At 75.4% G+C, this 57,671-nt stretch carries 48 protein-coding genes (2 of these 48 cut by a window edge); 24 read left to right on the forward strand and 24 right to left on the reverse strand.

Features of this window, described 5'->3' with window-relative positions; all coding sequences use genetic code 11:
• The 4 genes in view from INN71_RS13740 to INN71_RS13755 are tightly spaced (at most 25 nt apart) and all read left to right on the forward strand, a layout consistent with a single transcriptional unit that may run on beyond the window.
• Positions 1-558, forward strand: the 3' portion of a protein-coding gene (locus tag INN71_RS13740) for an ABC transporter ATP-binding protein (protein WP_277497786.1). 1,221 nt of this gene lie to the left of the window's left edge; only the last 558 of its 1,779 coding nucleotides appear in the window; its start codon lies beyond the left edge, outside the window; it ends in the stop codon at positions 556-558.
• Entirely contained in the window at positions 555-2,465 is a 1,911-nt protein-coding gene (locus INN71_RS13745; protein ID WP_277497785.1) for an ABC transporter ATP-binding protein, read from the forward strand. Before INN71_RS13740 ends, INN71_RS13745 begins: the two co-directional genes overlap by 4 nt.
• Before the next feature lie 25 nt (positions 2,466-2,490).
• A complete protein-coding gene (locus tag INN71_RS13750) occupies positions 2,491-3,438 on the forward strand; it encodes an NAD(P)H-binding protein (RefSeq protein ID WP_277497784.1) in 948 nt (315 codons plus the stop codon).
• 10 nt (positions 3,439-3,448) lie between these two features.
• Positions 3,449-4,075 carry a CPBP family glutamic-type intramembrane protease gene (locus INN71_RS13755; protein WP_277497783.1) on the forward strand — a complete coding sequence of 209 codons (627 nt, stop codon included), beginning with the start codon at positions 3,449-3,451 and terminating at the stop codon, positions 4,073-4,075.
• Between the two features lie 62 nt (positions 4,076-4,137).
• Here the strand turns inward: INN71_RS13755 and INN71_RS13760 are convergent, their stop codons facing one another.
• From INN71_RS13760 to INN71_RS13775, 4 genes are all read right to left on the reverse strand, one after another.
• Positions 4,138-5,076: a hypothetical protein gene (locus INN71_RS13760; protein WP_277497782.1), complete on the reverse strand. Its 939-nt coding sequence runs from the start codon at positions 5,074-5,076 to the stop codon at positions 4,138-4,140.
• A gap of 102 nt (positions 5,077-5,178) precedes the next feature.
• Entirely contained in the window at positions 5,179-6,015 is an 837-nt protein-coding gene (locus tag INN71_RS13765; protein WP_277497781.1) for a hypothetical protein, read from the reverse strand.
• Positions 6,012-6,701: an NAD-dependent deacylase gene (locus INN71_RS13770; protein WP_277497779.1), complete on the reverse strand. Its 690-nt coding sequence runs from the start codon at positions 6,699-6,701 to the stop codon at positions 6,012-6,014. Before INN71_RS13770 ends, INN71_RS13765 begins: the two co-directional genes overlap by 4 nt.
• Before the next feature lie 53 nt (positions 6,702-6,754).
• Complete coding sequence (locus INN71_RS13775) at positions 6,755-7,381, reverse strand: ACT domain-containing protein (protein WP_277497778.1); 627 nt, start codon at positions 7,379-7,381, stop codon at positions 6,755-6,757.
• Between the two features lie 160 nt (positions 7,382-7,541).
• On the opposite strand from INN71_RS13775, the gene INN71_RS13780 reads away from it, so the two are divergent.
• Positions 7,542-9,089: a polysaccharide deacetylase family protein gene (locus tag INN71_RS13780; protein WP_277497777.1), complete on the forward strand. Its 1,548-nt coding sequence runs from the start codon at positions 7,542-7,544 to the stop codon at positions 9,087-9,089.
• A 27-nt stretch (positions 9,090-9,116) separates the two neighbouring features.
• Here the strand turns inward: INN71_RS13780 and recD are convergent, their stop codons facing one another.
• The 4 genes from recD to INN71_RS13800 form a co-directional block, all read right to left on the reverse strand.
• Positions 9,117-11,099: an exodeoxyribonuclease V subunit alpha gene (recD, locus tag INN71_RS13785; protein WP_301800840.1), complete on the reverse strand. Its 1,983-nt coding sequence runs from the start codon at positions 11,097-11,099 to the stop codon at positions 9,117-9,119.
• A complete protein-coding gene (locus INN71_RS13790; protein WP_301800842.1) occupies positions 11,096-14,683 on the reverse strand; it encodes a UvrD-helicase domain-containing protein in 3,588 nt (1,195 codons plus the stop codon). The genes recD and INN71_RS13790 overlap by 4 nt, the downstream gene beginning before the upstream one ends.
• Positions 14,680-18,129, reverse strand: a complete 3,450-nt coding sequence (gene recC / locus INN71_RS13795) for an exodeoxyribonuclease V subunit gamma (RefSeq protein ID WP_301800843.1) — start codon at positions 18,127-18,129, stop codon at positions 14,680-14,682. The genes INN71_RS13790 and recC overlap by 4 nt, the downstream gene beginning before the upstream one ends.
• 100 nt (positions 18,130-18,229) lie before the next feature.
• Positions 18,230-18,949 carry an SDR family oxidoreductase gene (locus tag INN71_RS13800; protein ID WP_277497773.1) on the reverse strand — a complete coding sequence of 240 codons (720 nt, stop codon included), beginning with the start codon at positions 18,947-18,949 and terminating at the stop codon, positions 18,230-18,232.
• 85 nt (positions 18,950-19,034) lie between these two features.
• Between INN71_RS13800 and INN71_RS13805 the strand changes: the two genes are divergently transcribed.
• A complete protein-coding gene (locus INN71_RS13805) occupies positions 19,035-19,595 on the forward strand; it encodes a TetR/AcrR family transcriptional regulator (RefSeq protein ID WP_277497772.1) in 561 nt (186 codons plus the stop codon).
• A gap of 182 nt (positions 19,596-19,777) precedes the next feature.
• Here INN71_RS13805 and INN71_RS13810 read toward each other — a convergent pair whose 3' ends face one another.
• Together INN71_RS13810 and INN71_RS13815 are read right to left on the reverse strand one after the other, a co-directional pair.
• Positions 19,778-20,215, reverse strand: coding sequence for a hypothetical protein (locus INN71_RS13810; protein ID WP_277497771.1), 438 nt, complete (start codon positions 20,213-20,215; stop codon positions 19,778-19,780).
• 93 nt (positions 20,216-20,308) lie between these two features.
• Positions 20,309-21,790 (reverse strand): MDR family MFS transporter, encoded by a 1,482-nt coding sequence (locus INN71_RS13815; RefSeq protein ID WP_277497770.1) that lies wholly within the window; start codon positions 21,788-21,790, stop codon positions 20,309-20,311.
• 306 nt (positions 21,791-22,096) lie between these two features.
• On the opposite strand from INN71_RS13815, the gene INN71_RS13820 reads away from it, so the two are divergent.
• On the forward strand, positions 22,097-23,791 hold the full coding sequence (locus INN71_RS13820; protein ID WP_277497769.1) for a glycoside hydrolase family 30 beta sandwich domain-containing protein: 1,695 nt from the start codon (positions 22,097-22,099) through the stop codon (positions 23,789-23,791).
• Positions 23,792-23,835: 44 nt separating this feature from the next.
• A complete protein-coding gene (locus INN71_RS13825; protein WP_301800871.1) occupies positions 23,836-24,126 on the forward strand; it encodes a chorismate mutase in 291 nt (96 codons plus the stop codon).
• Positions 24,127-24,172: 46 nt separating this feature from the next.
• On the opposite strand, the gene INN71_RS13830 is transcribed toward INN71_RS13825, so the two are convergent.
• A complete protein-coding gene (locus INN71_RS13830) occupies positions 24,173-24,754 on the reverse strand; it encodes a TetR/AcrR family transcriptional regulator (protein ID WP_277497767.1) in 582 nt (193 codons plus the stop codon).
• Positions 24,755-24,875: 121 nt separating this feature from the next.
• Between INN71_RS13830 and INN71_RS13835 the strand changes: the two genes are divergently transcribed.
• Together INN71_RS13835 and INN71_RS13840 are read left to right on the forward strand one after the other, a co-directional pair.
• On the forward strand, positions 24,876-26,045 hold the full coding sequence (locus INN71_RS13835; RefSeq protein WP_277497766.1) for an acyl-CoA dehydrogenase family protein: 1,170 nt from the start codon (positions 24,876-24,878) through the stop codon (positions 26,043-26,045).
• A 71-nt stretch (positions 26,046-26,116) separates the two neighbouring features.
• The gene (locus INN71_RS13840; protein WP_277497765.1) at positions 26,117-26,872 is read left to right on the forward strand and encodes an SDR family NAD(P)-dependent oxidoreductase; all 756 of its coding nucleotides are present in this window, start codon (positions 26,117-26,119) and stop codon (positions 26,870-26,872) included.
• A 6-nt stretch (positions 26,873-26,878) separates the two neighbouring features.
• Here INN71_RS13840 and INN71_RS13845 read toward each other — a convergent pair whose 3' ends face one another.
• Complete coding sequence (locus tag INN71_RS13845; protein ID WP_277497764.1) at positions 26,879-27,487, reverse strand: TetR/AcrR family transcriptional regulator; 609 nt, start codon at positions 27,485-27,487, stop codon at positions 26,879-26,881.
• A gap of 396 nt (positions 27,488-27,883) precedes the next feature.
• Here INN71_RS13845 and INN71_RS13850 point away from each other — a divergent pair, with 396 nt between their 5' ends.
• Positions 27,884-28,528, forward strand: a complete 645-nt coding sequence (locus INN71_RS13850; protein WP_277497763.1) for a C40 family peptidase — start codon at positions 27,884-27,886, stop codon at positions 28,526-28,528.
• Between the two features lie 105 nt (positions 28,529-28,633).
• The gene (locus INN71_RS13855; protein WP_277497762.1) at positions 28,634-29,176 is read left to right on the forward strand and encodes a thermonuclease family protein; all 543 of its coding nucleotides are present in this window, start codon (positions 28,634-28,636) and stop codon (positions 29,174-29,176) included.
• Between the two features lie 27 nt (positions 29,177-29,203).
• Here INN71_RS13855 and INN71_RS13860 read toward each other — a convergent pair whose 3' ends face one another.
• Entirely contained in the window at positions 29,204-29,812 is a 609-nt protein-coding gene (locus INN71_RS13860; RefSeq protein WP_277497761.1) for a YitT family protein, read from the reverse strand.
• A 157-nt stretch (positions 29,813-29,969) separates the two neighbouring features.
• Here INN71_RS13860 and INN71_RS13865 point away from each other — a divergent pair, with 157 nt between their 5' ends.
• Positions 29,970-31,805, forward strand: coding sequence for a phosphoenolpyruvate carboxykinase (GTP) (locus INN71_RS13865; protein WP_277497760.1), 1,836 nt, complete (start codon positions 29,970-29,972; stop codon positions 31,803-31,805).
• Positions 31,806-31,885: 80 nt separating this feature from the next.
• Here the strand turns inward: INN71_RS13865 and INN71_RS13870 are convergent, their stop codons facing one another.
• Positions 31,886-33,628: a pilus assembly protein TadG-related protein gene (locus INN71_RS13870; RefSeq protein ID WP_277497759.1), complete on the reverse strand. Its 1,743-nt coding sequence runs from the start codon at positions 33,626-33,628 to the stop codon at positions 31,886-31,888.
• A 147-nt stretch (positions 33,629-33,775) separates the two neighbouring features.
• Between INN71_RS13870 and ppc the strand changes: the two genes are divergently transcribed.
• The 4 genes from ppc (at position 33,776) to INN71_RS13890 (ending at position 39,778) form a co-directional block, all read left to right on the forward strand.
• On the forward strand, positions 33,776-36,571 hold the full coding sequence (ppc, locus tag INN71_RS13875) for a phosphoenolpyruvate carboxylase (protein WP_277497758.1): 2,796 nt from the start codon (positions 33,776-33,778) through the stop codon (positions 36,569-36,571).
• A gap of 102 nt (positions 36,572-36,673) precedes the next feature.
• On the forward strand, positions 36,674-38,038 hold the full coding sequence (egtB, locus tag INN71_RS13880) for an ergothioneine biosynthesis protein EgtB (protein ID WP_277497757.1): 1,365 nt from the start codon (positions 36,674-36,676) through the stop codon (positions 38,036-38,038).
• Entirely contained in the window at positions 38,035-38,994 is a 960-nt protein-coding gene (egtD, locus tag INN71_RS13885) for an L-histidine N(alpha)-methyltransferase (protein ID WP_277497756.1), read from the forward strand. The genes egtB and egtD overlap by 4 nt, the downstream gene beginning before the upstream one ends.
• 70 nt (positions 38,995-39,064) lie before the next feature.
• Positions 39,065-39,778, forward strand: a complete 714-nt coding sequence (locus tag INN71_RS13890) for an enoyl-CoA hydratase (RefSeq protein WP_277497755.1) — start codon at positions 39,065-39,067, stop codon at positions 39,776-39,778.
• Between the two features lie 69 nt (positions 39,779-39,847).
• Here INN71_RS13890 and INN71_RS13895 read toward each other — a convergent pair whose 3' ends face one another.
• The 5 genes from INN71_RS13895 to INN71_RS13915 all read right to left on the reverse strand — a co-directional run bounded on the left by INN71_RS13895 (position 39,848) and on the right by INN71_RS13915 (position 43,947).
• Positions 39,848-40,045: a hypothetical protein gene (locus INN71_RS13895; RefSeq protein WP_301800857.1), complete on the reverse strand. Its 198-nt coding sequence runs from the start codon at positions 40,043-40,045 to the stop codon at positions 39,848-39,850.
• 158 nt (positions 40,046-40,203) lie between these two features.
• Positions 40,204-41,031: a 1,4-dihydroxy-2-naphthoyl-CoA synthase gene (gene menB / locus INN71_RS13900; protein ID WP_277497753.1), complete on the reverse strand. Its 828-nt coding sequence runs from the start codon at positions 41,029-41,031 to the stop codon at positions 40,204-40,206.
• Positions 41,032-41,152: 121 nt separating this feature from the next.
• Positions 41,153-42,712 (reverse strand): malate:quinone oxidoreductase, encoded by a 1,560-nt coding sequence (locus tag INN71_RS13905; RefSeq protein WP_277497805.1) that lies wholly within the window; start codon positions 42,710-42,712, stop codon positions 41,153-41,155.
• A 102-nt stretch (positions 42,713-42,814) separates the two neighbouring features.
• Positions 42,815-43,171, reverse strand: coding sequence for a hypothetical protein (locus INN71_RS13910; RefSeq protein ID WP_301800860.1), 357 nt, complete (start codon positions 43,169-43,171; stop codon positions 42,815-42,817).
• A gap of 134 nt (positions 43,172-43,305) precedes the next feature.
• A complete protein-coding gene (locus INN71_RS13915) occupies positions 43,306-43,947 on the reverse strand; it encodes a response regulator transcription factor (RefSeq protein WP_277497751.1) in 642 nt (213 codons plus the stop codon).
• 196 nt (positions 43,948-44,143) lie between these two features.
• Here INN71_RS13915 and mgrA point away from each other — a divergent pair, with 196 nt between their 5' ends.
• The 4 genes from mgrA to INN71_RS13935 all read left to right on the forward strand — a co-directional run bounded on the left by mgrA (position 44,144) and on the right by INN71_RS13935 (position 49,702).
• Positions 44,144-45,196: an L-glyceraldehyde 3-phosphate reductase gene (mgrA, locus tag INN71_RS13920; protein WP_277497750.1), complete on the forward strand. Its 1,053-nt coding sequence runs from the start codon at positions 44,144-44,146 to the stop codon at positions 45,194-45,196.
• Between the two features lie 90 nt (positions 45,197-45,286).
• Positions 45,287-45,976 (forward strand): response regulator transcription factor, encoded by a 690-nt coding sequence (locus INN71_RS13925; RefSeq protein WP_277497749.1) that lies wholly within the window; start codon positions 45,287-45,289, stop codon positions 45,974-45,976.
• Positions 45,973-48,633: a DUF4153 domain-containing protein gene (locus INN71_RS13930; protein ID WP_277497748.1), complete on the forward strand. Its 2,661-nt coding sequence runs from the start codon at positions 45,973-45,975 to the stop codon at positions 48,631-48,633. The genes INN71_RS13925 and INN71_RS13930 overlap by 4 nt, the downstream gene beginning before the upstream one ends.
• 274 nt (positions 48,634-48,907) lie before the next feature.
• A complete protein-coding gene (locus INN71_RS13935) occupies positions 48,908-49,702 on the forward strand; it encodes an SDR family NAD(P)-dependent oxidoreductase (protein ID WP_277497746.1) in 795 nt (264 codons plus the stop codon).
• Between the two features lie 87 nt (positions 49,703-49,789).
• Here INN71_RS13935 and INN71_RS13940 read toward each other — a convergent pair whose 3' ends face one another.
• A complete protein-coding gene (locus tag INN71_RS13940; RefSeq protein ID WP_277497745.1) occupies positions 49,790-51,283 on the reverse strand; it encodes a DHA2 family efflux MFS transporter permease subunit in 1,494 nt (497 codons plus the stop codon).
• Between the two features lie 90 nt (positions 51,284-51,373).
• On the opposite strand from INN71_RS13940, the gene INN71_RS13945 reads away from it, so the two are divergent.
• Positions 51,374-52,030 (forward strand): TetR/AcrR family transcriptional regulator, encoded by a 657-nt coding sequence (locus INN71_RS13945; RefSeq protein ID WP_301800865.1) that lies wholly within the window; start codon positions 51,374-51,376, stop codon positions 52,028-52,030.
• On the opposite strand, the gene INN71_RS13950 is transcribed toward INN71_RS13945, so the two are convergent.
• A complete protein-coding gene (locus INN71_RS13950) occupies positions 52,011-52,601 on the reverse strand; it encodes a molybdenum cofactor guanylyltransferase (RefSeq protein ID WP_277497743.1) in 591 nt (196 codons plus the stop codon). The genes INN71_RS13945 and INN71_RS13950 overlap by 20 nt on opposite strands.
• 189 nt (positions 52,602-52,790) lie before the next feature.
• Between INN71_RS13950 and INN71_RS13955 the strand changes: the two genes are divergently transcribed.
• On the forward strand, positions 52,791-53,438 hold the full coding sequence (locus INN71_RS13955) for a hypothetical protein (protein ID WP_277497742.1): 648 nt from the start codon (positions 52,791-52,793) through the stop codon (positions 53,436-53,438).
• A 215-nt stretch (positions 53,439-53,653) separates the two neighbouring features.
• On the forward strand, positions 53,654-54,916 hold the full coding sequence (locus INN71_RS13960) for an HNH endonuclease signature motif containing protein (RefSeq protein WP_277497741.1): 1,263 nt from the start codon (positions 53,654-53,656) through the stop codon (positions 54,914-54,916).
• A gap of 237 nt (positions 54,917-55,153) precedes the next feature.
• Here INN71_RS13960 and INN71_RS13965 read toward each other — a convergent pair whose 3' ends face one another.
• The 3 genes in view from INN71_RS13965 to INN71_RS13975 are tightly spaced (at most 39 nt apart) and all read right to left on the reverse strand, a layout consistent with a single transcriptional unit that may run on beyond the window.
• Positions 55,154-56,485 (reverse strand): serpin family protein, encoded by a 1,332-nt coding sequence (locus INN71_RS13965; protein WP_277497740.1) that lies wholly within the window; start codon positions 56,483-56,485, stop codon positions 55,154-55,156.
• Positions 56,486-56,524: 39 nt separating this feature from the next.
• Positions 56,525-57,562 (reverse strand): NAD(P)-dependent alcohol dehydrogenase, encoded by a 1,038-nt coding sequence (locus INN71_RS13970; RefSeq protein ID WP_277497738.1) that lies wholly within the window; start codon positions 57,560-57,562, stop codon positions 56,525-56,527.
• A gap of 1 nt (position 57,563) precedes the next feature.
• Positions 57,564-57,671, reverse strand: partial view of an iron-sulfur cluster assembly protein gene (locus INN71_RS13975; protein WP_277497737.1) — the end only. The gene runs 720 nt beyond the window's last position; only the last 108 of its 828 coding nucleotides appear in the window; the start codon falls outside the window, past its right edge — the gene reads right to left on this strand; the stop codon is at positions 57,564-57,566.

Here is a 57,671-nt window from a genome sequence, read left to right on the forward strand (position 1 = left end):
GTACCGCTCCACGCCCTCGACCTCGCCGAGCGCCACCGCCACCTGCTCGTCGCGGGCCACCGCGTCGACCTCTTCGAGGGCACGCTGGCCGACAACGTCGACCCGGCCGGCGCACTCGACGGCGCGCGCCGCGACGCCGTGCTCGCCGCCTCCGCGGCCGACGAGGTCGCGGCGCTCGGCCCCGACGGCCTCGCGACCCCCGTCGCCGCCCACGGCTCGAGCCTCTCGGGCGGGCAGCAGCAGCGCGTCGCGCTCGCCCGCGCGCTGGCCGCGGACCCCCCGGTGCTCGTGCTCGACGAGCCGACCACCGCGGTCGACGCCGTCACCGAGCAGCGGGTCGCCGCGGGCCTCGCGGGCCTGCGCCACCCCCGCTCCCGCAGCGGTACGGCGCACCCCGCCGACCCCGCCCGCTCGACGCTCGTCGTCACCTCGAGCCCGGCGCTGCTCGACCTCGCCGACCGCGTGCTCCACCTGCGCGAGGGCCGGGTCGCCGCCGCCGGCACCCACGCCGACCTGCTCGCCACCGACGCCACCTACCGCGACGCGGTGCTGCGATGACCGCTCCTTCTCCTACCCCGGCCCCGGCTCCGATCTCGGACCGCGCGCTGCTGCCCGTCGCTGCGCCGCGCGAGGCGGCGGCGCTGGCGTGGCGGGCGCTGGACGGGCACCGCCGCCCCCTCGTGGTCGCCGCCGTGATGTTCGCGCTCTCGGGTCTCGCGGGCCTCGTCGCGCCGGTGGTGTTCGGCCAGGTCGTCGACGCCGTCGCCGACCCCGGGGACGGCGCACGGGCCGTCGTCGGGTGGGGCGCGGCGGCGATCGCGGTAGCGGCCCTCGTCGAGCTGGTCGCCACGACCGCGTCGGTGACCTTCCTCGCCCGCGCCGGCGAGCCGGCCCTGGCGTCGCTGCGCGAGGACGTTCTCGACCGGGCCCTCGCGCTCGACCACGCGGTCGTCGAGGGCGCCGGCGAGGGCGACCTGCTCTCCCGCGTCGGCGACGACGTGCGCGTGCTGGCCGAGGCGGTGACGACGATCCTGCCGATGCTCGTGCGCTCGGTCGTGGCGATCGCGTTCACGGCCGTCGGGTTCTTCGCGCTCGACTGGCGCCTCGGCCTCGCCGGGCTGGCCGCCCTGCCGTTCTACGCGCTCGGCCTGCGCTGGTACCTCCCCCGCTCCGGCCCCTTCTACCGCGCCGAGCGCCTCGCGAACGGCGAGCGGGCCCAGGCGCTCGTCACCGCCGTGCACGGCAGCGCGACGCTGCGCGCCCACGGCCTCGGCGAGGCCCACCGTCGCCGCGTCGAGGACGCGTCGTGGCGCTCCGCGAGCCTCACCCTGCGCGTGTGGGAGCTGCTCACCCGCTTCGGCCAGCGCACCAACCGCTCGGAGCTCATCGGGCTCCTCATCGTGCTCGGCACCGGCTTCTTCCTCGTGCGCGGCGACCTCGGCGCCCCCGTGAGCATCGGCGCCGTCACCACGGCCGCCCTGTTCTTCCACCGCCTCTTCAACCCGATCGGCGTCATCCTCTTCGTCTTCGGCGAGGTGCAGTCCGCCGGCGCCTCGCTGACCCGCGTGGCGGGCGTCGCCGGCCTGCCCGCGGCCCCCACGCCTCCCGCCGTACCCGCGCCCGGCCCCTCGGTCGGCACGCCGTCCGGCACCCCGTCCGGCACCCCGTCCGGCACCCCCGGTACGGCGACGCTCGAGCTCCGCGGCGTCGGCCACGCCTACGTGCCCGGCCGCCCGGTGCTCGCCGACGTCGACCTGGTGCTCGCGCCCGGCGAGCGGGTCGCCGTCGTCGGCACCAGCGGGGCCGGGAAGTCCACGCTGGGCCAGGTCGCCGCCGGCCGCATCGCCCCGACCCGGGGGTCCGTGCTCGTGGGCGGCACCCCCCTCGCCGACCTGCTCGCGGCCCGCGGTGGCGGCCGCCTGCCGGTCGCGCTCGTCACCCAGGAGGTGCACGTCTTCGCCGGCACGCTGCGCGACAACCTCACGCTCGCCGCCCCCGACGCCGACGACGCCCGGCTGTGGGCCGTGCTCGAGCGGCTCGGCGCCGCCGGGTGGGTGCGCGCACTGGCGGGCGGCGACGCGGGCGGCGGAAGCACGGCCGACGGGACCGCTGCGCTCGACGTCGTGGTCGGCGCCGGCGGCACGCCGCTGACACCGGCCCAGGCCCAGCTGCTCGCGCTGGCCCGCGTCGAGCTCGCCGACCCGCTCGTCGTCGTGCTCGACGAGGCCACCGCCGACGCCGGCTCGACCGGTGTGCGCGAGCTGGAGCGGGCCGCGACGACGGTGACCGACCGGCGTACGACGCTGACCATCGCCCACCGCCTCACGCAGGCGGAGGCCAGCGACCGGGTGCTCGTCATGGCCGACGGGCGGGTCGTCGAGGAGGGCACCCCGGCGCAGCTCGCGGCCGGTGACGGGCACTACGCCCGGCTCTCGGCGGCCTGGCACGCGCGCACCGCCCACTGACCACCCACCCGGCATGCTGGGGGGCGTGCCCGAGCAGAGCGAGACCTCGCCCGCGCCGCGCCTGCGCGTGCTGGTGACCGGAGCCGCCGGATTCGTCGGCCGGCGCCTGGTGCCCGCCCTCGTCGCCGACGGCCACGAGGTGCGTGCGATGACCCGCCACCCCGAGGACTACGCCGGGCAGGGCACCCCGGTCCACGGCGACGTGGACGACCCGGGCACGCTGGCCGAGCCGCTGGCCGGGGTGGACGTCGCCTACTACCTCGTCCACTCGCTCGACGCCGACGACTTCGAGGCCAAGGACGCAGCCGCCGCGCGCGCGTTCGGCCAGGCCGCCGCGGCCCACGGGGTGCGGCAGATCATCTACCTGGGCGGCCTCGGCGCCGACGGTGAGGACCTCTCGCCGCACCTGCGCTCCCGCCGCGAGGTCGAGCACCTGCTGGGCCAGAGCGGCGTGCCCGTCACCGTGCTGCGCGCCGCGATCGTCGTCGGCCACGGCGGCATCTCGTGGGAGATCACCCGCCAGCTCGTCGACAAGCTGCCCGCCATGGTCGCCCCCAGGTGGGTCAAGACCCTGACGCAGCCGATCGCCGTCGACGACGTCACCCGCTACCTCGTCGGGGTCGCGGACCGCGAGGAAGCCCTCGACCGCGTCTTCGAGATCGGCGGGCCCGACCGCCTCGACTACCTGGGGATGCTGCGCGAGGCGGCGAAGGTCATCAAGGGCCACGCGCCGCCGATCCTCCCCGTCCCCGTGCTGAGCCCCCGGCTCTCCTCGCGCTGGCTGTCGCTCGTCACCGACGTCGACACGACGACCGGCCGCAACCTCGTGGACTCGATGGGGGTGGAGGTCGTCGTCACCGACGACTCCATCCGCGAGCTCGTGCCCGGGGAGCCCCTGTCGTACGCCGAGGCCGTCCGCCGCGCGATCGCCGAGCGCGCCGCGGAGCAGGCCACCACCCCGACCGAGAGGTGACCCCGGCGCCGTGACCGCCGACCGCATGCGCACGACCGCCATCGCGACCGTCGTGGCCGGGGCCGTCGTGCTCGCCATGATGCTGCGCACCGAGCCCGGCTCGACCGCGTTCTACGTGGTCACCGTGCTGCTCGCCGCCGTGTGGGCGGGCGGCGCGCTGCTCGCCGGGCCGGTGCGGCTCGGCCGGGTGGGCCCGCCGCCGGGCCGGCCACCCGTCGTCGGACCCTTCCTGCTCGGCCTCGTGCTCGTCGGCGTCTTCGTGCTCGGCGCGCTCGTCGTGCGCGAGATCGGGCCGCTCGACGAGGCCATCCGCCGCGTCATGTCGTTCACCGGCGGCGAGGTGACCATCGGCATCCTGCTCATCACCATGGCCGCCGGCGTCGCCGAGGAGATGTTCTTCCGGGGCGTGCTCTTCGACGTGGTCGAGCGGCACCCGGTCGTGGTGACCACGGTCGTCTACGCCGTCGCCACCGCCGCGACCGGCAACGTCATGCTGGCCTTCGCGGCCCTGCTGCTCGGCGTCGTGACGGCGCTGCAGCGGCAGGCGACGCACGGCATCCTCGCGGGCGCCATCACGCACGTCACCTGGTCGGTCGGCATGCTGTTCGCGCTGCCGCCGCTCTTCCCGCCGCTGTAGCCCCCAGCAGCCCGCCGCGAGCCCGGGGTCCGACCGGGGGTCGGACCGGGGCGGGACCGGGCTCAGCCCGGGGGTGCGGTGGCCCCGTCGCCGACGGCCGCGACGAGCTCCTCGGGCGGCACGATCTCCTCGGGTGCGGGCACCTCCAGGCCGAGCGGCTCGTCCTGCTCCGAGAGCGTGTACGACGCGCTCGTCTCGCCCTCGGCGACGTCGGCGCGCAGCACGTAGGGCTCCCCGGTCGTCGCGACCCACAGCGTCACGGCCGACCCGGCGTCGTCGTCCTCCCGCTCGAGGCGCACGGCCGGCCGGCCGTCGACCTCGTCCTCCTCGCCGACGGTCCAGCCGTCCTGCTCGAAGGCCGTCGCGTCGTACGCGTCGCTGGTGAGCGCCTCGACGCCGCCGGAGCAGAGCGTGCCCAGGCTGGAGACGCCGGCGGTCTCGGAGCCGTCGATCCAGCGGTCCCCGACCAGCTCCTGCAGCGTCGCCGCGGTGGCGGCGTCCAGGCCCGAGGTCTCCCAGTAGTTCGCGCTGGGCCGGTAGAAGAACCGGTCGTCGACGCTCAGCACGGTGGCCTCGACGCCCTGGGCCTCGTAGGTGCCCTCGCACTCGCCGGCGTCGTCGACCCGCAGGTCGAGGGAGAACGCGTCCTCCCCGCCGGTGGGGGCGATGACGATGCGCACCGAGGTGAGGCCGTTCATCGCGGCGTCCACCTCGGCGCCGATCTCGCCGATCGACTTCTCGGCCACGCCGTTGTCCTCGCCGCCGCCATCGCCGTCGTCGTCGCCGCCGACCTGGGTGAGGGCCACCGCGGCGCCGGCCACGACCACCAGGGCCGCGGCGCCGCCGAGGAGCACCTTGCGGTCGGGGACCCGTCGCCGGGTCGGGCTGACCCCGCCGCGCACGAGGGTGACGCCGTCGTCGGAGGGCCGAGACACCTTCACTCGACGTGTTTCAGTGAACGTCTCTTCGACCTCGACGGTTTCCTCCGGGGGCTCAGCCACGGTTTGCTCCGATCGACCGCTCGACGTGGGCCACGTCACCTCGACGCGCCGACGGCGAACGCTACCCGCCGTTCCTGAGGGCCGCCGTACCCGTCCACGGGCTCAGCTCAGGCCGACGTCCACGGAGTCCACGACGCCGCGCTCCTCCGGCACGGGCACCTCGACCTCCGCGTCGTACTCGACCTGGTCGACCACCAGCGGCCGACCGTCGCGCAGGGTCTCGACCTGCACGTAGCGGTGCGGGGTGGTGGCACGCACCCGGGCGGTGGTGGGCCCGTGCACCGGGTCCGTCCGCGAGACCACCAGCACCGGCTCGCCGTCGAGCTCCCCCAGTCCGTCGACGCTGAGGTCGGCGTCGCCGTCGGGCGAGAAGAGGGCGCCGCCGAGCGCGTCGACGGCCGCCTGGCAGGCGAGGCCGACGTCGGTGAGGCCCGAGGCGACGTCGAGCAGCACCCACCGGTCGCCGGCGCGCTCGACGATGGCGGCGGCGTCGGCCGGGGAGTGGCCGAGGGTCTCGAGGAGGGCCTGGTCGAAGGAGGCGTGCACGTCCCCGCCGGTGCGCAGCAGCTCGACGGTGCCGTCGCCGATGCTCAGGGAGCCGGCGCAGTTCGCGTCCGCGTCGACCGCGACCCGGGCGACGACGTCGAGGCCGCGGTGGGTGGTGCGCACGCGGGCCTGCATCGTGGAGACGTCGACCATGTCGGCCAGCACCGCCGCGCCGACCGAGTCGGCGGGCAGCCGGGCGAAGCGCTCGGCCGCCGCCCGGTCGGTCGGCACGCCGGCGCCGGGGACCGGCGTACCGCTCGCGTCCCCTCGCCCGCCCCCGTCACCCGCGCCGTCGCTGCTGCACGCGGCCGTCGCGACCAGGACGACGAGCGCCGTCCCCACACCGGTACGGCGGACCCACCGCCCGCGGGCGCGCCCGGGTCGCGCGCTCATCGCCGGAGCTGCTCCTCGACCCAGACCGGCACGACCTCGCCGGCGCGGCCGTGGCGGGCCTCGTGGAACATCGAGCGGCCCTCGCTGGGCACGAGGTTGAGCTCGAGGGTGTGCGCGCCGTACGCACGGGCGACCTGCACGAACCCGGCCGCGGGGTAGACCGCGCCGGACGTGCCGATGGAGACGAACAGGTCGGCCTCGGCCAGCGCGTCCTCGATCTCCCGCATCCGGTAGGGGATCTCGCCGAACCACACCACGTCGGGGCGCAGGTCGCACTGGCCGCACCGGGGGCACGGCGGCAGGTCGGCGAGGTCCGCCAGCCACTCCGAGCGCTGGGCGCAGCTGCTGCACAGCGCGGACTTCAGCTCGCCGTGCATGTGGATGAGACGGGTGCTCCCGGCGCGCTCGTGGAGGTCGTCGATGTTCTGGGTGACGAGGAGGAAGTCGTCACCCAGGTGCTCCTCCAGCCGCGCGAGGGCGCGGTGCGCCGGGTTCGGCTCGACCGTGGCCAGCGCCTGGCGCCGGGCGTCGTAGAAGGCCTGGACCACCCCGGGCTGCATCTCGTAGGCCTCCGGGGTGGCGACGTCCTCGACGCGGTGCCCCTCCCACAGACCGTCGGAGTCCCGGAAGGTCGGGACACCCGACTCCGCGGAGATGCCCGCCCCCGTCAGCACCACGATGCGCATGACCGCATTCTCCACCCGGTCGCCGTGACCGCCGTCACCGGAGGGTCCGCGTCTCAGCCCTGGCGCGCGATCGTGCCCGCGAGCGCGACGAGGTGGCCCATGCGCGCGAGCTCGGAGTCGAGGAAGTCGGGGCCGCCGCGGCGCCCCACGACGATCTGCTCGCGCTCGCCGAGCGGGACGCCGCACAGCACGTTGATCTCGTCGCCCGGCGCCTCGAGGCGGGCCGGCCGGTCGTGCAGCGGGAACCAGGTCACGGTGCCGGGGGCCGCCCCCGTGGCGTGCACGAGGTCGGCGCTGCCGTCCCGGGCCCGGCGCGAGCGCACCGCCCAGTCGGCGCGGAACGTGATGGGCAGCAGGTCGACCAGGCGGTCGAGGGCCTCGTGGGGGTGGGCCGTCAGGTCCTCCACCGCCTCGAGGTCGAGGAAGAGGTTGCCGCCCGCCGCGTACCGGCTGATCCACACCACCCGCACGCCGTCGAGGGCGTTGCAGGCCGACACGATCGAGTCGGGCATCGCGCCGGGCGCGGTCTCGAGGAGCACGTCGTCGACCGCGGTGCCGTCGCCGCGGTGCTCGACGATCTCGATGGCCTCGATGTCGCCCCCCGCCTCGCCGATCGCGCTCGCGACACGGCCGAGCGAGCCCGGCACGTCGGGCAGCTCCACACGCAGGAGGAAGGGCATCACTCGGGCCTGTCGGTCGGGGTCGGGCGGACGCCACGATAGTGGCTGCCACCCCCGCCCACCCCCGTGTCCGGTGACCGGCCCTCCCCGTGTCCGCGGGCCCGCCCCCGGTGGCTGGCATGATGGCCGCGCTCACCACCCGACCGCAGAGCGGAGACCCATGCGCCGCCGCGCCCTCGCCGCGCTCCTCGCGACCGGCCTGATGCTGGCCGGTTGCTCCGACGACACCGCCGCCGAGCCCGACGAGCCGCACGAGCTGGCGCCGTCGCAGCCGCCGGTGGAGGACCCCGTCGTGACGGTCGACACGTACCCCGCGGTCGTGGACCCCGCCGTCCTCGAGGACGCCCCCGACGCCGGCACCCGCCTCGTCGTCGACGAGGCCGCACAGGTGGCCGTCGCCTGGCCCGACCTGGGGCTCGCCCCCGTCGACACGGTCCTCGCCGAGCGCGTGCGGGCCGGCGTGGCGGCGTACCGCACCGCCCACCCGGCCCCCGCCGCCGGCACGCCGTCGACCAGCGAGCTCAACGGCACCTGGAGCCTCGTGGGCTCGGCGCCCGACGTCGCCGGGGTGCTGCTCGACACCTCCGTGCACGCCGACGGCACGACCACCGACACCTGGGCCACGACCTGGTACGACGCGCGCGACGCCGCCGTCGTGCCCAACTCGGCGCTGCTGGCGGACCCGGCGCGCTTCGCCGACGCGGTCACGGAGGCCCTCGCCGGCCAGGACGCCGTCGACCCCGTCTCGCTGACCACCGTGCTCGCCGCCGGCGTGCCCGTGCTGGCGTTCACGGAGAACGGCGAGCTCTTCGTCGGGTTCGACGGGCACCAGCTGGCCGGGGGCCGCACGGGGCGCATCACCGTCGTGCTGCCCGTCGAGGCGACCGACGAGCTGCTGTCCCCGCTCGGCGAGCGCGCCCGCGACGCCCTCGTCGAGCCGACGCTCCCGCCCGCGCCCGACGGCGCCGTGCCGGCGCCGGGCGGCGAGGCGAGCGGCGGTACGGCGTCCGCCGAGGCCACCGGGACCACCGAGCCCACCGAGCCCACCGGGACCGGGGAGCCGGCCGAGCCCGCCGTGGACTGTGCCGTCGAGCGGTGCGTGGCCCTGACGTTCGACGACGGCCCGGGACCCGGATCGGCCGACCTGCTCGCCGCGCTCGAGGCGGTCGACGCCCCCGCCACGTTCTTCGTGGTGGGCCAGCAGGTCGCGACCTACCCCGACGCCACCGCGGCGATCGCGGCCGCCGGCCACGAGATCGGGGTCCACACCTGGGACCACAAGAACCTGACGCGGCTCGGCGGCCGCCACGTCGAGCGCGAGATCGACCGCACGGCGACCGCGATCGAGGACGCGACGGGCACCGCACCGGTGCTCTTCCGCCCGCCGTACGGCGCGACCGACCCCGGCGTGCTGGCCCGAGCCGGAGCGGCCGGCCTCGCGCAGGTGCTGTGGTCGGTCGACCCCGACGACGCGGCACCGGTCGAGCTGGGCGCGGCGGCCGACGCGGCCGAGCTCACGCGCCGGGTCCTCGATCGCAGCCGCCCCGGCGACGTCGTGCTGCTCCACGAGCAGCGGCCGGCGACGCTCGCGGCGCTGCCCGGCATCGTCGCGGGCCTGCGCGAGCGCGGCCTCGTGCCCGTCACCGTCTCCACCCTGCTCGGCACGCCCGAGCCGGGCGTCACCTACACGCAGCGCCCCACCGGCTGAGGCACAGCCGGCGGCGGGGCGGAGGCGTCAGGGGCGGGCCGCGTCGGGACGGGCCGCGTCGGGACGGGCCGCGTCGGGACGGGCGGACCGCAGCCGGTCGCGCAGGCCGCTGGCGCGCTGCACGTGCCGGGTGGCCGCCGCGGCCAGGGAGGCCTCCGCCCCGACGAGCCGCACCACCCGCTCGGCGCGGGTGACGGCCGTGTAGAGCAGCTCGCGCGTCAGCAGGCGCGACGCCGCGTCGGGCAGCAGCACCGTGACCTCGTCGGCCTGGGAGCCCTGGGCCTTGTGGATCGTCATGGCGTGCATCGTCTCGACCTCGCCGACACGGCTGACCGCGAGGTCGCGCACGCCCTCGGTGGTGGCGAAGACCGCCCGCAGCGACCCGTCGGCGGCGCGCACCACGACCCCGGTGTCGCCGTTGTAGAGGCCGAGCTGCCGGTCGTTGCGCACCACGATGAGGGGCCGTCCGGCGTACGTCCCGCCCGGCACCACGCCCGGGTCGTCCTCCGCCAGCCACGCCTCGACACGGCGGTTGTGGGCGGCGACCCCGTGCGGGCCCGAGCGGTGGGCGCACAGCACCCGGTGGCGGCCCAGCAGTCGCAGCGCCCCGGCGGAGTCGCCCGCCAGGGCGGCGGCGCGGATGTCCCGGGCGAGCGGGTGGAGCAGCGGGCGCAGCCGCTCGTCGAGCGTCGCCTCCGGCCGGGGGTCGTCGGCGGGCGTCTCCCACAGCTCGACGGCGGTGCCGTCCGCGCCCCGCCCCTCCGCGGCGAGCGCCCGGGTGACCGCCACGACGTCGTCGGCCGGGGCGGCCGGGGCGACCGGGGCGGCCGGGACAACTGGTGCGGCCGCGCCGTCACCGAGCCGCAGCGCCGCGGCGAGCCGGCCGATGCGCGCACCGAACCGGTGGGAGGTGCGCAGCCGCACCACCGGTCCGGCGCCGCCGTCCCCGTCGAGCTCGTCGGACCCGGCGAACCCGGCGACGAGGTCGGCCAGCACCGCGCCGGCCTCGACGGACGCGAGCTGGTCGGCGTCGCCGACGAGCACGAGCCGCGCCTGCGGCCGCACGGCCTCGAGCAGCCGCGCCGTCATCGTCAGCGACAGCATCGACGCCTCGTCGACGACCACCACGTCGTGGGGCAGGCGGTTGCCGCGGTCGTGGCGGAAGCGGGTGGAGGACCCGGGCCGCCACCCCAGGAGCCGGTGGAGCGTCGTGGCCTGGACGCCCCGCACCACCTCGTCGAGCACGGCCCGCTCCGGCGGCGCGAACGCCTCCGCCGAGGCCGCGATGGCCTCGCCGAGCCGGGCCGCCGCCTTGCCGGTGGGCGCCGCGAGCGCCACGCGCAGCGGCGCGCCGGCGGGCGCCTGGCCCGCCAGCAGCACGAGCAGGCCGGCGACCGCGGTGGTCTTGCCGGTGCCGGGGCCGCCGGTGAGCACCGTCGTACGACGGGTGACCGCGTGCCGCGCGGCCTCCCGCTGCTCGGCGTGGGTGGCGGCGGGGAAGACGCGCTCGAGCCCGGCCTCCAGGACGGCGGCGTCGACCGGCGGGGGTGCGGCCTGCTCGCGGGCGAGGAGGTCGGCGGCGACCTGCTCCTCCTCGCGCCGGTAGCGGTCCAGGTGCACCAGCGGCCCCGCGCGGTGCAGCACGCCCTGGGCCACCAGCGCGCTCGCGTCGACGGCCGCGCACCACGCCTCGTGGTCCGGCAGCGCCAGGCGCGGACCCTCGGGCGTCGCCGCGTCCGCCGCCTCCACCACGTCCCGGACCCTGACGAGGTCGAGGCACACGGAACCACCGCGCAGGGCGCGCACGCACAGGGCCAGGGCGAGGAGGGCGTGCTCGTCCTCGGCCGTGCGGCCGCACGCGGCGGCGGCGAGGTCGCCGACGCGCCGGGCCACCTGCACGTCCGCGGCGCTCAGCACGCCGGCCGCGTTGAGGTCGCGCAGGAGGCCGGGCCCGGCGGTGCGGGCGAGGCGGTGGTCGTCGGGGCCCTCGGGCTCGAACAGCTCGCTCACGAGGCGCCCCCGTCCAGCAGGTCGCTCACGGCCTCGACCAGCGCCACCGGCGGGCGCCAGGAGAAGACGCCGCACGGCGCCCCGTCGACCACCGGCGTCGCCGGGCCGCACATGCCGCGCAGGTAGAGGTAGAGCACCCCGCCCAGGTGCACCGCCGGGTCGTAGCCACGCAGCCGCCAGCGCAGGAAGCGGTGGGCGACGACGGCGTACAGCAGCGCCTGCAGCGGGTAGTCCGAGCCGCCCATGGCCGCGTCCAGGGCCGCGGGGGCGTACGCCGAGGCACGCAGCGCCGGCGGTTCGTCCGCCTCGGGCACCGGGCCGAGCCAGTTCGTCTTGTAGTCGACCACCAGGTAGGCGTCCTCGCCGCCCGCGGCCGCGCCGCGCACCCGCAGGAGCACGTCGACGGAGCCGCCGAGGTAGCCCCGCAGCGCCTGGTCGGCCAGCTGCGGGTCGCCGTCGAGCACCTGTGCGTAGGCCCGCACCGGGTCGGCCTCCGGGAGGTGGGCGCGCAGCAGCGGGGCGAGGTCGCCCAGGCGCGGGCCCTCCGTGCGGCCCTGCGTGCTGCCCTGCGAGCGGCCCCGCGCGAGGTCGCCGCCCGCGAGGGGCAGTTCGAAGTCGAGCTCGCGCAGGGTGTCGGCGGGCGGCACCTCGCGCAGGGTGCGCCCGGCGGCCAGCGGCCCCAGCGACGTGGTCGCCACGGCCTCGAGCGCGGCGACGAGCACCTCCTCGTCGAGGCCGGCGACCGGCCACCACGTGCGCTGCTCGGCGACGTGGCCCGCCAGCTCGGCGCCCAGGTCGGGGACGGTGAGGTCCGCGTGCTCGAGCACGCCGTGCACCAGCGAGCCGAACGTGGCGCCGACCGGCAGCGTCGCCATCGGCGAGACCGGGTCCTCCCCCGGCACCTCCGCGGCCGCGTCCCCCCGGCCGTCCCCCCGGCCGTCCCCCCGGCCGTCCCCCGGGCGAACGGGCAGGTCCGGCTCGTCCTCGCGGGGGGTCAGCTCGGGCTCGCTCGTCGCGGTCCCCGCGTCGGGTCCCGCGCCGTCAGCCGCTCCGGGCCCGCCCCCGTGGCCGGCGCCCGCGGCGGACAGCGACGAGTACGACGTGCGCCGCCACTCCACGTCGACCTCCCGGTCGAAGGAACGCACGGCCAGCGGCGGCTCGGCCACCGCGGGCAGCACGACGCGCGGCGGCGCGGCCACGGACTCCTCGACGACCGGCCCGCCCGCGGCCTGCAGCGCGCCCAGCCGCGACAGCGCCTCGTCGTCGCCGGGCAGCGCGGCGGGATCGGCGACGGCGCTCGAGCCCGCCGTGCGGCCGAAGAGCACGCGGTGCAGCGGCGCGCCGGGGGCGTTCGTCGTGGGTGCCCACCACGCGACGACCTGCGACTGGGCGCGGGTGAGGGCGACGTAGAGCAGGCGCAGGGACTCCCCGGCCTCCTCCTGCGCGTGCTCGGACAGGCTGCGCGCCCAGTGCGGTCCGCTGCGCCCGCCCACGTCGACGGCGCGGCGGCGTACCCCGTCACCGTCCGGCGGCAGGTGGAAGCGCGGCACCGTCGGCTCGCGGACCCAGCGGTCGGCGAGGTAGGGCAGGTAGACCACCGGGTACTGCAGCCCCTTGCTGCCGTGCACCGTCACGAGCTGCACGGCGGCGGCGTCGCTGTCGAGCCGGCGCGTGCGCTCGCTGATGCCCTCGCCCGCGTCGTCGCGCATCTCGCGGCGCAGCCAGGCCACGAGACCGGCGAGCCCCAGGCTCTCCCCGCGCGCGCCCTCGCGCCCGCCGCGCGCCTCGCCGCGGGAGGCCAGGTGCAGGGTCTCCGCCAGGTGCCGCAGGTCGGTCAGGTGGCGCTCCCCGTCGTCGCGGCCCAGCACGCGGGCGAACAGCCCGTGCCGCACCGCGGCCTCGAAGACCGCCGCCACCCCGCGCCGGCCGAGCAGGGCGGACCAGCCGCGCAGCAGGTCCGCGACCCGCTCGGTGGCCCGGTCCCCGTCGGCGTCGAGGGTCGTCGGCGTCTCGCCCACGAAGCACGTGAGGGCCGCCGCGCGCACCAGGGCGGAGCGGTGGGGCGCCTCCATGGCCTCGAGCAGCGTCACCCACTCCTCGGCGGCGGGCGAGGCGAAGACGCTGCCGCCGCCGGCGAACACCGAGCGGACGCCCACCGCGGTGAGCGCCTCCTGCAGCGAATCCAGCTGCCAGCGGGTGTGGGCCAGGATCGCGACGTCGCCGGCCCGGACGGGACGACCGTCCCACTCGGCGCCGGAGGCCAGCAGGGCGGCGACGTCGTGGGCGCAGTCGGCCTCGAGGTGGGGCCGCACGGTGCCCACCCGCAGCGCCCCCCGCGGCCGTGCGCCGGGGTCGACCGTCGTACGACGGACCACCCGCAGCCGGAACGGGTCGCCGTGCGGGGCGCCCTGCAGCCGGCGCGCCTGGTGGTGGGCCCGGACGGGGCGCACCGTGATGCGCTCGTCGCCGAGCGCCGCGCCCTCGAGCAGCCGCTGCACGGCCGCGACGAGGCCGGCGTCGGAGCGCCAGTTGGTCGCGAGGGTCTGGTGGGTCGTCGCGGTCGACGCCGCGTCGAGGTAGGTCACCACGTCGCCGCCCCGGAACCCGTAGATGGCCTGCTTGGGGTCGCCGATGAGCACCATCGTGGCGTGGCCGGTGAACGCCCGGTCGAAGACCTGCCACTGCACGGGGTCGGTGTCCTGGAACTCGTCGACGAGCACGACCTTCCAGCGCAGGCGCATGCGCGCTCGGGCCGCGGCGTCGTCGGCCTCGAGGGCGGTGGCGAGCTGGCTGAGCAGGTCGTCGTACCCCAGCAGGCCGGCCCGGCGCTTGCGCCGCTCCAGCTCGGCGCGCACGGCGCGGGCGAAGCGGGTGCGCCGCAGCGCGGGCGCCTCGTCGGCCGGGTGCTCGGGCACGACGAGCGCCTGCGGGTCCCCCACCACCGCGGCGCCGATCTCGCGGGCCTCCGCGACGGTGAACGCCGGGTCGGGGTCGTCGGCGAAGCCCCGCACGTAGAGGTCCTCCACGACCTCGTCGCGCAGGTCGTCCACGTCCTCGACCAGGCGCGCCGAGGGGTCGGTGTCGCCCGCGACGCCCAGGCTGCGCAGCACCTGCTGGCAGAACTGGTGGATCGTCGCGATGGTCGCGCCGTCGAAGTGGGCCAGCGCCGCGCTCACCCGCTCCCGCCGCGCCCGCAGCTCGGCGGGGGTGCCGGTGCACAGCAGCGCCACCACCTCGTCCGCCGGGCCCGGGGCCTCGGCGTCGTCGGCGTGCTCGGCCGCCGCCACGCCCTCGCCGGTCGCGGCGGCGAGACCGTCGGCGACCGCCTCGAGCTGGGTGCGCACGCGCTGCCGCAGCTCCTGGCTGGCCGCGCGGCCGAAGGTGACGACGAGCAGCTCGTCGAGGCGGGCGTGGCCCTCCGCGACGTACCGCGCCACCAGGGCGCCGATGGTCCACGTCTTGCCCGTTCCGGCGCTCGCCTCGAGCAGCGTCGTGCCGGTCGGCAGCCGCGGGGCGAGGATGTCGAACTCGTCGACGACCTCGTGCGGCATCGCCGCCTGACCCCAGTCCTCCGCCCCGCTCACAGCGGACCCACCCTCTCCGCGCCCTCGACCAGTGGCGCCCACACCCGCCAGGCGTACTGCCCCAGCCGCGTGCGGAACCCCTCGCCCTCGCTGGTCGGCACCCAGGTCTCGTCGGGACGCGGCGGGCCCAGGAGCACGTCGACGCCGGCGCGCGGGCCGTGGAGCAGCACGTGCTCGGCCGCGTCGGCCTCGCCCGGCACCTGCGCGCCCCACTGCGTCACCCAGGACCGCGTCACGACCTCCTCCAGGCTGGCCTCGTCGCCGTGGCGCTGGCGGTGCAGCGCCTCGGCGTACGCGCAGGCCGTCCCCACCGGCAGGGGCACCGGCTCGCGCATCCCCCGGTCGCGCACGTCCACCAGGTCCCGCAGCCAGCCGAGCGCGCGGTGGTCGAGCGGGCCGGCCAGCGCGCGCCGCGGCCCCGCCCGCCCGGCGCGGCCGACCGTGTGGGCGGTGAAGGCCTCGTCGGGGTACGCCGCCGCGAGCGCCATGAGCCGCACCCACGCCGCGATGCGGTGCTTGGCGCGCAGGGAGGAGAACTCGACGGAGACCAGCCGGGAGCCGTGCAGGCCCCCGACGGTGCCGACGAGGCGGCGCCCGTCGCCGAGGTCCACGTCGACGTCGACTGTCCGCGGGTCCCCGGCGCGCAGCTCGAGCGTGCCGGCGTACAGGCGGCGCACGTCCGACTCGGCCTGGGCGAGCACGCCGGAGCCCAGGGCCCGGGGCGGCAGCTGGCCGCGGCGGCGCTCGGCCTCGATGGCGTCGCCCGGCGCGACGCCCGCGAGCGCGTCGGCGAGCACGCGCGACCCGACGCCCCACTTCTCGAGCGCGTCGAGGTCGAGCGGCACGGCGTCGGCCACCTCGTCCTCGTCGAAGCGGGTCGCGACGTCGAGGCGGCTGCGCAGGAACTCGCGGGCGGGCGAGACGAGGAAGCGCACGAGGTCGTCGAGCGACACGACCTCGTCCGTCACGGCCGGCAGCGGCGCCCCCAGCAGCGGGTACGGCGTGCGGCGCGGCCCGCGCGCCGCCTCCGCCCCGGCGAGGGCGGCGGTGTCGAAGCTGAAGGGCGGACGGCCCGAGCCGTCCTCGGCCACGACGAGGTTCGAGGGGTGGAAGGGCTGCAGCGGGTGGCGCACCAGCACCGGCTGCTCGACCACCGCCGTGCGCTCCAGGGCGGACAGCAGCTCGCCGAGGGGCACGGCGGGCGGGCGGGGGGTGCCCGTGTGCTCGCCCGCGCCCGTGTAGGTGACGACGAGGTGCTCGGTCGCGGCCATCACCGCGTCGAGGAGCAGCTGCCGGTCCTCGCTGCGCGGGTCCCGCTCCCCGACCAGGGGCGAGCGCGCGAGCACGTCGTCGCCGTCGGTGATGCCCGCGCGGGGGAAGACCCCGTCGTCCAGGCCCAGCAGGCACACCACGCGGTGGGGCACCGAGCGCATCGGCACCAGGGTCGACACCGTCAGCGTGCCGGTGCGGAAGTTCGCGCGCGTGGGGCGCCCCGCCCAGGCGCGGGTGAGCATGGCCCGCACCTCCGGCAGCCCGAGCGGCGCCCGGTCGACGCCCGGGACACCCACCGGCGCGAGCCGGCGCAGCTCGCGCTCGAGCTCGGCCGCCTGCCAGGCGTCGCGGGGCGGCACCGCGGCCAGCGAGGTCACGACCTCGCCGATCGCGGCCACCCACTCCTCCGCCGACGCGGGCCCGTGCAGCCGGTCGAGCCCGTGCTCGAGACGGTCGACGAGCTCGGCGAACCGGCCGGCCAGGTCGGCGTCGCCGCTGCCCACGTCGTCGAGCGGCAGCGCGCTGCCCACCCACCGGGGCACGTCACCGGCCACGGCCACCCCCAGCAGCACGCGGTCGAGCCCGGCGCGCCACGTGTTCTGGGCGACGTGGCCGAGCCCGTAGTCGGCCCGGTGCTCCGCGTCGAAGCCCCAGCGCACGCCGGCGTCGCGCACCCAGCGCTCGACCCGGGACAGGTCGTCCTCGTCGAGGGCGAAGCGGCGCCGCACGACCGGCCGACCGGCCAGGTCGAGCACGTCGGAGGCCGTCACCCGCGAGCCCGCCAGCGCGACGAGGCGCTCCGCGAGGGCGAGCAGCGGGTTGACGCTGGACAGGGCGCGATCGGCCAGCCGGACCCGCAGCCGGTGGGCCGGGTGCTGGTCCGACGCCGAGGCCAGGGGATCGTCGGGGTCCCCCGACGCCAGCCCGAAGCCGGCCTCGACCAGCGGCGCGTAGGCCTCCACGTCGGGGCACATCACCAGCACGTCGCGGGGCTCCAGCGTCGGGTCGTCGGCGAGCAGACCGACGAGCACCTCGCGCAGCACCTCGACCTGGCGGGCCGGGCCGTGGCAGGCGTGCACCTGCACGGAGGTGTCGACCGCGCGGGTGCGCTCCGCCCGCTGCGCCGGGGTGGGCAGCCGGTCGGCCCGCACGTCGGCCTGCAGCAGCGTCAGCAGCGGCGCCGAGGGGGGCGGGTCGGGCACGTCACCGAGCTGCTCGACGCGGGCGTCGAGGCGCGCCAGCTGCTGCTGGAGCTCCCGGGCGTCGCGCCCCAGCGCGGCAAGCAGGGGGTGGCCGACCTCGGCGGTCATGTCCGCGTCGGCGCGGCGCGGCGCCGTGCGGCCCGCGAGGCCCCCCGCCGTACCGCCGGGGCCGCCCGCGAGGTCGAGCCGCGCGGACAGCGCCGGCGAGGCCACCGGCAGCCACAGGTGCACCTCGCGGCGGGTCGCCAGTGCCTCGAGCAGCTCGACCTCCGCGACGGGCAGGCGCGTGTGTCCGAAGAGGGAGAGCCGGTCCGGCAGGTCGAGCCCGTCGTCACCGGAGCGCAGGGCGGTGAGCGTTGCCGCGTGCCGCTCGTCGGGGGCCGGCGCGTCCACGCGCTCGACGACCCGGCGCCACAGCTCGGCCTGCCACCGCAGGTCCTCGGCCAGCACCCCTCCGGCACCGTCGGTGTCGCGCCCCGCCCGCCAGTCGGCGACGAGCGCGGGGCGCTGCGCGGCGTACGACGCGAACGCTCCCGCCAGCCGGCGCGCCACGGCCCACCGTCGGGTACGCCGCAGCTCGCCCAGCTCGGCCGGCTCCCCGGGGGAGAGCACGGCGCCGAGGTGGCGCGCCAGCGGCAGGGCCCACGCCTCGTCGAGGTGGGCGTCGACGGCCTCGAGCACGGGCCAGGCGAGCCGCCCCGGCTCCCACGGGTCGTCGTGCTCGCGACCCAGCAGCACCGAGACGAGGGAGTGGGGGGTGAGGAAGCGGACGCCCGCGCAGACGCCGTCCCCGCCCCGCGGGCCGGTGCCGAGGCGGTGGGAGAGCCGCTGCGTCAGCCACCGCTCGACCCCGCGGGCCGGCACGACGACGACCTCCTCGGCGAAGGGGTCGTCCACCGGCCGCGCGAGCAGCTCGCCGAGGGCGTCGGCGAGCAGGTCGGTGCGCGGCGCGCGGTGGACGGTCAGGCTCACCCGGCGAAGCCTGCCACGCGGCGCCGACGGTCCGCGGGCGTGCCTCCCGCGCCTGGGGACAGTGGGCCGACGAGCCGGGGCCGTGAGGCGGATCGCCCGCTCAGCCGTTGCCGAGGGCGGCAGAGATCCGCGCGTAGCGGTCCGCGGGGTCGAGCGTCAGCCCCGACTTCACGAACCTCGCCCAGTCGTCGCCCAGGACCTCCTGGGCACCCGACTCGACGGCGTCGAGCCCCGCACCGGCCAGCTCGGCAGGGCTGATCTTGGGCGCCGGCACGCCCTTGGCCATGTCGGTGTCGACGAGGCCCATGTGCACCCCGACGACGTGGGTGCCCTGCGCCGCCAGCTCGAGCCGGGTGCTGTCGGTCAGCATCCACGCCGCCGCCTTCGACGCGGCGTAGGCGCCGGCGCCCGGGGCCGTGAACCACGACAGCGCCGAGACGACGTTGACGATCGCGCCGCCGCCGTTGGCAGCCAGGACCGGCGCGAACGCGCGCGTCATCAGCAGCGGGCCGTAGAAGTTGGTGTCCATCTCGCGCCGGATGGCCGCCTCGTCGCCCGTCACCAGCGCGGTGCCGGTGGAGATGCCCGCGTTGTTGACGAGCACCTGCACGTCGCCCGCGGCCCGGGCCGCGGCCTCGACCTGGGCGGCGTCGGTGACGTCGAGCGCGATGGGCTCGACGCCGTCGGTCTCGACCGTGCTCGCGTCGCGGGCTGCGGCGTAGATCTTGGCGGCCCCGCGCTCCTTCAGCAGCTCGACGAACGCGGCTCCGATGCCCCGGTTCGCTCCCGTGACGAGTACGACCGCACTCTTCAGCTCCATGACGACCTCTTTCTGTAGTGACCACTATTGATCGAGGTGCGACCGTAGCACGTTCCGTAGCGACCGCTACGTTATGATCACCGTCATGGCCGGCCGACCCCGCAGCTTCGATCGCGACGCAGCGCTCGCCGTCGCCGTCGAGCAGTTCTGGCGGACGGGGTACGACGAGACGTCCGTCGCGACGCTGACCGCGGCCATGGGCGTGTCGCCGCCGAGCCTCTACGCGGCGTTCGGGGACAAGCACCGCCTGTTCGAGGAGGCTGCGGCCACCTACTTCCGCCGTACCTGCGAGGGCCTCGACGCCGCGGCTGCGTTGCCGACGGCCCGCGAGGCCGTCACGCGCATGCTCGACGACACCGCGCGCGCCCACACCGATGCGGGCACCCCGCCCGGCTGCCTCATGCTCACCGAGCCGCGGCTCACCGCGCAGCGCGAGGAGCTGCACCGGCGGCTGCAGGAGCGGCTCGACCGCGGGGTGCGTGACGGCGACCTGCCGCCGGACACCCGCACCGAGGCCCTGGCGTCGTTCCTCGTGGCGGTGCTCCGCGGCATGTCCGGCTGCGCCCGCGACGGCGGGACCATCGACGACCTGAGAGCGATCGCGCAGACGGCCATGGCCGCCTTCCCCCCGCCGTCGGGGGGTTGAGCGGGGCGCCGGAAAGGTCGTACCCGCAAGCCGCCACTTCCGGGTGGAAGCTTGGCGCCGGAAGTGGCGGGTTCCCCGGTGCACCGGGGAACCCGCCACCTGTGCGGAGGTCCGCTGAGCAGACGTCGAGCAGCAGACCTCCGCGCAGTCGCACCCCGAGTCTCGGCGGGCGAGCGCCCCCTTCAGCCCGCGAGCGCCCCCGCGAGCCAGCCCTGCGCGAAGCGCTGCCACTCCTCGCTCTGCCCGCGCCACGCCTGCCACACCTCGCGCGGGGTCATGCCGGGCGTCAGCAGCGCGGCCCGCGAGGCGTCGGCGCTGACGAGCACGACGCGGCCGGGCGCGTCGTACGGCACGTGCGAGCGGGCCCACGTCGCGAACCAGATCTGCTGCACGTGGTCGCCGTCGGTCAGCAGCTGCGTGCCGTCGGCGGAGAGCCGCACCTCGAAGGGCCGTTGCCCCGGCTCCTCCACCCGCACGCCGACGCGCCGGCTGCGCGGGATCCGCCGCCGCACGTCCACCGCGACGGCCTCGGGCCACCACAGCAGGGCGGCGTCGAGGAACGCGTCCGGCGTCAGCCGGATCGCGCCGTCGGGGGAGTAGATGCACGCGGTCACGTCCACCGCACCAGTCTGCGGTACGGCGGGGAGCCGGCCCCGCAGGGCGGCCCCGGCGATCCCTGGCCCCCTGAGTCGGTGCCCGGATCAGTGCCCGGCTCAGTGCCCGGCGACCACGCCCTGCGGCGCGGCGGCGGGCTTGCGGACCAGCGGGGCGATCGCCACGAGCAGCAGCGACACGAACGCGCCGACGAGGAACGCGGTGTGCACGCCGTCGGTGGTGGCCGCCGCGGCGGAGGCGCCGTCCTCGGCGGACCGCGTCGCCACGACCGTCATCACGGTGACGAACAGCGCCGTGCCGGCCGCCCCGGCGACCTGCTGGAACGTGCCGAGCACCGCCGAGCCGTGCGCGTAGAGCTCCGGGCGCACGGCGCCGAGGCCCGAGGTCATGAGGGGCGTGAACGTCGCGGCCAGGCCGAGGCAGAGCACCATGTTCGCGCCGACGAGCCAGCCCATCGTGGTCTGCTCGTCCACGGCGGTCAGCATCCACAGGGCTGCGCTGACGAGGATCGTGCCCGGCACGAGCAGCACGCGGGGGCCGCGGGCGTCGTACACGCGCCCCACGAGCGGGCCCGCCAGGCCCATGAGGAGGCCGCCGGGCAGGGTGATGAGACCCGTGCGCGTCGGGCCGTAGCCGAGCACCGTCTGCGCGAAGTAGGGCACCAGGATCAGCGTGCCGAGCATCGCCGCCATGGCCACGAGCATCGCCAGCATCGCGACGCAGAACTGGTACGACGAGAACACCCGCAGGTCGAGCAGCGCCCGGTCCTCGCGGGCCAGCACGAGCTGGCGGGCGACGAACGCGGCGAGCGCCACGGCGCCGACGACGAAGGGCAGCGCGACGGGAACCGCCTGGTCGGAGCCCTCGGCCGCGTGGCCCAGGCCGACGAGACCGTAGACGAGGCCGCCGGAGCCGAGCACCGCGAGCGGCACGGAGACGAGGTCCACCGACGCCTTGCTCGTGGGCGCCACCGAGCGCACCATCCGCAGGCCGACGACGAGCGCGGTGAGCGCGATCGGCAGCACGAGACCGAAGACCCAGCGCCACCCGAGGTGGTCGAGCACGAGGCCCGAGACGGTCGGGCCGAGCGCCGGCGCCACCGCGATGACGATCGAGATGTTGCCCATCATCACGCCGCGGCGCGCGGGCGGGACGATCGTCATGACCGTCGTCATCAGCAGCGGCAGCATGATCGCGGTGCCACTGGCCTGCACGACCCGGGCGAGCAGCAGCACGCCGAAGCCGGGCGCGGACGCCGCGATCGCCGTACCCACGCTGAACAGCGACATCGCGAGCCCGAACAACGGGCGGGTGCCGAGGCGCTGGATGAGGAAGCCGGTCAGCGGGATGACCACGCCCATCGTCAGCAGGAACGCCGTCGTCAGCCACTGGCCGGTACTCGGCGCGACGCCCAGCTCGGTCTGGAGCACGGGCAGCGCCACGCTCATGACCGTCTCGTTCAGGATGACGACGAAGCTCGCGACGAGCAGGACGCCGATGACCACGAGGTCGTGGCGGGCCAGTCCGGCCTCGGCCTCGGTCGCGACCGCGGAGGTCTCGAGGGCGTGCGACTGCGTCATGGTGGTGCTCCTGCCTCGGGTTCCCGCTCGCCTCGGTCGAGGCCCGGAGGGGTACGCCGCCCGTCACCGCCGCGGGTGGCGGCGGGCGCGCGGCGGCGCCGGTGGTGCTGCGTCGGGGGTGTCGACCCCTCACGCTCCCAGAACTCATCGCCCGCAGCGAGCGAGTTGTTCCCTTGAGGCTTCCTTGAGAGATCCTCGACGCCGCCTTGAGGATCGACTAGGGTCGTCCTGCCTCCCCTCCGCACCGCCGGACGGGGAGGTCCATGACGCCTTCTCGTCCGACACGGGGGACAGAAAGACGACGCCATGACCCCTCCCCGCGGCCCCCTCCTGCTCGGCGCCCTCGTCGGCGTCCTCGCCCTCGGCTCCGCCGGCGTCCGACCCGCCGACGTGCTCGCCACCGACACGGCTCCCCCGAGCGCGGCCACCGCGACCCGGGCGGGCACCGCCACCGAGCTCCGCGTGGACCTGGGCGGCGTGGCGATCCGCGACACGCTCCCCGCCACGTCCGTCACCACCTACACCTGGACGCCGGGCGACACCCAGGTCGCGTCGTGGCGCACGGTCGCCGACGGGGCGGGCCTCCCGCAGACGCTGGCCCCCGGGCCCGCCCTGCCCACGCGCCCCGTGGTGGGCGGCGAGGAGCTCGTCGTCGGCGCCGAGGCGCCGGGCGCGTTCCCCGTCGTGGGGTTCGGCGGCGCGCTGACCGACTCCGCGGCGCAGCTCATCGACACCTCCCCCCACCGCGACGCCCTCCTCGCAGAGCTCTTCTCCGACGACGGCGCCGGGTTCGACGTCGTGCGGGTGCCCATGGGCGCGAGCGACATGGTCGCGACCGGCGAGCACCGCAGCCTGGCCCACACCCCCGGCCCCGACCCCGAGCTGCGCAGCTTCTCGATCGCCCGCGACCTCGAGCACGTGGTGCCGGTCCTGCAGGACGCCCTCGCGCTCAACCCCGACCTCGTCGTCGTGGCGGCGCCGTGGTCCGCGCCGGGGTGGATGAAGGTCGGCGGCCGCTACACCGGGGACTGCTGGGGCAACCGCAACCACCTGCGCGACGACGCCTACGGGGTCTACGCGCAGTACTACGTGCGCTTCCTGCAGGCGTACGCCGACCACGGCGTCGACGTCGACCAGGTGTCGCTGGGCAACGAGCCGCAGCACTGCAACAGCTCCTACCCCACGATGACGATGTCGTCGGCCGAGCAGGCCCGGCTCGCCCGCGAGCTGCGCCCCGCGCTCGACGCCGCCGGCCTCGCCGACGTCGAGGTGCTCGGCTGGGACCACAACTACGTCGACCAGGGCACCGACCGCCCGACGACCTACCCCGCCGAGCTGCTGGCGGCGGCCGACGGCACCGTCGACGCCATCGGCTACCACTGCTACGAGAGCGGCCTGCGCCGGGAGCCGGCGGCGACGCAGACGCGCGCCGTACCGGCCTGGATGACCGAGTGCACCGGCAGCCTCCACTGGGACGACACCCGGCACAACCTCGTCAACGAGATGCACCTCGCCCTGCTCGACCCGCTGCGCCACGGCGCTGTGTCGTCCCTCTACTGGAACCTCGCGCTCGACGCCTCCGGCGGGCCGCGGCTCGGGGGCTGCACCGCCTGCCGCGGCATGCTCGAGGTGCGTCCCGACGGCTGGCAGCCGAACGAGGACCTCGCCTACTGGTCCCACCTCTCGCGGTTCGTGCAGCCCGGGGCGGTGCTGCGCACCTCCACCCAGCGCGACCGGGTCGAGACCGTGGCCTACGCGAACCCCGACGGCAGCCAGGTGCTCGTCGTGCTCAACGGCTCGTGGTCGGCCCAGGACTTCGACGTGCCGCCCGACGAGCCGGCGCCGACCGGGGAGCCGACCGGGGAGCCGACCGGAGAGCCGACCGGGGAGCCGACCGGGGAGCCGACCGGGGAGCCGACCCCGGTCGACCCGGTGCGCCCACGGCTCGACGAGGTGCTCGGCGGGGTGCTCGGCCTGCTGCGCGGACTGCTCGGCCCCTGACGCCGCCGCGCCTCCTAGACTCGGTGGCCGTGACCTCCGCCTCCGTGCCGCCCGTCCCGCCCGAGCTGGCCGCGCTGCGCTCGAGCATCGACAACATCGACGCCGCCCTCGTGCACCTGCTGGCCGAGCGCTTCAAGTGCACCCAGCAGGTCGGGGTGCTGAAGGCGCGCGAGGACCTGCCCCCGGCCGACCCGGCCCGCGAGGAGCGTCAGATCGCACGACTGCGCGAGCTCGCCCTGGCCGCGGGGCTCGACCCCGTGTTCGCCGAGAAGTTCCTCAACTTCGTCATCGCCGAGGTGATCCACCACCACCAGCGGATCGCCGAGGAGGCCTGAGCCCCGCCGGCCCGCGCCGGCCCGCGCCGCCCCGCCGTACCCCGGCTCAGTCGGTGAGCGCCTGCACGACGAAGGTCGCGAGCTCCGCGTAGGCCTCCGCGTCGGCGAGCTCGAGGCGCTCGAACATCCGCCCCCGCTGGATCTCGAACATGGTCGCGGCGACCATCTCCCCGACGAACGCCGCGTGCACCTGGCGCAGCTCCCCCGACGCCACGCCCTCGGCGATCAGCCCGCGGATCCGCTCGGCCGCGGCCTGCGTGTTGCGCCGGTAGACCGCGTCGGTGGCGGGCAGGCGCGCGATGTCGGCGAGGAAGACCTCCGACAGCGACTGCAGCCGGTCGGCCACGGCGCGCAGGTAGGTCTCGATGCGGGCCGCGGCGCCCTCGACGCCCGCGAGCCGGGTCTCGACGATGTCGACCGCCCGCCGGAACGACTCCCGCACGACCTCGACCGCCAGCTCCTGCTTGGAGCCGGCGAGGGAGTAGAGCGTCGTCTTGGAGCAGCCCAGCCGCACCGTCAGCTCGTCGAGGGTGAAGGCCGCGAAGCCCTCGGCCTCGCAGAGGTCGACCAACCGGTCGAGCAGCTGCTGCTGCCGCGCCGTGCGCTGCGGCCGCGTCGTGCCCGCCATCCCCTCGCCTCCTCCGTCCGTCGTACCGTACGCTGCACGATACCGCAGGACTCTTCACAGTATCGTCACCGCCGCACCGTCCAGCCGCCCCGTCGGGGCCCGGGACCGCCAGGAGGAAGCCATGCCCGCCCGTCGTCTGCTCCCCGACCAGGAGTCCGCCGACCTGCTCGCCCTCGTGCGCGAGCTCGTCGCCAAGGAGCTCGCCCCGCGTGCCGCGCAGGCCGAGGAGGACGCCGCCTTCCCCCGCGACGTGTTCCGCCTGCTCGGCCAGGCCGGCATCCTCGGCCTGCCCTACCCGGAGGAGGTCGGGGGTGGCGGCGTCAGCTACGAGGTCTACCTCCAGGTGCTCGAGGAGATCGGGCGGGCCTGGGCCAGCGTCGGCGTCGGCGTCTCCGTGCACGCGCTGTCCTGCTTCGGCCTCGCCACCTGGGGCAGCGAGGAGCAGAAGCACCAGTGGCTGCCCGACATGCTCGGCGGCGAGATGCTCGGCGCCTACTGCCTCTCCGAGGCCCACGCCGGTTCCGACCCCGCGGCCATGCGGACGACGGCGCGCCGCGACGGCGACGCGTACGTGCTCGACGGGGCCAAGGCGTGGACGACGCACGGCGGCCAGGCCGACTTCTACAAGGTCATGGCGCGCACGTCCGACGAGCGCAACGGCATCTCGTGCTTCCTCGTGCCCGCGGACACGCCCGGCCTCGTCGCCGACAACCCCGAGCGCAAGATGGGCCTGATGGGCTCGACCACCGCCACGATGCTGCTCCAGGGCGTGCGGGTGCCCGTCGAGCGGCGCCTCGGCGCGGAGGGCGACGGGCTGCGGATCGCGCTGGCGGGCCTCGACTCCGGCCGCCTCGGCATCGCGGCCGTGGCCACGGGGCTGGCGCAGGGCGCCCTCGACGCCGCACTGGCCTACGCGCAGCAGCGCGAGGCGTTCGGCCGTCGCATCATCGACCACCAGGGGCTGGGCTTCGTGCTCGCCGACATGGAGGCAGCCGTGCACGCCGCCCGCGCCGTCACGCTGCACGCCGCCCGCCTGCGCGACCAGGGCCTGCCCTTCAGCCGCGAGGCCTCGGTCGCCAAGCTCGTCGCCACCGACAACGCCATGAAGGTGACCACCGACGGCGTGCAGGTGCTCGGCGGCGTCGGCTACACCCGCGACTTCCCCCTCGAGCGCTACATGCGCGAGGCGAAGGTCATGCAGATCTTCGAGGGCACCAACCAGATCCAGCGCATGGTGATCGCCCGCTCGCTCGACGCGAAGCCCGACGCCGGGCTGGTCGTCGCCCGCTGACGCGGGTACCGCTCCCCCGCACCCGTCCGCCGTACCCCCACCGCACGACCCACCTCCGAGGAGACCCACCCATGCAGCTCGCCGACACCGCCGCCATCGTCACCGGCGCCGCCTCCGGGCTCGGCGCGGCCACCGCCGCCGCCCTCGCCGCGAAGGGCGCGCACGTCTTCGGCCTCGACCTGGGCTCGGCGGTCCAGGCCGCGCCGTCGGTCGACGGCGTCACCTACCTGCCGACCGACGTCACCGACGCCGAGCAGGTCGCGGCCGCCGTGGCCACCGCCGCGGAGGGCGCGCCGCTGCGCACCGTCGTCAACTGCGCCGGCATCGGCCCGTCGGCCCGGATCCTGTCCCGCAAGGGCCCCCACGACCTCGGCCTGTTCGCGAAGGTCGTGCAGATCAACCTCGTCGGCACCTTCACCGTGATGACGCTCGCCGCCGAGCAGATCGCCGCCACCCCCGAGCTCGAGCACGGCGCCCGGGGCGTGATCGTCAACACCGCGTCGATCGCCGCGTTCGACGGCCAGGTCGGGCAGGCGGCGTACTCCGCCTCGAAGGGCGGGGTCGTCGGCCTCACGCTCCCGGCGGCGCGTGACCTCGCCCAGCACGGCATCCGCGTCAACGTCATCGCGCCCGGCATCGTCGAGACCCCGATGCTCGCCACCGTGTCCGACGAGTTCCGGGCCGGGCTCGCGGCCGGCGTCCCGTTCCCGCAGCGTCTCGCCCGCCCCGACGAGTTCGCCCAGCTCGCCCTCGCGATCATCGACCACGACTACCTCAACGGCGAGGTCGTCCGCATGGACGGCGCGCTGCGGATGGCGCCGCGCTGAGGACCGCTAGTCGCGGCCGTTGACGATGCCGCGGGCGAGCGTCAGGTGGCGCCGCACCAGCTCGTCAGGGCTCAACGGGCCGTCGGGGCGGTACCAGGACGCCACCCCCAGGCAGAGCGTCGCGACACCGCGGCTCGCCGCCTTCGGGTACGGCGTGGTGAACGTGCCGTCCGCGGCGCCCTCCTCGACCACGTCGTCGAGGAGGTGCTGCAGCGCGTCGCGCAGGCCGACCACGTGCTCGCGGTTGGCCGGCGTGAGGCTGCGCAGCTCGCTCGTCGCGACGAAGGCGTGCTCGGTGCGGAACATGTGGAAGCGCAGGAGACACTCGACGAGGGCGTCGAAGCGCTCCGCCGGGTGGTCCCCGGTGCTGGCGAGCGCGTCGGTGCAGCGGCGCAGCAGGTCGGTGAGCACCGCGTCGAGCAGGGCACGGAGGATGTCCTGCTTCGACGCGTGGTGGTGGTAGAGACCGGGTACCGACAGTCCGGCGCGCGCGGCCAGCTCCCGGATCGACGCGCCGTGGTAGCCCTGCTCGGCGAAGGCCTCGAGGGCGCCCTGGAGCACCCGCGGCAGCTCCACGGCGTCGTACTCGCGCCAGGTCCCGTCCCCCGCTGCCATGACGAGCACCCTAGACGGGAGGGCCCGCCGCGCCGCTCCGGCGCACGGTCCCGGCGCCCGCGTCGGCCGGCCGGGCGCCCACCTGATGGTCTTGCGGAGTGACGCACGCAACACCGGACGTCACTTGCCGGTTCAAGGGAGCAGCCCTCACAGTGGACGGCTGTAAGTCCTCGCCGCGTCGGCGGGGCCGCCCAGGACGCGCCGAGGCCCGCCACGACCTGGGGAGAAACTGATCGCGTCCAGCGCGTGGCGGGCACGGGAGACCCAGCAGTACGCCGCCCCTCGGGGGTGCGGCTCGGGGTGAAGGTCGGTAGTCGCAGCGATGCGGCCCGGCCCGGACAACGGCAGTCCGAACCCGACAGGTCATCTTTCGCAGGCGTCGCCGAGGAACCCGAGATGTCTCTTTCCCCCGTCATGCCTGCGCGCGTCCACGCCGCCGGCGTCACCACCTCCCCCGACACCGCGGCGGCCCCCCGCCACCGCGCCGACGGCCGGGCCCGGCTCACCGCCCCCCGCGCCACCACGGCCGGCCCCGGCGTCGTCCGTCGCTCCGCCACCGCGACCGGCCTGGCCGTCGCGGCGGTCGTCTCCAGCGCCGCGCTCAGCGTCGGCGTGACGGCCGAGCCCGCCGCGGCGTACCCGGCCGGCATGAGCTCGTCGGCCAAGGCCTCCTACGAGCGCCAGATCGACCAGCGCAACTACCGCGTGCTCAAGGCCGCGCAGGCCCTGCGGGGCGTGAAGTACCGCTACGGCGGCACCACCCCGAGCAGCGGGTTCGACTGCTCCGGCTTCGTGGGCTACGTCTACGACAAGGTCGGCAAGGACCTGCCGCGCACCTCGAGCCAGATGGCGTCGTCGGTGCACCAGATCAGCCGCGCCTCGGTGAAGACCGGCGACCTGGTGTTCTTCCGCAGCGGCGGCCGCGTCTACCACGTCGCGATCTACGCCGGGAACAACAACGTGTGGCACGCCCCGGGCAGCGGCGAGCGCGTCAAGCTCGAGCGCATCTGGACCTCGAACGTGACCTTCGGTCGCGTCTGAGCGCCACCCCCCGCTCCGCTCCGTCCGGTCGGCGGCACCCCCGAGGGTGCCGCCGACCGGCGTCTGCAGGGGCCGTCGGCAGAACTCGGTGACCGAGGAGGGTCCGTGCGAGGTCGGGGTGTGGCGGTGGTGCTCGCGGCGGTCGCCGTGCTGGCCGTCTGGCTGGCGGGCCGCTCGGCCCAGGACGGCGCGGGCGGGCCGGGGGGTCCGGGCGAGCCCGACCCCGGTGCCGGTACGACGCCCGCGACGTCGGCGACCCTGGTCGCCGTCACCGACGGCGACACGCTGCGCGTGCGCACCGTCACCGGCGCCGAGGAGCGGGTGCGCCTCGTCGGCATCGACACCCCGGAGGTGCACGGCGACGTCGAGTGCGGCGGGCCGGAGGCCTCGGCGCTCGTGGCCGACCTCGTGCGCCCCGGCGACGCCCTGCGCCTCGTGGCCGACCCGACGCAGGACGACACCGACCGCTACGACCGGCTGCTGCGCTACGTCGAGACCGCCGACGGCACCGACCTCGGCGAGGCCGTGCTGGCCGCCGGCTGGGCGGAGGTCTACGTGTTCGACACCGAGCCGCAGCGGCACGGTGCGTACGCGGCGGCGCAGACGGCGGCCCGCGACGGCGACCGGGGGATCTGGGGCGCCTGCTGAGCCCGGACGCCCGGGGCCGGGGCCTGCTCAGGTGCCGAGGTAGCGCCCGGGCCGGTGGTTGAGCGCCAGCACCAGGTTCAGCACGGCCGCGCCCACCGCGGAGAGCAGCACGTTCTCCACGGGCACCACGGTGAGGCCGCCCAGCACGACGGCGACGTCGAGCACCATCTGCACGTAGCCGGCGCGCCAGCCCAGCCGCTCCTGCAGCAGCAGGGCCACCACGTTGAACCCGCCGAGGCTCGCGCCGTGGCGGAAGACGATGAGCAGCCCGATGCCGATGAGCAGGTTGCCCGCCACCGCGGCGTACGGCGCCGCCAGGTCGGCGAACGACGCCATCCGCTGGTGCAGCTCGGAGAAGGAGCTGACGAGCACGACGCACGCGAGGCTGCGCAGCGTGAACGCCCAGCCCTTCTTGGCCACCGCGAGCGCGAAGAACGGCAGGTTCACGCCGACGAAGAGCACCCCGAACGGCACGGCGACGGCGTAGCTGAGCAGGAGGGCGAGCCCCGCCGTACCGCCGGTGACGGCGTCGACCTCGCGCAGGAGGAGCAGGCCGAGGGACACGACGAAGGTGCCGGTCAGGACGCCGAGGACGTTCTCGGCGGTCGAGTGGGGCACGGGCTCGACGGCGTTCACGGGCTGGACTGTGCTGGGCGCGGGCGCCCGCTGGCAAACCGGGACCGAGTATCACGCGCAGGGGCCGGGGTCCCGCACTCCCGGGCGTGTGCGAGCATCAGCGGCACACTGACGCAGCGCACTTACGCAGTGCGCCGACGGAGAGGATCCGGGCATCATGGTGAACGTGGCAGCGGCGCTCGACGAAGCCGGCCTGACCAACCCGCACGTGCGGGAGTACGTCGAGCACTGGGCGGAGGTGACCGGGGCCGCGCGCATCGAGGTGGTCAGCTCCTCCGACGACGCCCGCCTCGTCGCCGAGGCCCTCGAGGCCGGCGAGCTCCAGCCCGCCGGCGAGGGGCGCTACTACTCCCGCAGCTACCACAAGGACACGGCGCGCTCCGAGGAGCGCACGATCGTCGCGACCAACGACGAGGCCCACCAGGGCGTCTACAACAACTGGCGGCCCGCGGCGGAGATGAAGGAGCTGCTCACCTCGAAGATGCGGGGCCAGCTCGAGGGCCGCACGATGTACGTCGTCCCCTACCTCATGGCGCCGCAGGGCTCGCCGCTCGAGCGCTTCGCCGCCGGCGTCGAGCTCACCGACACCCGCACCGTCGTGCTCCACATGATCCGCATGGCGCGCGTCGAGGTCTCCTACATCAACGAGCTGGCCGACCCGGACTCGTTCGTCCGCGCCGTCCACGTCGCCGGCGACCTGGAGAGCCACGGCCAGGGCACCCCCGACGACCAGCGCTACTTCGTGACGGTCGCCGACGAGCGCACGATCCTGCACTTCGGGTCGTCCTACGGCGGCAACGCCCTGCTCGGCAAGATCGCCCACGGCCTGCGCCAGGCGGCGTTCGACGGCTGGGCCTCGGGCGAGTTCCTCTCGGAGCAGTTCATGCTGCTGGGCATCACCGACCGCGAGACGGGCCGCCGCTACCACGTGGCGGGCGGCTTCCCGAGCGCGTCGGGCAAGACGAACCTGGCGATGACGCTGGCCCCCGAAGCCCTGGGCGACCGCTACCACGTCGAGTTCTACGGCGACGACATCGCCTGGATCTGGCCCGGCGCGGACGGCCGGCTCTACGCGATGAACCCGGAGAACGGCGTCTTCGGCGTCGCGAAGGACACCAACGAGCTGACGAACCCGACGGCGCTCGAGTCCATCGCGGACGGCACCGGCACGATCTTCACGAACGTGGCCTACAACCCCTCCACCCAGGAGGTGTGGTGGGAGGGCAAGACGCCCGAGCCGCCGGCCGACGTCACGGGCTGGTTCGACTGGAAGGGCGACGCGATCGCGGACCGCTCCGAGAGCGAGCAGGGCGCGCCCTGGGCCCACCCCAACAGCCGCTTCACCACGACGCTGGCGAACGTGCCCAACGTCGCGCCCGACTTCGAGGCGCCCGAGGGCGTGCCGCTCGACGCGATCATCTTCGGCGGGCGCACCCGCGACCGCGAGCCGCTGGTGCGGGCGATCACCGACGTGGCCGAGGGCGTGTACGACGGCCTCACCCTCGGCGCGGAGGCGACGTTCGCCGCCGACGGGCTCGACGGCCAGCTGCGCTACGACCCCATGTCGATGCGACCGTTCATGTCGTACGCCGAGGCGGACTACGCGAAGCACTGGCTCGACATCGTCGGCCGGGCCAGCGACCAGCCGATCTTCGCGCACGTCAACTGGTTCCAGCGCGACGCCGAGGACGGCCACTTCCTGTGGCCCGGCTACCGCGAGAACCTGCGCGCCCTGCTGTGGCTCGTGCAGCTGAAGAACGGCGAGGTCTCCGGACAGCAGACGCCGGTCGGCACGATCCCGACGCGCGAGGAGCTCGACCTGTCGGGCCTCGACGTGCCCGACGCCGACCTCGAGCGCATCCTGTCGATCGACACGGAGCGGTGGCGCCAGGAGATCGGGTTCCGCGAGGAGCACCTGCGCCAGTTCACCGGGCTGCCCGAGGAGATCTGGGAGGCCCACCGCCGCGTGGCCGCCGCCCTCGGCGAGGGCTGAGCCCCGCCGTACCCCCCCGTTCGTGGTGGGAGCGCCAGGAGATCCGTGGCGCTCCCACCACGTTCCACGTCCGGGGCCGGTCAGCCCCGCAGAGCGGGCACCCCGCACCGCATGGCGGGCGCGCTGTCGAGCGAGAGCCGCGCTCCGGCGACCTCCGTGCCGGCGAGGGCGAGCAGCGGGTTGATGAGGCCGTTGCTGAGGCTCGTGGGGTTGCCCGGGTCGAGGAGCGCGTTGACCGCTCCCTTGACCGACGCGTCGAGGAACGCGCTGGCCTCCGCCGTGCTGAGCCCCACCCAGGCGCCGAGGGTGCCGTTGAGCAGCCCCAGGTGGGCCACGACGCTGGCGCCGGCGTTGACGGTCGGCGGGGCGGCGGTGATGCCGCCGGTGGTCGTCGGGTAGGCGGTGTCGAACTGCCGGGGCGGCACCGTGATCGTGTAGTCGGCGTTGCCCGACGGGCTGATGGTGGCGGTGACGTTGACCGTGGCGTTCACGTCGACCTGCACCTCGGCCAGCGAGACCATGCCGAGCAGCTTGACCTTGACCCGCAGGGAGGTGCGGATCGGCGTCTGGAACTTCACGGTCGCGAGACCGTTGCGCACCTCGAAGGTGGCGCTGGCGGGGTCGCCGCACACGATGCGCTTCAACGTCGTCTGCGTCGGCGCGAGCGAGAGGTCGAGCCCCAGGTGGTTGGGCTGGTGGACGGTGAGGTTCACCGGCGCCGAGACGATGCCGGGGACCGAGGCGAGCCCGACGACCACGTTGGACGGGTTGAGCGAGGTGTCGACGTGCACGCCGAGCTGCTCGGTGTCGCCCGGTCGCGCCGTGGAGTTCGGCTCCCCCGGGCGGCCGCAGAACTGCCGCGGCCCCTGGATGAGCTTCAGCGCGATGTTGGTGTTCGCCAGGCCCGGCAGCAGCGCACCCGTGTAGAGGTTGAGGGTGTTCTGCCCGTTGATGAGCAGCATCGAGCCGGCGACGAGGTCGAGCGCGTTGTAGCGCGCCCCGAGCACCGCGCCGGAGCCGGTGGCGACGCCGAGGATGCGGCCCACGTCGAGGGTCACGTTGGCGTTCACCCAGGTGCGCAGGGCGTTGAGCGCGGTGACGGTCGTGCCGCTGGTGCCCGCGGGCAGCGCGTTCAGCACGGCCAGGTAGTAGCTCTTGGCGCTCACGGTCGTCCTGGCGAGCTGGTTGAGGGTGCCGACGCCCAGCTCGGCGGCGAGCCGGTCGAGGTTGACGGCGACCGCGGCCAGGCCGGTGTAGTCGAGCGCCGCCAGCGTCGCGTTGCTCTGGCCGATCCGGCGCAGCACCGGGTTGAGCAGCGGCGAGCGGCCCGTGCGGACGAGCGCGGCGTACGAGCCGACCTGGTAGCACGCCGAGGAGGTCGAGGCGGCCACCGCCGAGCGGGAGGCGAGGCCGTCGCCGTCCGCGACGACGTACCCCACCGACGAGGCGGCGGTGACGCGCACGGCGGTCGGCACGGCGGAGTCGAGCACCGGCCGGAACGTGCCCGTGACCGTCATCTCGCCCAGCTCGAAGGAGAGCGTCGGGGGCTCGCCCAGGGAGTCGCCGTTGCGGGTCAGGGCCTGCTGCACCTCGTCGGCCACCGCGGTGCGCACCTGCGCGCCGGTGCGGCCGTCGAGGTGGCGCGACGCGTCGAGCGCCGCGACGTCCGCGACGGCCTGCAGGTCCCGGCGCATGACGCGCTGCATGCCGATGTCGACGACGAGCGAGGTGATGGCGAGCACGAGCGCGACGAGCAGGCCGACCATCACGGCGACGGCGCCGCGCTGGTCCTGCGCGCGGGAACGATGCCGAACGTGCCTCACGGGGCACCTCCATCCGAGAGCGAGCCGGCTCGCGGCAGGGGGGTTCGCGAGCGTAGGGCCAGATCGGCCCGCCGGGCGGCGACCTGAGGCAACCGGAGGGTGGACTTCGTCACGAGCACGTCACACGGGCCCACCACACTGGCGCCCATGACGAGCGAGACGAGCAGGACGCCCGACGCATCGACCTTCGGCGGCGGCGTCCGCTCGGACTCGACCCATGCGGCGCTGCGGGCCTCCGTGCGCCAGCTGACGACGCTGCTCGGCGAGGCCGTCGCCCGGCACGAGGGCGCCGAGGTGCTCGATCTCGTCGAGCGCGTGCGTCACCTCGCCCGCCAGCCGAGCGACGCCGACCTCCGCTCGGTGCTCGACGCGGTCGAGCCGGCCACCGCCGTGCTGCTGGCGCGGGCGTTCACGGCGTACTTCCAGCTCGTCAACACCACCGAGCAGCTGCACCGCTGGCAGGAGGAGGTCGACGAGGAGGGCCCGCTGGCGGCGACCGTCGGCCGCATCGCCGCCGCGCTCGAGGAGGGCTCGTTGTCGCGCGAGGAGCTCGGTGAGCTGCTCGGCCGGGTCGAGTACCGCCCCGTCTTCACCGCCCACCCCACCGAGTCCAGCCGCCGCACGGTGCTGCGGCTCCTGCGCAAGGTCGCCGAGGTCGTCGAGGCGCTCGAGGACCCCCGCCGGTCCGCGTCCCTGCGCGCCCGCGACGAGCGGCGCCTCGCGGAGCTCGTCGACCTGCTCTGGCAGACCGACGAGCTGCGGGTGGCCCGTCCCGAGCCGGGCGACGAGGCCCGCACGGCCGTGTACTACCTGCGCTCCCTGGCCGGCGAGGTCGTGCCCGAGCTGCTCGAGGAGCTCGACCGCCAGCTGGCCACCCTCGACGTCGCCCTCCCCGCGACCGCCCGGCCGCTGCGCTTCGGCACGTGGGCCGGCGGCGACCGCGACGGCAACCCGAACGTCACCCCGGCGGTCACCCTGGACGTCCTGCACCTGCAGCACGCCGCCGGACTGGCCGAGCTCGTCACCGCCACGGACGAGCTGCTCACCGAGATGACGGCGTCCACCCGGGTCGTCCAGCCGTCGCCCGCGCTGCTGGCCAGTGTCGAGGAGGACGCCCGCGCCCTGCCCGTCACCTGGGAGAGCGTCCGTCGGCTCAACGCCGAGGAGCCCTACCGCCTCAAGCTCAGCTTCGTCCGCGTCCGCCTGCTGCGCACCCGCGACCGGCTGCGCGAGGGCAGGCCGCACGAGCCCGGTCGCGACTACCTGTCCTTCGACGACCTCGTGGCCGACCTCGCGCTCGTGCGGGACTCGATGCTGGCCGCGGGCGACCGCCTCACCGGGGACGGCGCGATCCTGCGCCTGCTGCGCACGGCCGTGGCCCTGGGCGCCGGCCTCGCCACGCTCGACGTCCGGGAGCACTCGGCCCGCCACCACGCGGCGCTCGGCGAGCTGCTGGACCGCACCGGCGAGCTCGACCGCCCGTACGCCGACCTCGACCGCCCCGCCCGCATCGCGGTGCTGCGCCGCGAGATGGCGGCTCGGCGTCCGCTCACCGGCGCGGGCACCACCGGCCTCGGCGAGGCCGCCACCGCGTCGCTGGACCTGGTGCGCACCATCCGCGCGGCGCTCGACACCTACGGCGACGGCGTCATCGAGACCTACATCGTCTCCATGACGCACGACGTGGACGACCTGTACGCCGTCGTCGTGCTGGCCCGCGAGGTGGGGTTGGTCGACCTCGGCGGCGAGGAGGCGACGGCGCGGATCGGCTTCGCGCCGCTGTTCGAGACCGTCGCCGAGCTCGAGGCGGCCGGACCGCTGCTGGACGCGCTGCTCTCGGAGCCGTCGTACCGACGGGTCGTCGCGGCCCGCGGCGACGTCCAGGAGATCATGCTCGGCTACTCCGACTCCTCGAAGGACGCCGGCATCGCCGCCTCGCAGTGGCAGATCCACCGCGCGCAGCGCGCCCTGCGGGACGTGGCCGCCCGCCACGGCGTCGGACTGCGCCTGTTCCACGGCCGCGGGGGTTCGGTCGGCCGGGGCGGCGGCCCGACCGCCGAGGCGATCACCAGCCAGCCCGACGGCTCGCTCACCGGCTCGATCAAGATCACCGAGCAGGGCGAGGTCATCTCCGACAAGTACGGCCTGCCGGGCCTGGGGCGCCGCAACCTGGAGGGGGCCCTGGCCGCGGTCGTCGAGGCGACGCTGCTGCACCGCACCTCGCGGTCGCCGGCCGAGGTCCGCGAGCGGTGGGACGGCACCATGGACGTCGTCGCCGCGGCGGGGCAGGACGCCTACCGCGCGCTCGTGCGCGACCCGGCCCTCGTGCCGTTCTTCGTCGCCGCGACGCCCGTCGACGAGCTCGGCCGGATGAACATCGGGTCCCGGCCGGCCAAGCGCCCCGGCGGCGCCGGTGGCCTCGACGACCTGCGGGCCATCCCGTGGGTCTTCGGCTGGACGCAGTCGCGGTTCATCCTCCCCGGCTGGTACGGCGTGGGGTCGGGCCTCGCGGCCGCGGTCGAGGCCGGGCACGAGGAGACGCTGCGCGAGATGTACGGCTCCTGGCCCTTCTTCCGCACCTTCCTCTCGAACGTGCAGATGACCCTGGCCAAGACCGACCTCGCCATCGCGGCGGAGTACGTCGCGGCGCTCGTGCCCGACGACCGGGCCGGCCTGCTCGACGTGGTGCGAGCGGAGCACGGGCGCACCGTCGAGCAGGTCCTCGCCGTCACGGGCCAGTCGTCGCTGCTGCAGGACGCGCCCGTCCTGCGGCGCACGCTCGAGCTGCGCGACTCCTACCTCGCCCCCCTGCACGCGCTGCAGGTGTCGCTGCTGCGGCGGGCACGCGCCGTACCCGAGGGGGAAGAGCCGGACCCGGACGTGCGGCGGGCGCTGCTGCTGACGATCAACGGCATCGCGGCCGGCCTCCGCAACACCGGCTGACCACCTCACGGCAACCCGGCGGGCTACCGAACGTCGGTGCGGCGAGGCAGTCTTTACCTCGGCCGGTCCCCGATCCCCGGCCCCCGGCGAAAGGACGCGGCGATGACTGCGACCGACCCCTCCCCCGACACCGCACTGGACGGCGTGGTCGACGACGCCCTCGGCTCGTACGGCGCCGTCGACGCTCTGCTGGCGCGGTACGACGCGGTGCGGGCCCACACGGAGCGGCTCGCGGAGCCCCTCTCGCCCGAGGACCAGACGGTGCAATCGATGCCCGACGTCTCCCCGACGAAGTGGCACCGGGCGCACGTGACGTGGTTCTTCGAGACGTTCCTGCTGGCCGACGCGGAGCCGGGCTTCGCGCCGTACGAGGACCGGTACTGGTTCCTCTTCAACAGCTACTACGAGTCCCTGGGCCCGCGGTACTCCCGCCCCGACCGCGGGCTCGTCACCCGGCCGGGGGCCCACGAGGTCGGCGCGTTCCGCCGCAATGTCGACGAGCGGGTGCGGGCCGTGCTCGCGGACGCCGACGAGGGCACGCTGCGGCGGCTGCTGCCGACCGTCGAGCTCGGGTTCCACCACGAGCAGCAGCACCAGGAGCTGCTCCTGATGGACATCAAGCACGTGCTCTCGCGCAACCCGATGGAGCCGGTGTACGCCGGCGCCCCCGGCCCGCTCGCCGCGGCCGACCCCGGCCCGATGGGCTGGGTCGACGTCGAGGGCGGACTCGTCGAGGTGGGACACACCGGCGACGGCTTCTGCTTCGACAACGAGCTGCCGCGCCACCGGCAGTGGCTGGAGCCCTACCGCCTCGCGGACCGCCTCGTCACCAACGGCGAGTGGATGGCGTTCATGGCCGACGACGGGTACGCGCGGCACGAGCTGTGGCTCTCCGACGGCTGGGGGCGCGTCAAGGCGGAGGGCTGGCGTGCGCCGTTCTACTGGACCGAGCGCGACGGGGCCTGGTTCGAGCACACCCTGCACGGCACGCGGCCGGTCGACCCGACGCTGCCGGTGGCGCACGTCAGCTTCTACGAGGCCGACGCGTTCGCGTCCTGGGCGGGGGCGCGGCTGCCGAGCGAGGCGGAGTGGGAGCACGCGGTCGTCACCGACGGCCAGGCCGAGGTCGTCGCGGGCAACCTCGCCGACACCGCGACGTGGCACCCGCGCCCGGCCGCGCCCGCCGCTGCGGGCGGGCCGCGGCTGCGGCAGGTGCACGGCGACTGCTGGGAGTGGACCTCGTCGGCCTACCACGCCTACCCGGGCTTCCACCCGCCCGAGGGGGCGATCGGGGAGTACAACGGCAAGTTCATGTCGAACCAGATGGTGCTGCGGGGCGGCTGCGCGCTGACCCCGCCGGGCCACGCCCGCACGACGTACCGCAACTTCTTCCCGCACGCCTCCCGCTGGGCGCTGTCGGGCGTGCGGCTCGCCGACGGCGGCGCCCCGGTGGGGGTGGGCCGATGAGCACCGCCACGGAGGCCCTCGCCGCCGACGTCCGCCGGGGGCTCGGGTCGCGCCCGCTGCGGCTGCCGCCGCGCTGGCTCTACGACGACGTCGGCTCCGAGCTGTTCGACGCCATCACGCGGCTGCCGGAGTACTACCCGACCGAGGCCGAGCGCTCGATCCTCGCCGAGCACGCACCCGCCATTGCCGCGGCCTGCGACGCGGCGACGCTCGTCGAGCTGGGGTCGGGCACGAGCGACAAGACCCGGCTGCTGCTCGACGCGCTGACGGACTCCGGCCGCAGCCACGGGCCGCTGCGGGGCTTCGTGCCGCTCGACGTCGCCGAGGCCACGCTGCAGGACGCGGCGGTCCGCATCGCCGACCGTCACCCCGGCCTGGAGGTCACCCCCGTGGTCGGGGACTTCACGACCCACCTGGCTCGGCTGCCCCGCGGACCGGAGGTGGGCCGCCGGGTCGTGGCGTTCCTCGGCAGCACGATCGGCAACCTGTACGTCGAGGAGCGCGGCGCCTTCCTCGGCGCGCTCGCCGACTCGCTCGAGCCGGGCGAGTGGCTGCTGCTGGGCACCGACCTGCTCAAGCCGGTCGAGCGGCTCGTGGCGGCGTACGACGACGCCAGCGGCGTCACCGAGCGGTTCGTGCTCAACACGCTGCGGGTGCTCAACCGCGAGCTGGACGCCGACTTCGACCTCGACGCGTTCTCCTACGCGCCGCTGTGGGACCCGCGGCTGGGCCGGATGGACCTGCGCGTGCGCAGCGACCGGCCGCAGCACGTGCGGATCCCGGGGGCCGGGCTCGAGCTCGACCTGGGCTCCGGGGAGGAGATCCAGGTGGAGATCTCGACGAAGTTCAGCCGCGAGCAGGTCGCGGCCGAGCTGGCGGGTGCGGGGTTCGTCGTCGTGAGGGCGTGGACCGACGCGCCCGGGGACTTCGCGCTGACCCTGGCGCGGCGGGCCTGACCGGGGGGCCGGGCCTTCCGTGGTCCGGGCGCCCGGTCGGCGTATGGCGGGTGCGTCCTAGGCTGCGGGGGTGCTCGCCACCACCCGTGACGGATCCGTCTCGCTCCTGACCCTGCAGCGCCCCGAGCGCCGCAACGCGCTCTCCCTCGAGCTGTGCCGCGCGATAGCGGCGGCGGCCCAGGAGGAGGTCGACGCCGGCGCCCGCGTGCTGGTGCTGACCGGCGAGGGCTCGTCGTTCTGCTCGGGCGCCGACCTCGGGGGCGTGTACGGCGACGAGTTCCTCGAGGCGCTCTACGGGATGCTCCACGGCCTGACCCGCCTGCCGGTGCCGGTCGTGGCGGCGGTGAACGGTCCGGCCATCGGCGCCGGCACCCAGCTGGCGCTGGCGGCGGACCTGCGCGTGGCCGACGCGGGCGCGCGCTTCGGCGTACCGACCGCGCGCAACGGCATGGCCGTCGACGCCTGGACGATGCGCACCCTGCAGGAGGTCGCCGGCGGGGGGCTCGCGCGGCGGCTCATGCTCGCCGCCGAGACGGTCGACGTGGACGAGGCGGTGCGGTACGGCCTCGTCGACCGCACCGGCACCCTCGACGACGCCCTGGCCTGGGCCGCCGAGATCGCGACGTTGGCGCCGCTGACGCTGGCCCACAACAAGCTGGTGCTCAACGGCGGCAGCGACGAGGACGTCGCGCGCACCTTCGCCGCCTGCTGGGCGAGCGAGGACGTCCGCGAGGCCGCCGCCGCCCGCAGCGAGAAGCGCACGCCGGTGTTCCGCGGGGTCTGAGGTCCCGGACCCCGTTCGTGGTAGCAGCGCCAGGGTTTCCGTGGCGCTGGCACCACGAATGCCGGGCGCTCAGTCGCCCGGGGAGGCGTCCGGCTCGGGCGGGGGCGCCGCGGGGGCGGCCCGCCGTACGACGACGGCCCCGGTGACGAGCCGCAGCACGGCGAACAGCGCCGCTGACGCCACGACGGCCCCGGCGCCGTAGGTCGACAGGAAGCGGGCGGCGGCGATCCAGTCCTCGCGGGTGCTCCCGGCGACGTCGCGGGCCACGATCACGCACGACGGCCGGCGAGCAGCAGGGTCAGCACCCTGGAGGCCACGCGTCGCTCCACGTCCCGCACCCTAGGGCCCGCCGAGCCGCCACGTCCGCCGGTTCGTGGTAGCAGCGCCAGGGATTCCGCGGCGCTGCCACCACGAACGCCGGGCGCTCAGGCGCGGCGGGGGAACTGCGTGAAGTCTGGCGTGCGCTTCGCCTTGAACGCCTCGCGACCCTCCTGCGCCTCGGCTTGGCCGTAGAACAGCAGGTTCGCGTCGTGGGCGAGCTGCTGGATGCCGGCGTAGCCGTCCTCGTGGGCGTGGAACGACAGCTTGGACAGGCGCACCGCCCAGGGCGAGAGGGCCAGCATCTCGCGGCACCACTTGAGGGTCTCGGCCTCGAGGTCGGCCAGCGGCACGACGGTGTTGACCAGACCCATCGACAGGGCCTCCGGCGCGTCGTACTGACGGCAGAGGAACCAGATCTCCTTGGCCTTCTTCGGGCCGACGAGGTCGGAGAGGATGCTCGCGCCGTACCCGCCGTCGAACGAGCCGACCTTCGGCCCGACCTGCCCGAAGCGGGCGTTGTCGGCCGCGATGGTGAGGTCGCAGACGAGGTGGAGCACGTGGCCGCCGCCGATGGCCCAGCCGGCCACCGAGGCCACGATCGGCTTGGGGCAGCGGCGCATCTGCACGTGCAGGTCGGTGACGTGGAAGCGCCCCGTGGCGCCCGGGTCGGTCTTGTAGCCCGAGTCGCCGCGCACCCGCTGGTCGCCGCCGGAGCAGAACGCCTTGCCGCCCTCGCCGGTCAGGATGATCGCCCCGATGCCCTCGTCCTCGCGGGCCACGTCGAGGGCGTGGGAGACCTCGATCAGCGTCTGCGGGCGGAACGCGTTGTGCACCTCGGGGCGGTTGATCGAGATCTTGGCGATCCCGTCCTCCGTCGTGGAGTAGATGATGTCCTCGTAGTCGCCCGACGTCGTCCAGGTGGTCTCGCTCATGGGCGCCATTGTGGCCCCGGGCGCCGAACACCGGCTCCCTCGGGTACGGCGGACCCGTCCCCGGACGCAGACCGCCCCCGACGCCGAGGCGTCGGGGGCGGTCGCGACTGTGCGGGGCGACTCAGGCGGAGGCGCGCAGGCCGCCGTCGCCGGGGTCGCCGCCGTCGTCGTCGAGGCCGAGGGCCTGGGACGTGGCGACCATCAGCTCGCGGGCGCGCTGGGGGTCGGAGGCCAGCGGGGCGCCGTTGCTGGGCACCATCGCGCCGAGCGTCGGCTCCCAGGCGGCCCAGCGGTCGGGGAAGCACTGCTCGAGCAGGTCGAGCATGATCGCGACCGCCGTCGACGCGCCCGGCGAGGCGCCCAGCAGACCCGCGATGGAGCCGTCGGCGGCCGCCACGACCTCGGTGCCGAACTGCAGCACACCGCCCTTCTCCGGGTCCTTCTTGATGACCTGCACGCGCTGGCCGGCGACGATCTTCTCCCAGTCGCCCGGCTGGGCGGCGGGGTAGAACGCCTGCAGCTCGGCGAACTTCGTGCTGCGGCGCGCGACGAGCTGGCCGAGCAGGTAGCGCACGAGGTCGAGGTTGCGCACCGCCACCTGGAGCATCGGCACCAGGTTGTGCAGTCGCACCGACTTCAGCAGGTCGAACAGCGAGCCGTTCTTCAGGAAGCGCGGGCTGAACCCGGCGTACGGACCGAACATCAGACTCGGCTCGCCGTTGACGACGCGGGTGTCGAGGTGCGGCACCGACATGGGCGGCGCGCCGACGGCGGCCTTGCCGTAGACCTTGGCGTGGTGCTCGCCGACCACCTCGGGGTTGCGGGTGCGGAGGAACTCGCCGCTCACGGGGAACCCGCCGAAGCCGCGGATCTCGGCGATGCGCGACTTCTGCAGGAGCGTCAGCGCGCCGCCGCCGGCGCCGACGAAGACGAAGCGCGCGCGCAGCTCGAACTTCTCGCCGCGCTGCTTGCCGCGCACGACCCAGGTGCCGTCCTCGGCCCGCTTGAGCGAGCGCACGTCGGCACCGGTGCGCAGCTCCGCGCCGCCCTCCACGAGCGAGGTGGTGAGCAGGCGGGTCAGCGAGCCGAAGTCGACGTCCGTGCCCGCGGCGGCGTACGTCGCGGCGACGGGCTCGTCGCCCTGGCGGCCCTCGACGAGCGCCGGGGCCCAGGTGCGGATGACCTCGGGGTCGTCGGAGAACTCCATGCCGGCGAACAGCGGGTGGTCGCGCAGCGCGTCGTACCGCTTGCGCAGGTAGGCGACGTTGCCGGCGCCCCACACGAAGCTCATGTGCGGCGTGGGGGTGATGAACGCGCGGGGCTCGGGGAGCCGCCCGCTCTGCACGAGGAACGTCCAGAACTGGCGCGAGAGCTGGAACTGCTCGTTGACCTTCACCGCGGAGGTGATGTCGATCGAGCCGTCGGCCTTCTCGGGGGTGTAGTTGAGCTCGCACAGGGCCGAGTGGCCGGTGCCCGCGTTGTTCCACGCGTCCGAGCTCTCCTGGGCGAGCGAGTCGAGCCGCTCCAGGACCTTGATGTCCCACTCCGGCTCCAGCTGCTGCAGCAACGACCCGAGGGTCGCGCTCATGATGCCGCCACCGATCAGCACTACGTCGACTGGTTCGCTCACCCTGCGATTAGACCGATTGCAGGTGCGCGACGCACATCGAGAGGGCCTCAGCGGGCGGTTTGGAGACGAAGGTCACACGGTTCGCGCGGCGTGCACCGCTGCGCCCTCCGCCCCCGCGCTGGTAGACGCGCGGGGGCGGAGGAGCACCTGCGTTCAGGCCTCGACGAGCCCGGTGGCGCGGCCGGTGGTGTACCCCGGCGCCGTCTGCGTGCTGAGGCGTCGGGCGACGTCCAGCACCCGGTGGGCCATGGTGCCCTCGGGGGCGCGGACGTCCACCAGCGCACCCCGCTCGCGCACGGACCGCACGCCGGCGTCGAGCTCGCGCAGCCCGGCGGCCAGCAGGATGTCCACGTCGGCGAGGTCCACGGTCAGGGGGCCGCTGCCGCCGACTCGCGCTTCCAGGAACTCGCGCAGGTCGGGGCCGCTCAGCTGGTCCACGACACCGCGGACGTGGAGGACGGAGCCGTCGGGCTCCAGGCGTATCTCGAAGTCGTCGTTCTTCGCCATCATCGGGAGTTCCCTCGAACGGTCGTGCCGTCCCCGGGCTCTCGAGGGCGATTTCCTTCGACGGTACGCGCGTGGTCACCATCCGTCACCCCCGACTGCGGGTGTCCCACCCGTACGGGTGAGGAGGTCGATCAGGCTCAGGCGGGCGCCTGCGCCGCCAGCACGGCGGCCTGGATCCGGTTCCCGACCTCGAGGCGCAGGAGCAGCTGCGTGACGTGGTTCTTCACCGTGCTCTCCGAGAGCTGCAGCCGGCGCGCGATGTCCCGGTTGCTGCGCCCGTCGCGGATGAGGGCGAGCACCGCGCGCTGCTGGTCGGACAGCAGGAGGACCCGGGAGCCCACCTCCTGGCCGCCGGCCACCGCCCGGTCCGCGAACAGCCGGGGGTCGTGGACCGGGAAGCCCGCCGCGACCGCGTCCAGGGCCGAGGCGAGCGCCGCCTGCTCGCACCCGCTGGACACGCAGCCGTGCACGCCGTCGAGGTCCGTCGGGTCGCAGGTCTCGATGTCGACGGGGCGCAGCACCGCGAGGAGCCGGGCGCCGGGCGCGAGCGCGCGGAAGTGGGCGGCCAGCGCGGCGACCTCGGACACGTCCGGCTCGACGAGCACGACGACGAGCGGCACGCCGTCCGGTCCGCGCGGGGCCCGGACGGGTCGCGCGGACAGCGGCACCGTGCCGAGCAGGGGCGTGGCGGGCCTGGCGGCCACCAGCATCCGGATGCCCCACGTCACCATCCGGTCGTCCCCGACGAGCAGGACGGCCGCGCTCGGGTCGGTGCTCATCGGGCGCTCCAGGTCGGGGGAGGTCGGGGCCCCGGTCGGACTCGACCTGGACGCCGGCCTCGGTGCTGCGGCGCGGCGTCGCAGATTTTACTTTCGGGCGGGAGGCGGCTTGCTCAAGCCGCGCGCAAGGAAGGCCGCGTTTTGCGCCGGTACGGCGGCGCGACCGGGCGGTGCCGCGTTGCGCCGCCCCGCCAGGATGGGGTCCATGACCTACACGCCGGCCCCGGACCGCTACGACGTCCTGCCCTACCGCCGTACCGGCCGCAGCGGCCTCGACCTGCCGGCCGTCAGCCTCGGGCTGTGGCACAACTTCGGGGACGACGTGCCGTTCGACCGGCAGGGCGAGATCCTGCGCACCGCCTTCGACCTCGGCGTGACGCACTTCGACCTGGCCAACAACTACGGGCCGCCCTACGGCGCGGCGGAGGAGAACTTCGGGCGGCACCTGCGCACCGACTTCCGCGACCTGCGCGACGAGCTCGTCATCTCCTCGAAGGCGGGCTGGGACATGTGGCCCGGCCCGTACGGCCAGGTCGGCGGCTCGCGGAAGCACCTCGTCTCCAGCCTCGACCAGTCGCTGAGGCGGATGGGGCTCGACCACGTCGACGTCTTCTACCACCACCGCCCGGACCCGACGACGCCGCTCGAGGAGACGATGGGCGCCCTCGGCCAGATCGTGCGCAGCGGCAAGGCGCTCTACGTCGGGGTGTCGTCGTACTCCGCGGAGCGCACGCGCGAGGCCGCGCGCATCCTCGACGAGCTGGGGACGCCGCTGCTCATCCACCAGCCGTCGTACTCCATGCTCAACCGCTGGATCGAGACCCGCGGCCTGCTCGACACCCTCGGCGAGCTCGGAGTCGGGTGCATCGCCTTCTCGCCGCTGGCGCAGGGGATGCTGACCGACAAGTACCTCGGCGGCGTGCCGGAGGGCTCCCGCGCCAGCCAGGGCAAGTCGCTGTCGACCGACCTGCTGACCGACGAGGCCCTCGAGCACGTCCGCGCCCTCGACGCCATCGCCCGCGACCGCGGCCAGACGCTCGCCCAGCTCGCGCTGACGTGGGCGCTGCGCCGCCCCGAGGTCACGTCGGTGCTCGTCGGGGCCAGCAGCGCGGAGCAGGTGCGGGCCAACGTGGCCGCCACCGAGCGCCTCGAGCTGTCCGACGACGAGCTCGCGGCCATCGACCGGCATGCGGTCGACTCGGGCATCGACCTGTGGGCCGCGGCCCGCGACTCCGACGGCATCGCCTGACGGGGCGGGCGACCCACCGGGACCGATCTGCACAGAACCTCCACAGGTCGTCCCCCACTCCTGCGCCCCGGCGCTCCTAGCCTTCAGGCCATGAGCACCAACCGACGGGTCCTCGTCGTCGAGGACGACCCGGTCATCAACCAGGCGGTCACCGACCGGCTCGAGGCCGAGGGGTACGACGTCGTGCGGGCCTTCGACGGGCCCGGCGGCGTGGCCGCTCACGCCGAGCACGCGCCCGACGCGGTGGTGCTCGACGTGATGCTCCCCGGGTACGACGGGCACGAGGTCTGCCGGCGCATCCAGGCCGACCGGCCCGTCCCGGTGCTCATGCTGACGGCCCGCGCCGACGAGGCCGACGTGCTCGTCGGGCTCGGTGTCGGGGCCGACGACTACCTGACCAAGCCGTTCCGGATGCGGGAGCTCGTGGCCCGCGTCGGGGCGCTCCTGCGGCGCGTCGACCGCGCCGGCGAGCTGGCCGGGCGCCGGGCCCTCGAGCTCGGCGACCTGCGCGTCGACCCGCGGGCGCGCCGTACCTGGCGGGGAGGCGAGGAGGTGCGCCTCACCCCCACCGAGTTCGACCTGCTGCTCTGCCTCGCCGCCGACCCCGGCGCCGTCGTCACCCGCGAGCGCCTGCTCGCCGAGGTGTGGGGCTGGGCCGGGGCGTCGGGGACGCGCACGGTCGACAGCCACGTGAAGGGCCTGCGCGCGAAGATCGGCGCCGACCTGGTGCGCACGGTGCACGGGGTCGGCTACGCGCTGCAGACGGGCGGGGCGGCGTGAGCCCCGCGGGGCCCGAGGCCCCCGACGGCCCGGCTCCCGCCGGCCGCACCGAGCCGCTCGCCCGCGTGCGGTCGGTGAAGGTCAAGCTCGGCCTGCTCGTCGCGGCGAGCGTGACCGTCGCCGCGGTCGTCGCCTCGCTCGGGCGGGCGGCCGACGTGCCGGTCTGGCTCAGCATCCCCGTGACGGTGCTCCTCGCGCTCGCCCTCACCCAGCTGCTGGCGGTCGGCATGACGTCGCCGCTGCGGCAGATGACGGCCGCCGCGCAGCGGATGGCTCGCGGCGACCACTCCGTGCGGGTCGACGCGACCTCCCGCGACGAGGTCGGCGAGCTGGCCCGGGCGTTCAACACGATGGCCCACGACCTCGCCGGGGTCGACCGCCGCCGGCGCGAGCTGGTCGCCAACGTCAGCCACGAGCTGCGCACCCCCCTCGCGGGCCTGCGGGCCGTGCTCGAGAACGTCGTCGACGGCGTCGCGCCCCGCTCCCCCGACGCGCTCGCCGCCGCCCTCGCCCAGGCCGAGCGGATGAGCGACCTCGTCGAGGACCTCCTCGACCTCGCCCGCGTCGACGCCGGCAAGGCGCAGCTGTCCCCCGAGCCCGTCGACGTCGCCGACCTGCTCGGCGCCGCCGTCACCGAGGCGCGGGTGCTGGGCCGCGAGGTCGCGTACGACGTGCACGTCACCCCACCCGGGCTGGTCGTGCGGGCCGACCCGGCGCGGCTGCACCAGCTCGTCGCGAACCTGCTCGACAACGCGTCGCGCCACAGCCCCGCGGGCGGGACCGTGCGGGTCGAGGCGGTCGCCGGGGCTACGGACGGTCGGGCGGAGCGGTGGCGGCTCGAGGTCCGCGACGCCGGGCCGGGGCTCGGACCGGCCGACCGCGAGCGGGTCTTCGAGCCCTTCGGCACGCTCCGCCCGGCCGCGGGCGGCGGCGGCACCGGGCTCGGTCTCGCCATCGCCCGCTGGGTCAGCGACCTGCACGGCGGCGAGATCGCCTTCGTCGACCCGCCCCCCGGCGAGGGCGGCGCGCGGGTGCGCGTCGACCTCCCCCTCACCCCGCCCGACCGTCCCGCGGCGGTGGCGGCGTCCGCCGTACCGCCCGTCCCGTCCGCCCACCGATCGGAGGTCCTCGTGCCCGCATCTCCCGTGCCCACATCGACCGTGCCCGAGCCCACGGCCGCGGCAGCTACTGCCGTCCCCGCCCCCGGCCTGCTCGACGACCTCCTCGGCGGGTTCTGGCCCGACCGCGGCGTCCCGGCCCGCCCGGCGGTGCTGCTGGGCGCGCTGGGGGCCGGGCTGCTCGGCGGGCTGGTGCTGCCGTTCACGACGTGGGGGCTCGGCACGTTCCTCGTGCTCCTGGCCGCCGGTTGCGTGGTGGTGGGTGCGGCCCGCGATCGCCGCGACCCGTTCACGCTGACCTGCGCGGGGCTGTGCGTGCTGCTCGCCGCCACGGTGGCGGTGCGCGACGCGGAGTGGATCGTCGTGCTCTGCCTCCTCGCCGGGGCGGCGCTCTGCGTCGTCGGGGTGACCCGGGGCCGCACGCTGCCGGGGTTCCTGCTCGCCGGGATGGCGTGGCCCCTCGCCGGGCTGCGCGGGATGCCGTGGCTCGGGCGCACTCTCGCGTCGTTGACCGGGCGGGGCGGGGCGCTGCTGCGCACCCTCGCTCTCTCCGCGGCGGGTCTCGTCGTCTTCGGGGCCCTGCTCGCCTCCGCCGATCCGCTGCTCGCGGAGTGGGTCGACGCGGTGCTGCCCGACCTCACGCTCGACACGTTCGTGCTGCGGGCGTTCGTGACCGTCGCGGTGGGCGGGACGGTGCTGGCGGCGGCGTACCTCGCCCTCAACCCGCCGCGCGTCGACGGCGAGCACACCCCGCCGCGGCCCGTCGCCCGCCGGTTCGAGTGGCTCGCCCCCGTGCTCGTGGTCGTCGCCGTGCTGGCCGCGTTCCTCGCCGCCCAGGCCACGGTCGCGTTCGGCGGGCACGACTACCTGCGGCGCACGACCGGCCTGACCTACGCCGAGTACGTCCACCAGGGCTTCGGCCAGCTCACCGTCACGACCGCGCTGACGCTCCTCGTGGTGTGGGCCGCCGCCCGCAAGGCGCCCCGCGCCACCGCCGCCGACCGCGCCTGGCTGCGCGGCACCCTCGGCCTGCTCTGCGCGCTCACCCTCGTCGTGGTCGCCTCGGCGCTGCACCGGGTCGACCTCTACCAGGACGCGTACGGCTACACCGAGCTCCGGCTGCTCGTGACCGTCTTCGAGGGCTGGCTCGGGCTCGTCGTGCTCGCGGTGGTGGTCGCCGGGGTGACGCTGCGCGGCGCGTGGCTGGCGCGGTTCGCGCTGCTGAGCGGCGTCGTCGCCCTGCTGGGCCTCGCCGCGATCAACCCCGACGCGTGGATCGCCGAGCGCAACCTCGAGCGGTACGACGCGACCGGCCGCGTCGACTGGTACCACCTCCGGGGGCTGTCCGACGACGCCGTGCCGGCGCTGGCCGAGGCCGACCTGTCCGACGCCGAGCGCGCCTGCGCGCTGTCGGGGCGCACCGTCCCCGAGGACACCTGGATCGAGTGGAACCTGGGGCGCGACCGGGCGGCCGACGCGTTGGAGGAGGCGGGGGCAGCGGGGCTCCCGCGGTACATCACCTGCGACGACGGCTTCTGACGGGCACCGGGGTCGCCGGGACCCCGGCGTGGTTTCGAGGGGTTGCCAGAGCAACCCACCTCAACCACCGGGGCCGGGGCAACCCAGCTCGACCACCGAGGCCGGAGCAACCCACCTCGACCACCGCACGCACACCGCCCACCGGGCTCCTCCGGTGGTCGAAGTGGCCGCCCCGGCGGCCCACCCGGTGGTTGAGGTGGCCGCCCCGGCGGCCCTCGAAACCACCGCGCGGCAGGATGGGGCGCGACCCCACCCCCGACCGCAGGAGCGCACCGTGCAGCTGGACCTCTCGGGCCGGACGGCCCTCGTCACCGGATCGAGCCAGGGCATCGGTCTCGCCATCGCCACCGGGCTCGCCCGCGCCGGGGCGCGCGTCGCCCTCAACGGCCGCCGGGCCGAGGCGCTGGAGCAGGCGGCCGGGGCGGTGCGTTCCGCCGTACCCGACGCCGACGTGCTCCAGGTCGTGGCCGACCTGTCGACCGGTGCGGGCGCGGACGATGCGGTGCGCCAGCTGCCCGACGTCGACATCGTGGTCAACAACCTCGGGATCTTCGGCTCGCTCGACCCGTTCGAGGTCGACGACGCGACGTGGGAGCACTACTTCCAGGTCAACGTGATGTCGGCCGTGCGGATGCTGCGGGCCTACCTGCCCGGCATGCAGCAGCGCGGGTGGGGGCGCGCCGTGACGATCGCCAGCGACTCCGCCGTCGCGATCCCGGCCGAGATGATCCACTACGGCGTCACCAAGACGGCCCTGCTCGGCGTGACCCGCGGCTTCGCGAAGGCCGTCGCGGGCAGCGGCGTCACCGTCAACACGGTCATCGCCGGGCCCACGCACACCCCGGGCGTCGAGGACTTCGTCGCCGAGATGGTCGGCACCGACGGCTCGTGGGACGAGCGGCAGCGACAGTTCGTGCAGGAGCACCGCCCGTCCTCGCTCGTCCAGCGCCTGCTGGAGCCCGAGGAGATCGCGAACATGGTGGTCTACCTCAGCTCCGACCTGGCCTCGGCGACGACGGGCGGGGCGCTGCGCGCGGACGGCGGGTACGTCGACGCGATCCTGCCGTGAGGCGCCGAGGGTCCCCGCACGCGCCACGAGCCGGTACGGCGGGCCCGCGGGTCCGCCGTACCGGCTCGTGACCGGTGCTGCCGGGCGTCAGTGCGCGGCGACCCGCTCCGCCGGGGCGGCCTCGTCGACGACGGCGCGGGGCCGGCGCACGAAGAGGGCGACGACGACCGCGAGCGCGGAGATGACCCCGCCCCACAGGAGCGCGGCGTGCACGCCCTCGGCGGTCGCGGCGGCGACGTCGAGGCCGCCCTCGAGCTCGGCGGTCGAGCGGCGCGTCATCACGGTGATGAACAGCGCGGTGCCGGCGGCGCCCGCGACCTGCTGGACGGTGCCGACGATGGCGCTGCCGTGCGAGTAGATCTGCGGCGGCAGCGAGCCGAGCGCCGAGGTGAGCAGCGGCGTGAACATGAGGGCCAGGCCGATGCTCAGCAGCACGTGGATGGCCACGACCGTGCCGAGCGACGTGTCCTGGTCGAGCATCGACATCGACCACAGGGCGACGGACGCGACCACGGCGCCGGGCGCGACGAGCGGGCGCGGGCCGTGCTCGTCGAAGAGGCGGCCGACGACCGGCGCGAGCAGACCCATGACGAGACCGCCGGGCAGCAGCACGAGCCCGGTGCGCAGCGTCGACTCGCCGAGCACCGTCTGCAGGTAGATCGGCAGCAGGATGAGGGTGCCGAACAGCGCCATCATGCTGACCGCGACGAGCGCGACCGCGATGGTGAAGGTCGGCGTCGCGAAGGCGCGCAGGTCCATGAGGGCGCGGTCCTTCAGCGCCAGCTGGCGGGTGATGAACGCGGCGAGCGCGACGCCGCCGACGACGAGCGGGATCCACGGCGCGACCGGGGCGTGGCCGCCAGCGGACTCGCCGATGCTCGACAGGCCGTAGATGAGGCCGGCGAAGCCCAGCGCGGACAGCACGACGGAGAGCACGTCGAGGCTCGGGCGGGTCGGGGTGGTCACGTTGCGCACCCAGATCGCGCCGAGCAGCAGCGAGGTGAGCGCGATCGGCAGCACGATCCAGAACATCCAGCGCCAGCTCAGCGACTGCAGGATGAGGCCGGAGACCGTCGGGCCGATGGCGGGGGCGACGGAGATGACGATGGAGATCGTGCCCATCATCCGGCCGCGCCGCTCGGGAGCGACGGTGGTCAGGATGGTCGTCATCAGCAGCGGCATCATGATGGCGGTGCCGACGGCTTGGACGACGCGGCCCACGACGAGCACCTCGAACCCGGGCGCCAGCGCGGCCAGCAGCGTGCCGGCCGAGAAGGTCGACATGGCGAGCAGGAAGACGGTGCGCACGTGCAGGCGCTGGAGCAGCCAGCCGGTCAGCGGGATGACCACGGCCATCGTCAGCAGGAACGCCGACGTCAGCCACTGCGCGCGGGCCGCCGTGATGTCGAGGTCGACCATCAGCTCGGGCAGCGCGACGCCCATGATCGTCTCGTTGAGGATGACGACGAAGGCCGACACGACCAGCAGGGGTACGACGGCGCGCGGGAGGGCGGGCGGCGCCGCCGCCTCGCGGGGGTGGGTGGAGGGGAACTTCGGGGTGGTGCTCTGCTCGGTGCTCACACGGGTCCTTTCTCGACCGCCCTATTGTGGCAGTCACTGCCAAGAAGGCACGAACTGCCGTCGACGTGAGTCCGACGGCGAGGAGGCGCGATGACGACCGAGGTGACCGGCCCCACGCCGGTGGGCGAGGAGCCCCTGCGCCGTCGGCGACGACGGCAGACCGAGCAGGACATCTGCGAGGCCGCGCTGACCCTCTTCGAGGAGCACGGCGTCGCGGGCTGCACCGCTGACGACATCGCGCGGGCGGCGGGCGTCTCGTCCCGCACGTTCTTCCGGTACGCCGTGACGAAGGAACGCGCCGCGCTCGTCGTGACCGGCGACATCGAGGACGCGTTCGAGCAGGGCGTGGCCGCGCTGCGCCCCGACGAGCCGCTGCTGCCGCAGCTCGAGGCCCTGTGGGTCGAGGTGCTGCGGCGCCACGAGAACGGCCGCAGCGCGTCGGGCCGCCAGCTGCGCCGGCTCTACCGCCTGCTGCGCGCCGAGCCGAGCCTGCGTGGAGCGGCCGTCGCGGTCGACGACGAGCGGCGGGCGGGGTTCGCCGGCGCGCTCGCCGAGCTGACCGGCGCGACGCCCGACGACCCGACGCCGGCCATCCTGGTGGAGACCACCACGGCCGTCGTCCGCGTCGCGATGGACCGGTGGGCCGAGCAGCTCGAGGCCGCGCCCGAGGGCCCCGAGCCCGACCTCGTCGACCTCTACGAGCAGGCCGTCGCGGCGTTCCGCACGGTCACGGCGCCGGGGGCCTGAGCACCGGCACGCCGGCGGCGTGCGCGTCGTCCCACGTGTCGACGTCCTCGCCCTCGCGCTCGAGCGCGGGCACCTCGACGAGCCGCAGCCCGCTGACGAGCACGTGCACCGGGAGCCCCGCCCGGTCATCCGGCGGGGGCGCGACCGCCTGCAGCGCCGCCACGTCGAGCACCATCGCGAGCTGACGCCGGCCGTCGGCGCCGAGGAGCACGGCGCCGTCCGCCGCCTCCGCCCCGTCGTGCGCCGCCCCGAGGCGCGTCACCGTGGCCGCGGTGACGTGCGGCATGTCGACGGCGAGCACCACGACGCGGCGGACCGTCGCGCCGAGCGCGGCCACCCCGGCGAGCAGGCCCGCGGCTGGGCCGCCGTACGCCGGTTCCTCGCGCACGAAGGCGACCGCCCGCTCCGTCGGCACGACGGGACCGACCACGACGACCTCGCTCGCGGCGGCGCAGGCGTCGAGCGCCCGGTCGAGGAGCGTGCGTCCGCCGACGACGAGGCGTGCCTTCTCCACGCCGCCGAGCCGGTTGCCCCGGCCCCCGGCCAGCACGACGCCCGCGAGGTCACCCACGGGTCCAGCCTGCCAGGCGCGGGGTTCCGCCCGCGTTACACGTCATCAGCAGCCAGCGCGGGCCAGCGACAGCCCGAGGCGCGAGGTTCGGGTTGAATCGTCCCAAGGGGCGGGCGGGGGTGGGTGGGGTCGAGAGGTCCGCGGACAGCCGGGCCCGAGGGTGCTTCACTGACGCGACGAGGAGCGGGGGTGCGCGTGCGGAGGACCTGGGTGGCGAGCGTGGCTCTCGCCGTCGCGGCCGGCCTCGGCTGGGCACCGGCCGTCGCCGCGCCGCAGCCGTCGTACACGTTCCCCGACCCCACCCGTGACGTCACCGCGGACCGCGACGCGGGCTTCGGCGGCGGCTTCACCCCGCGGATCGACCCGCAGGCCGTCGACGTGACGCGGGTCGAGGTCGCACTCACCGACACGACGGTCTACGCGCGCATCGACGTGCGCGACTTCTACGGGGCGGGCCGGGTCGGCGGCCGGCAGCAGGGCGAGCAGTACTTCTCGTTCGAGATGGGGTTCGACAACTTCCCCCTGATGGCCGGCAACGTCTTCTTCGGCGTCGGCCACGCGCCGCGTGCCTACGCCTCGACCCACGCGGTGGCCTTCGCCTGGGCGGACCCCCCGCAGTTCGACGGCGGCCCGTGCCGGCATCCCGCATCGGTCGCGACGTCACCCGCGGACGATTGGGTCCTGCTGCGGCTGCCGGTGGCCTGCGCGACCAGCCCGATCCTCGAGGTCGACTACTTGTGGGGCCACGCCGGGCAGAACCTCGAGCAGCACGACGCAGGCGGCCGCGTGCTGTCACGTCGCCTGTTCCGGGACTGGGCCCAGCCCGCCCGTGGGTGAGGTGGCGGCGCTAGCCGGTGGGTGAGGTGGCCACGCCCTGCGGTGGTCGGGGTCGCCGCGCTGTACCGGTAGTTGAGGTGGCCGCGCTAGCGGCCCTCGAAACCGCGACCGGGGTCGACTGTCAGTGCGGACCCGCTCTGACCTGCGGAAACTCGTCCTGTGGAGAAGCACCGTTCCCGGCCAGAACTGTCGGTGCTTCCTGGTGTGATGGGTTCATGACCGAGACCGCGCTGCACCCCCTGGCCGGGGTCGTCGCGCGCGTCCACGGGGACCTCGACGACGGCTTCGAGCTCGGTCTGCTCACGCTGGGCCCGGCCGAGACGGGTGCCGCACTGGTCGACCTCGAGCGGGCCGCGCACCGTCTCGCGGCCTTGCAGTCGAAGCTGCTGGCGCACGCCGCCGCCGCGCGGGTCGAGGACGAGACGGGGGCAGCGTCTACCGCGGTGTGGTTCGCGACCGCGACCCGTACGACGCGGGCCGAGGCCCACCGCCGGGTCCGCACCGCGGTCGCCACGCAGGAGCAGTACGACGCCCTCGCCGCCGCGGGTGCGTCCGGCGCGGTGTCGCCTGTCCAGGTCGAGGTGGTGGTGCGGGCGCTGGACGACCTCGGCGACGACCTCGACGTGGACGTCCGAACGGAGGCCGAGCGGACGCTGGTCGGGTTCGCCCGTCAGCACGACGCGAAGGCCCTTCGGGTGCTGGGCCGGCGGATCCTCGACGTCGTCGCCCCCGCTGTCGGCGAGGCGCGTGAGGCGGAGCTGTTGGCGCGGGAGGAGCGCGAGGCTGCGGCGAAGGTGCGGCTGACGATGCGCGAGGACGGGCACGGCTGCGTCCACGGGAAGTTCACGATGCCGGAGATGCACGGCGCGATGTTCGCCAAGATGCTCGACGCCATCGCCTCACCCCGACGCGACCACCTGCGCGAAGAGGAGGGCGGCGCCGAGGACGCTGAGCCAGCCGCCGCACGGCCAGCGTGGGAGCGTCGCGGTCAGGCGTTCGTCGAGCTGATCGAGCGGATGCGCGACGCCGACCTCCCCGACGCCGCGGGTGCTGGCGCGACGGTCGTGGTCACGATGCAGGTCGACACCCTGACCGGTGGCCTGGCCGCGGCGTCGCTCGACACCGGGCACCGCATCTCTCCGGGTGAGGCCCGACGCCTGGCATGTGGTGCAGACCTGGTCCCGGCGGTGCTGGGCACGAAGAGCGAGGTGCTGGACCTCGGCCGGGCGGCGCGGTTCCACACCAAGCCCCAGCGGATCGCGATGCTCCTGCGCGACCAGGGCTGCACCGCGGAGGGATGCGACGCACCACCGCACTGGTGCGAGGCCCACCATGACGACCCCTGGTCGAGGGGCGGCCGCACGTCGGTCGAACGGGGCCGGTTGTTGTGCTGGCGCCACCACCGCGTCGCCCACGACCCGACGTACCTCACCGAGACCCTCGGCACCGGCAAGCTGCGGTTCACCCGGCGGAACTGAGCAGCCCCCCCCCTCAGCCGCACCGTGGTTTCGAGGGCCGCTAGCGCGGCCACCTCAACCACCGGACTAGCGCGGCCACCTCAACCACCGGGACTTACCGGTGGTTGAGGTGGGTTGCTCTGGCAACCCCTCGAAGCCACGCCCGGAGACCTGTCGTGGTTTCGAGGGCCGCCGGGGCGGCCACCTCAACCACCGTCGCCCTGCCGCCTCAACCACCACGCTGCCGGCGCGGCCACCTCAATCGGGGCGCTGTGACGGGTCGTCGACCCACCCCACGAACAACGGTGTGCCGTGGGCGACGTCATGGATGCAGTAGGCGAACGGGCGGTCCAACGTGAGGCTTGGCGGGACGAACGCCGACACCCCGTCCATCACCAGCGCCGTCGCCGCAGCCGCCTCGGTCCCGGCCTCGGTCACCTCGATCCACCCCTCGTGCACGACCGCGCCGATCACCAGGGCGAGCTCGACGCTCATCCCCGAGAAGTCGGCGCCCGGCCCGAACGCCGTCGGCATGCCGGCTGCGGACAGCGCCTCCTCCAGCCTCGCCTGTGTCCGCATCTCCCACCGCGGCAGCACGACCTGCACGTCGGTGACGGGTTCGACGGCGTCGAGCAGCCCCGGCAGGCCCCCGCCCGCGAGCCGCTCCACGAGCTCAGCCTCCTCGCCGGCCGCCGGCAGCATCACTGTCATCGCCAGCCGGCCGTCGGCGTACGGCAGCCGCGCCACCTGCACCCCGTCGGCCACGCCGTACCCGTCCGCGACGGACCTGCTCGACATCAGCGGCACTGTCACCTGTTCGCCGGCGCCCGTGGTGAAGACGCCGTCCTCCGTGGCAGCGACCTCGAAAGCGGTGGCCCACGGCGCGTGGAAGTAGACCGCGTTGACGAGCACCAGCCGCGTGGCGTCGCTGATGACGCCCGCAGGCACGAGCTCGGGGATGCGCTCCTCGGTCTGCTCCGCCACCCAGCCGTTGACGGCGACGCGCCCGGCCTCAGGATCGGCCGCGAAGTCCGCGAGCTGCAGGCCCGCGCCGTACGACGTCGCGAGCGCCTCGAGGAACGCCTCCTCCCACCTGAGGCCCGCCTGGCCGAAGACACGGTTGGCCACGGCCAGCACCACCTCCGCCGCCCCACCGTCCGCCAGCGTGACCCGGCCCGCCAGGCCCTCGACGTGGGCAGTCAGCGCGTTGAAGCCGTCGCCCAGCCCCTCGGCGTCCCCGCCGAGCACCGCCTCCATCTCCGCGGCGGTCGCGCCCCGGGCGCCGGCCAGCGTCATGGCCAGCGCCACGGCGACCGAGCACGGCGAGACCACTGCGTTGCGAAGCCGCCCGTCCACCTCCAGACCGGCCTCCGCGGCGTGCGCCACGAGGGCCGCCCCCACCGCGTGGGCGCTCGCCGCACCGACGGCGGCGAGCGCCGGATCCACCTCGGCCCCCGGTACGTCGGCCGCCGCCAGGTCGACGCCGCCGGCCGGGGACGACCCGTCCCCGCAGGCGGCGAGGGCCGGCGTACCCGCCAGCAGGGCGAGCAGGCCCGCCAGCCGCAACGTGTCGCGTCGGGTCAGCTCCATGCCCGCACGGACGCGTCAGCCGGCCCGGACGGTTCCCGCCTACGGCTGCAGGATCGCCCGCCCCCGCACGCGGCCGGCGTCGAGGTCGTCGATCGCGCTCTGGAAGTCGTCGAGGGCGTACTTCTGCGTGTGCAGCGTGACCAGGCCACGCGCGGCCAGCTCCATGAGGTCGCAGAGGTCCTCGTAGGAGCCCACCAGGTTGCCCACGTAGGTGATCTCGCGGCTGATGACGTCGATGGTCGGGACGTCGATGTTCTCGCCGTACCCGACGACGTGGTAGTCGCCGGCGTCCCGCAGCATCGCCGTGCCCTCGGCGGTCGCACCGCCCTCGCCGACGAAGTCGACCACCACCTCGGCGCCGTGCCCGCCGGTGAGGTCGAGCACCTCCTCGACCTGGCGGCCCTCCGCCACGACGCCGTGGTCGGCGCCGATCGTGAGCGCCAGCTTCACCGCGTCGGGGTTGCGGTCGACGACCAGGATCTCTGCGGCCGTGAGCGCCTTGAGCACCTGGATGCCGATGTGCCCGAGCCCGCCCGCGCCGATGACCGCGACCTTGTCGCGCGGCCCGAGCCGCCGCGCGGCCTTCGCCGCGGCGTGGTACGCCGTCAGCCCGGCGTCGGCGAGCGCGGCCACGTCGGCGGGGTGCAGCGACGGGTCGATCTTGACGATGCTGCGCGCGGACGTGCGCAGGTACTCGGCGTACCCGCCGTTCGTGTCGATGCCGGGGAACTGGTTGGCCTGGCAGTGCACGTCGTCCCCGGAGCGGCACGCGCGGCACAGCCCGCAGGTGATGAGCGGGTGCACGATCACCGTGTCACCCTCGGCGACGTGGGTGACCGCGGAGCCCACGGCGTGCACCCAGCCCGCGTTCTCGTGCCCGATCGTGTAGGGCAGCGCGACGCCGGACTTCTCCGCCCACTGGCCCTCGAGGATGTGCAGGTCGGTGCGGCACACGCCGGCGCCGCCGATCCGCACGACCACGTCGAACGGGCCGGTGACCTCCGGGACGGGCACCTCCGCCATCCGCAGGTCCTGGTGGTAGCCGACGACCTGGACGGCTCGCATCGTGGCGCTCATGTCAGTGGTCCTTCTCCTGGGTGGCGGGGGTGGCGGGGGTGGCGGGGGCGCTCGCACCCGCGAGCAGCGCCTCGACCGAGAAGAACGCCTCGTCGCCGCGGGGCGCCTG

Source organism: Nocardioides sp. ChNu-153 (assembly GCF_030466625.1).
Taxonomy (GTDB): Bacteria; Actinomycetota; Actinomycetes; order Propionibacteriales; family Nocardioidaceae; genus Nocardioides.

What these genes read in the sequence shown, in the direction of transcription:
- INN71_RS13745 (WP_277497785.1), top strand. Translation starts at nt 555, where the DNA reads ATGACCGCTCCTTCTCCTACCCCGGCCCCGGCTCCGATCTCGGACCGC.
- INN71_RS13765 (WP_277497781.1), bottom strand. Translation starts at nt 6,015, where the DNA reads ATGAGCGCGCGACCCGGGCGCGCCCGCGGGCGGTGGGTCCGCCGTACC.
- INN71_RS13770 (WP_277497779.1), bottom strand. Translation starts at nt 6,701, where the DNA reads ATGCGCATCGTGGTGCTGACGGGGGCGGGCATCTCCGCGGAGTCGGGT.
- INN71_RS13775 (WP_277497778.1), bottom strand. Translation starts at nt 7,381, where the DNA reads ATGCCCTTCCTCCTGCGTGTGGAGCTGCCCGACGTGCCGGGCTCGCTC.
- INN71_RS13780 (WP_277497777.1), top strand. Translation starts at nt 7,542, where the DNA reads ATGCGCCGCCGCGCCCTCGCCGCGCTCCTCGCGACCGGCCTGATGCTG.
- INN71_RS13800 (WP_277497773.1), bottom strand. Translation starts at nt 18,949, where the DNA reads ATGGAGCTGAAGAGTGCGGTCGTACTCGTCACGGGAGCGAACCGGGGC.
- INN71_RS13805 (WP_277497772.1), top strand. Translation starts at nt 19,035, where the DNA reads ATGGCCGGCCGACCCCGCAGCTTCGATCGCGACGCAGCGCTCGCCGTC.
- INN71_RS13815 (WP_277497770.1), bottom strand. Translation starts at nt 21,790, where the DNA reads ATGACGCAGTCGCACGCCCTCGAGACCTCCGCGGTCGCGACCGAGGCC.
- INN71_RS13820 (WP_277497769.1), top strand. Translation starts at nt 22,097, where the DNA reads ATGACCCCTCCCCGCGGCCCCCTCCTGCTCGGCGCCCTCGTCGGCGTC.
- INN71_RS13830 (WP_277497767.1), bottom strand. Translation starts at nt 24,754, where the DNA reads ATGGCGGGCACGACGCGGCCGCAGCGCACGGCGCGGCAGCAGCAGCTG.
- INN71_RS13835 (WP_277497766.1), top strand. Translation starts at nt 24,876, where the DNA reads ATGCCCGCCCGTCGTCTGCTCCCCGACCAGGAGTCCGCCGACCTGCTC.
- INN71_RS13840 (WP_277497765.1), top strand. Translation starts at nt 26,117, where the DNA reads ATGCAGCTCGCCGACACCGCCGCCATCGTCACCGGCGCCGCCTCCGGG.
- INN71_RS13845 (WP_277497764.1), bottom strand. Translation starts at nt 27,487, where the DNA reads ATGGCAGCGGGGGACGGGACCTGGCGCGAGTACGACGCCGTGGAGCTG.
- INN71_RS13850 (WP_277497763.1), top strand. Translation starts at nt 27,884, where the DNA reads ATGTCTCTTTCCCCCGTCATGCCTGCGCGCGTCCACGCCGCCGGCGTC.
- INN71_RS13865 (WP_277497760.1), top strand. Translation starts at nt 29,970, where the DNA reads ATGGTGAACGTGGCAGCGGCGCTCGACGAAGCCGGCCTGACCAACCCG.
- ppc (WP_277497758.1), top strand. Translation starts at nt 33,776, where the DNA reads ATGACGAGCGAGACGAGCAGGACGCCCGACGCATCGACCTTCGGCGGC.
- egtB (WP_277497757.1), top strand. Translation starts at nt 36,674, where the DNA reads ATGACTGCGACCGACCCCTCCCCCGACACCGCACTGGACGGCGTGGTC.
- egtD (WP_277497756.1), top strand. Translation starts at nt 38,035, where the DNA reads ATGAGCACCGCCACGGAGGCCCTCGCCGCCGACGTCCGCCGGGGGCTC.
- menB (WP_277497753.1), bottom strand. Translation starts at nt 41,031, where the DNA reads ATGAGCGAGACCACCTGGACGACGTCGGGCGACTACGAGGACATCATC.
- INN71_RS13910 (WP_301800860.1), bottom strand. Translation starts at nt 43,171, where the DNA reads ATGATGGCGAAGAACGACGACTTCGAGATACGCCTGGAGCCCGACGGC.
- INN71_RS13915 (WP_277497751.1), bottom strand. Translation starts at nt 43,947, where the DNA reads ATGAGCACCGACCCGAGCGCGGCCGTCCTGCTCGTCGGGGACGACCGG.
- mgrA (WP_277497750.1), top strand. Translation starts at nt 44,144, where the DNA reads ATGGGGTCCATGACCTACACGCCGGCCCCGGACCGCTACGACGTCCTG.
- INN71_RS13925 (WP_277497749.1), top strand. Translation starts at nt 45,287, where the DNA reads ATGAGCACCAACCGACGGGTCCTCGTCGTCGAGGACGACCCGGTCATC.
- INN71_RS13945 (WP_301800865.1), top strand. Translation starts at nt 51,374, where the DNA reads ATGACGACCGAGGTGACCGGCCCCACGCCGGTGGGCGAGGAGCCCCTG.
- INN71_RS13960 (WP_277497741.1), top strand. Translation starts at nt 53,654, where the DNA reads ATGACCGAGACCGCGCTGCACCCCCTGGCCGGGGTCGTCGCGCGCGTC.
- INN71_RS13965 (WP_277497740.1), bottom strand. Translation starts at nt 56,485, where the DNA reads ATGGAGCTGACCCGACGCGACACGTTGCGGCTGGCGGGCCTGCTCGCC.
- INN71_RS13970 (WP_277497738.1), bottom strand. Translation starts at nt 57,562, where the DNA reads ATGAGCGCCACGATGCGAGCCGTCCAGGTCGTCGGCTACCACCAGGAC.